This window comes from Flavobacterium frigoris (assembly GCF_900111075.1).
GTDB lineage: Bacteria > Bacteroidota > Bacteroidia > Flavobacteriales > Flavobacteriaceae > Flavobacterium > Flavobacterium frigoris.
Window position 1 is genome coordinate 1 of sequence record NZ_FOFZ01000009.1, and the last position, 57,671, is coordinate 57,671.

Annotated in this window: 40 protein-coding genes and 3 pseudogenes; 20 read left to right on the forward strand and 23 right to left on the reverse strand. The window is 33.3% G+C overall.

The annotated features are described in order from the left end of the window. Positions 1-109: 109 nt before the first annotated feature. A complete protein-coding gene (locus tag BMW63_RS12150; RefSeq protein WP_139174236.1) occupies positions 110-847 on the reverse strand; it encodes a hypothetical protein in 738 nt (245 codons plus the stop codon). A gap of 77 nt (positions 848-924) precedes the next feature. On the opposite strand from BMW63_RS12150, the pseudogene BMW63_RS12155 reads away from it, so the two are divergent. Beyond that, positions 925-1,170, forward strand: a pseudogene (locus tag BMW63_RS12155) (GNAT family N-acetyltransferase); the annotation flags it as partial. Positions 1,171-1,253: 83 nt separating this feature from the next. Here the strand turns inward: BMW63_RS12155 and nadB are convergent. The 10 genes from nadB to ric all read right to left on the reverse strand — a co-directional run bounded on the left by nadB (position 1,254) and on the right by ric (position 11,317). Beyond that, positions 1,254-2,774 carry an L-aspartate oxidase gene (nadB, locus tag BMW63_RS12160; protein ID WP_074723749.1) on the reverse strand — a complete coding sequence of 507 codons (1,521 nt, stop codon included), beginning with the start codon at positions 2,772-2,774 and terminating at the stop codon, positions 1,254-1,256. Continuing rightward, positions 2,774-3,703 carry a quinolinate synthase NadA gene (gene nadA / locus BMW63_RS12165; RefSeq protein ID WP_074723750.1) on the reverse strand — a complete coding sequence of 310 codons (930 nt, stop codon included), beginning with the start codon at positions 3,701-3,703 and terminating at the stop codon, positions 2,774-2,776. The genes nadB and nadA overlap by 1 nt, the downstream gene beginning before the upstream one ends. 98 nt (positions 3,704-3,801) lie before the next feature. Beyond that, positions 3,802-5,061: a pyridoxal phosphate-dependent decarboxylase family protein gene (locus BMW63_RS12170; RefSeq protein WP_074723751.1), complete on the reverse strand. Its 1,260-nt coding sequence runs from the start codon at positions 5,059-5,061 to the stop codon at positions 3,802-3,804. A gap of 127 nt (positions 5,062-5,188) precedes the next feature. Then, positions 5,189-5,623 (reverse strand): RrF2 family transcriptional regulator, encoded by a 435-nt coding sequence (locus BMW63_RS12175; protein WP_074723752.1) that lies wholly within the window; start codon positions 5,621-5,623, stop codon positions 5,189-5,191. Positions 5,624-5,667: 44 nt separating this feature from the next. After that, entirely contained in the window at positions 5,668-6,903 is a 1,236-nt protein-coding gene (locus BMW63_RS12180) for a hypothetical protein (protein WP_074723753.1), read from the reverse strand. Between the two features lie 118 nt (positions 6,904-7,021). Continuing rightward, positions 7,022-7,486: a cation-binding protein gene (locus BMW63_RS12185; protein WP_074723754.1), complete on the reverse strand. Its 465-nt coding sequence runs from the start codon at positions 7,484-7,486 to the stop codon at positions 7,022-7,024. Positions 7,487-7,528: 42 nt separating this feature from the next. Beyond that, positions 7,529-8,245: an anaerobic ribonucleoside-triphosphate reductase activating protein gene (locus BMW63_RS12190; RefSeq protein ID WP_074723755.1), complete on the reverse strand. Its 717-nt coding sequence runs from the start codon at positions 8,243-8,245 to the stop codon at positions 7,529-7,531. Continuing rightward, a complete protein-coding gene (gene nrdD / locus BMW63_RS12195; RefSeq protein WP_175460283.1) occupies positions 8,199-8,366 on the reverse strand; it encodes an anaerobic ribonucleoside-triphosphate reductase in 168 nt (55 codons plus the stop codon). Before nrdD ends, BMW63_RS12190 begins: the two co-directional genes overlap by 47 nt. 88 nt (positions 8,367-8,454) lie before the next feature. After that, on the reverse strand, positions 8,455-10,563 hold the full coding sequence (locus BMW63_RS12200) for a ribonucleoside triphosphate reductase (protein ID WP_074723757.1): 2,109 nt from the start codon (positions 10,561-10,563) through the stop codon (positions 8,455-8,457). A gap of 22 nt (positions 10,564-10,585) precedes the next feature. Beyond that, complete coding sequence (gene ric, locus BMW63_RS12205; RefSeq protein ID WP_074723758.1) at positions 10,586-11,317, reverse strand: iron-sulfur cluster repair di-iron protein; 732 nt, start codon at positions 11,315-11,317, stop codon at positions 10,586-10,588. Between the two features lie 326 nt (positions 11,318-11,643). Between ric and BMW63_RS12210 the strand changes: the two genes are divergently transcribed. From BMW63_RS12210 to BMW63_RS12265, 12 genes and pseudogenes are all read left to right on the forward strand, one after another. After that, positions 11,644-12,075: a c-type cytochrome gene (locus tag BMW63_RS12210; protein WP_074723759.1), complete on the forward strand. Its 432-nt coding sequence runs from the start codon at positions 11,644-11,646 to the stop codon at positions 12,073-12,075. 111 nt (positions 12,076-12,186) lie between these two features. Then, positions 12,187-13,614, forward strand: coding sequence for a cbb3-type cytochrome c oxidase subunit I (locus BMW63_RS12215; protein WP_083380474.1), 1,428 nt, complete (start codon positions 12,187-12,189; stop codon positions 13,612-13,614). Between the two features lie 137 nt (positions 13,615-13,751). Continuing rightward, on the forward strand, positions 13,752-14,531 hold the full coding sequence (locus tag BMW63_RS12220) for a CbbQ/NirQ/NorQ/GpvN family protein (RefSeq protein ID WP_074723760.1): 780 nt from the start codon (positions 13,752-13,754) through the stop codon (positions 14,529-14,531). Positions 14,532-14,643: 112 nt separating this feature from the next. Next, positions 14,644-16,422 (forward strand): nitric oxide reductase activation protein NorD, encoded by a 1,779-nt coding sequence (locus tag BMW63_RS12225; protein WP_074723761.1) that lies wholly within the window; start codon positions 14,644-14,646, stop codon positions 16,420-16,422. An 8-nt stretch (positions 16,423-16,430) separates the two neighbouring features. Beyond that, entirely contained in the window at positions 16,431-17,396 is a 966-nt protein-coding gene (locus BMW63_RS12230; RefSeq protein WP_074723762.1) for a DUF438 domain-containing protein, read from the forward strand. Positions 17,397-17,706: 310 nt separating this feature from the next. Further along, on the forward strand, positions 17,707-18,288 hold the full coding sequence (locus tag BMW63_RS12235; protein WP_074723763.1) for a cytochrome c oxidase subunit 3: 582 nt from the start codon (positions 17,707-17,709) through the stop codon (positions 18,286-18,288). A 3-nt stretch (positions 18,289-18,291) separates the two neighbouring features. Continuing rightward, positions 18,292-18,534 (forward strand): cytochrome C oxidase subunit IV family protein, encoded by a 243-nt coding sequence (locus BMW63_RS12240; protein ID WP_074723764.1) that lies wholly within the window; start codon positions 18,292-18,294, stop codon positions 18,532-18,534. A 110-nt stretch (positions 18,535-18,644) separates the two neighbouring features. Further along, entirely contained in the window at positions 18,645-20,123 is a 1,479-nt protein-coding gene (gene nirK / locus BMW63_RS12245; protein WP_083380476.1) for a copper-containing nitrite reductase, read from the forward strand. Between the two features lie 93 nt (positions 20,124-20,216). Next, positions 20,217-20,540: pseudogene (locus BMW63_RS12250) on the forward strand (c-type cytochrome); the annotation flags it as partial. A gap of 29 nt (positions 20,541-20,569) precedes the next feature. After that, the gene (locus BMW63_RS12255; protein WP_074723766.1) at positions 20,570-21,340 is read left to right on the forward strand and encodes a formylglycine-generating enzyme family protein; all 771 of its coding nucleotides are present in this window, start codon (positions 20,570-20,572) and stop codon (positions 21,338-21,340) included. A 31-nt stretch (positions 21,341-21,371) separates the two neighbouring features. Then, positions 21,372-22,019, forward strand: coding sequence for an SCO family protein (locus BMW63_RS12260; RefSeq protein WP_074723767.1), 648 nt, complete (start codon positions 21,372-21,374; stop codon positions 22,017-22,019). 7 nt (positions 22,020-22,026) lie between these two features. Then, positions 22,027-23,286: an alginate export family protein gene (locus tag BMW63_RS12265; protein ID WP_074723768.1), complete on the forward strand. Its 1,260-nt coding sequence runs from the start codon at positions 22,027-22,029 to the stop codon at positions 23,284-23,286. Positions 23,287-24,168: 882 nt separating this feature from the next. Here the strand turns inward: BMW63_RS12265 and BMW63_RS12275 are convergent. The 3 genes and pseudogenes from BMW63_RS12275 to BMW63_RS12285 all read right to left on the reverse strand — a co-directional run bounded on the left by BMW63_RS12275 (position 24,169) and on the right by BMW63_RS12285 (position 27,925). Continuing rightward, positions 24,169-24,420: a response regulator gene (locus tag BMW63_RS12275; protein ID WP_074723769.1), complete on the reverse strand. Its 252-nt coding sequence runs from the start codon at positions 24,418-24,420 to the stop codon at positions 24,169-24,171. Positions 24,421-25,036: 616 nt separating this feature from the next. Next, positions 25,037-25,150, reverse strand: a pseudogene (locus tag BMW63_RS18560) (low affinity iron permease family protein); the annotation flags it as partial. Positions 25,151-25,594: 444 nt separating this feature from the next. Then, positions 25,595-27,925 carry a glycosyltransferase gene (locus BMW63_RS12285; protein WP_074723770.1) on the reverse strand — a complete coding sequence of 777 codons (2,331 nt, stop codon included), beginning with the start codon at positions 27,923-27,925 and terminating at the stop codon, positions 25,595-25,597. A gap of 1,523 nt (positions 27,926-29,448) precedes the next feature. Here BMW63_RS12285 and BMW63_RS12290 point away from each other — a divergent pair. Beyond that, the gene (locus tag BMW63_RS12290) at positions 29,449-30,969 is read left to right on the forward strand and encodes a MauE/DoxX family redox-associated membrane protein (RefSeq protein ID WP_074723771.1); all 1,521 of its coding nucleotides are present in this window, start codon (positions 29,449-29,451) and stop codon (positions 30,967-30,969) included. A gap of 97 nt (positions 30,970-31,066) precedes the next feature. Next, positions 31,067-31,348, forward strand: coding sequence for a DUF6520 family protein (locus BMW63_RS12295; RefSeq protein ID WP_074723772.1), 282 nt, complete (start codon positions 31,067-31,069; stop codon positions 31,346-31,348). A gap of 57 nt (positions 31,349-31,405) precedes the next feature. On the opposite strand, the gene BMW63_RS12300 is transcribed toward BMW63_RS12295, so the two are convergent. From BMW63_RS12300 to BMW63_RS12310, 3 genes are read right to left on the reverse strand one after another with little or no spacing between them, the layout of a single operon-like run. After that, complete coding sequence (locus tag BMW63_RS12300) at positions 31,406-34,045, reverse strand: S9 family peptidase (RefSeq protein WP_083380479.1); 2,640 nt, start codon at positions 34,043-34,045, stop codon at positions 31,406-31,408. 24 nt (positions 34,046-34,069) lie between these two features. Continuing rightward, positions 34,070-35,497, reverse strand: a complete 1,428-nt coding sequence (locus tag BMW63_RS12305; RefSeq protein ID WP_074723774.1) for a RagB/SusD family nutrient uptake outer membrane protein — start codon at positions 35,495-35,497, stop codon at positions 34,070-34,072. 19 nt (positions 35,498-35,516) lie between these two features. After that, positions 35,517-38,546: a SusC/RagA family TonB-linked outer membrane protein gene (locus tag BMW63_RS12310; protein WP_074723775.1), complete on the reverse strand. Its 3,030-nt coding sequence runs from the start codon at positions 38,544-38,546 to the stop codon at positions 35,517-35,519. A 1,427-nt stretch (positions 38,547-39,973) separates the two neighbouring features. Between BMW63_RS12310 and BMW63_RS12315 the strand changes: the two genes are divergently transcribed. The 5 genes from BMW63_RS12315 (at position 39,974) to BMW63_RS12340 (ending at position 48,484) form a co-directional block, all read left to right on the forward strand. Next, positions 39,974-40,237: a helix-turn-helix transcriptional regulator gene (locus BMW63_RS12315; RefSeq protein WP_245744955.1), complete on the forward strand. Its 264-nt coding sequence runs from the start codon at positions 39,974-39,976 to the stop codon at positions 40,235-40,237. A gap of 238 nt (positions 40,238-40,475) precedes the next feature. Next, positions 40,476-41,582 (forward strand): hypothetical protein, encoded by a 1,107-nt coding sequence (locus BMW63_RS12325; RefSeq protein WP_074723778.1) that lies wholly within the window; start codon positions 40,476-40,478, stop codon positions 41,580-41,582. 427 nt (positions 41,583-42,009) lie between these two features. After that, positions 42,010-43,161 carry a cysteine desulfurase family protein gene (locus BMW63_RS12330; RefSeq protein WP_074723779.1) on the forward strand — a complete coding sequence of 384 codons (1,152 nt, stop codon included), beginning with the start codon at positions 42,010-42,012 and terminating at the stop codon, positions 43,159-43,161. Continuing rightward, the gene (locus BMW63_RS12335) at positions 43,154-45,553 is read left to right on the forward strand and encodes an ATP-binding protein (protein WP_074723780.1); all 2,400 of its coding nucleotides are present in this window, start codon (positions 43,154-43,156) and stop codon (positions 45,551-45,553) included. Before BMW63_RS12330 ends, BMW63_RS12335 begins: the two co-directional genes overlap by 8 nt. Before the next feature lie 18 nt (positions 45,554-45,571). Then, positions 45,572-48,484, forward strand: a complete 2,913-nt coding sequence (locus BMW63_RS12340; protein ID WP_175460285.1) for a tetratricopeptide repeat protein — start codon at positions 45,572-45,574, stop codon at positions 48,482-48,484. Between the two features lie 2 nt (positions 48,485-48,486). On the opposite strand, the gene BMW63_RS12345 is transcribed toward BMW63_RS12340, so the two are convergent. The 6 genes from BMW63_RS12345 to BMW63_RS12370 are packed head-to-tail and all read right to left on the reverse strand — an operon-like array spanning position 48,487 to position 57,214. After that, positions 48,487-49,326: a hypothetical protein gene (locus BMW63_RS12345; RefSeq protein WP_074723782.1), complete on the reverse strand. Its 840-nt coding sequence runs from the start codon at positions 49,324-49,326 to the stop codon at positions 48,487-48,489. Then, complete coding sequence (locus BMW63_RS12350) at positions 49,323-50,453, reverse strand: hypothetical protein (protein ID WP_074723783.1); 1,131 nt, start codon at positions 50,451-50,453, stop codon at positions 49,323-49,325. The genes BMW63_RS12345 and BMW63_RS12350 overlap by 4 nt, the downstream gene beginning before the upstream one ends. 1 nt (position 50,454) lies before the next feature. Continuing rightward, complete coding sequence (locus tag BMW63_RS12355; RefSeq protein WP_139174237.1) at positions 50,455-51,978, reverse strand: hypothetical protein; 1,524 nt, start codon at positions 51,976-51,978, stop codon at positions 50,455-50,457. Positions 51,979-51,985: 7 nt separating this feature from the next. Further along, positions 51,986-53,092, reverse strand: coding sequence for an adenine nucleotide alpha hydrolase family protein (locus BMW63_RS12360; RefSeq protein ID WP_074723785.1), 1,107 nt, complete (start codon positions 53,090-53,092; stop codon positions 51,986-51,988). Further along, on the reverse strand, positions 53,089-56,325 hold the full coding sequence (locus BMW63_RS12365) for a hypothetical protein (RefSeq protein ID WP_074723786.1): 3,237 nt from the start codon (positions 56,323-56,325) through the stop codon (positions 53,089-53,091). Before BMW63_RS12365 ends, BMW63_RS12360 begins: the two co-directional genes overlap by 4 nt. Continuing rightward, positions 56,309-57,214: a DUF4007 family protein gene (locus BMW63_RS12370; RefSeq protein WP_074723787.1), complete on the reverse strand. Its 906-nt coding sequence runs from the start codon at positions 57,212-57,214 to the stop codon at positions 56,309-56,311. Before BMW63_RS12370 ends, BMW63_RS12365 begins: the two co-directional genes overlap by 17 nt. Between the last annotated feature and the right edge of the window lie 457 nt (positions 57,215-57,671).

The window sequence follows — 57,671 nt, forward strand, 5'->3', positions numbered from 1 at the left end:
TGGTCAATTTGAACTGGAAAGTGGTGGTCAGTTTGCCCCGGAACTGGTGGTCAATTTACACTGGAAAGTGGTGGTCAATTTGACTGGTTTTTCCAATTTTACCTCATAATCATAATTGTCTAATGCGCCACTCCAAGTGATTTTGGCTCACTTGAGCTGCCGCAATCCCCAGTGGTGCTTGGCATTGTATCAGATAGTCAAAAGAGAAAATGGCGCTATAACCGTTATTCTTAAACACGCCTATTTCTTCGGCATTGGCCATCGCTTTCACACGCCAAGCATAGCGTTTGCCAGGTATCAGTTGGGGTTCATTGATACTGTATTGTAAAATAGTGTTCCGTACCTTAGTGGTATATAATGGTGGCGAGTATAAAAAGGCGTTTTCTACTGGGGTATTGTTGTCCCAAATTTCTACCAAAGAAAACTCATAGACTACATTGCTCACATTTATATTTCGGGGAGTCCAGCTAAAAACAATATTTTGTATGTTTTGCTGCATGATTTCCTGCTTGTTAGTAGGCAGGTTTAAAAACGGTGGGTCATTCTGGAAAATAACGGTGGTCACGCAGGATTTGCGAGATAATTTTTTATTAGTCAGTACATCATATACTTCAAGGCAAAACTCATAAATACCTTCGGGTAATGCGTTTGCATAGACGTTGGGGTTCAAGCCCTGTAGGTTTTGGAACTTAAAATAAGGGGCTAACTCTATATTTGTCAATTGTAATGGAACTCCTCCCTCCAGATACAAAGCTTTTTCTCCCACCACATAATCATTGGTGTTAAACTGGATGCCGTTGCCTTTAAAATAGGTTTTCAGTCGCACTTGACGATTTAAGATGCTCAAATCATTCAGTACGAGCTATACTTTTATAGGACTGTTTAGCGTCGTAGCATCCGCATAATTATCAAAATAAAAATAAAACCCACATTCATAAAATTTATATTCTACCAGAAACCCAAGGAAAAGGTATTGGTAAAACGTTACTCGATGCTGTGGAGCAATCTGCTTTAAAAGAAGAATCTGAAATAATTTCTTTGAATGTAGACAGATACAATACGGCGCTTAACTTCTACAAAAAAATTAGTTTTGAAATAACCGAAGAGGTCGACATCACTTTTGGCGAGGGTTACCTTATGGAAGATTATATTATGGAAAAGAAATTGTGATTGATTAGTATATATTGAGGATAAACCCTTCCTGTTTTTAAATAGTTAAAATGGAGTTTTTTTTGAATTTCACACAAAATTCGTTACACTTTCATAAAACCACCTCGATTATCATTTCTCCTAATAGAATCTTGTGCGATTAAATAACCTACGATAATCATATTTTGTAGCTCCCATAAAGCAATATTGATTTGATGGGTTTTAGACAAATGGTCTAGTTCGTTTTGCCACTGTAGCAATTGTTCTTTTGCATTAAGTAAATCGATGTTATTGCGAACGATTCCTGCGTTTTGTCGCATTAAAAGCTGTAATGCTGCTTTCTTAGTATTAATAAAATTTAAATTTACTTCAGGTTTGTCTAATACAATCCAATTCGAAATTAAATTGATTGCATCTTGGTTTTTTAAGGAGGCTTTCGACAAATAATTATAGATTTTATCTGAATATACTAAGGCTTCCAGTAGGGAGTTGGAGGCCAGTCGGTTGGCGCCGTGCAATCCCGTTTGGGAACATTCGCCGCAGGCGAATAAATTTTCGATAGATGTTTTTCCGTGTTTATCCACCACAATACCGCCACAAAGATAATGCTGGGCAGGAACTACTGGAATCCAATCTTTGGCAATGTCTATGCCGATGCTTTTACAACGTTCATAAATCATAGGGAAATGTTTTGTAAAAGCTTCTATGTCTAAATGGGTGCAATCTAAATAAACACATTTGTCACCTGATTTTTTTAGTTCCATATCAATACTTTGCGAAACGACATCTCGGGAAGCCAATTCTTCTCTTTGGTCGTAATCAAGCATGAATCGGTATCCGTTTTTAGTTCGTAAATAAGCACCAAATCCGCGAACTGCTTCCGAAATCAAAAATGCAGAACCAGCAGTATCCTCATATAATGCAGTGGGGTGAAATTGTATAAATTCCATATCCTTGATGACTGCATTGATACGACTAGCCATAGCAATACCATCTCCTGTTGCAATCACTGGATTCGTGGTATGTCCATAAAGATGTCCAATACCACCAGTGGCTAGTAAAGTATATTCAGATTGAAATGTAACGATTTTGTTTATTTTTTGATTTAAAGCATAGGCACCCAGGCAACGATTGTTTTCAGTAATTAAATCAAGGGTAAAATGATGATCTAGAACTGTAATATTTTCTTTTTGATATACTTGTTCAAGTATAGCGCGTTCAATTTCGAAACCAGTTTGATCTTTATGATGTACGACTCTGTTTTGAGAATGGCCTCCTTCTTTACCTAGGTCAAAAGTTCCTTTGGAATTGGTATCAAATTTAGCTCCCCAAGCTATCAGTTCTTTCAAACGTTCAGGGCCTTCGGTAACTACCATTTTTACTGCATCTATATTACAGAGTCCATCACCACAAATCAAGGTATCTTCGATGTGTTTTTGATAGGAATCTTCAGTTTCATTGGTCACAATGGCAATTCCTCCTTGTGCATATTTTGTATTCGATTCGTCTGCCGATGCTTTTGTAATTATCGTAACTTTTTTATCAGGGAATAGATCTGCAATTTTTATAGCAAAGGTCAATCCCGCTATTCCAGAACCAATGATTAAGTAATTTGTATGTATCATTATTTGGATAATTCTAGCATACGCTCAATAGGAAGTAATGCTTTTTTACGAATATTTTCGGGAACATTAATCTCTGGAGTTTCATTTAGCAAACAATTGTATACTTTTTTTAAAGTATTCATTTTCATATAGGCGCATTCACTACAAGCGCAAGTGTTATCGTCTTTAGCTGGCGCCGGTATCAATATTTTTTCCGGTACTTCTTGTTGCATTTTATGAAGAATTCCTGCTTCGGTAGCGACAATGAATTTGTTGTTAGAACTTGTTTTTACATATTCAATCATTCCTGCTGTTGAACCTATATAACTCGCGGTTTTTAAAATATGTGTTTCTGACTCAGGATGGGCAATGATTGTAGCATCTGGATGTAACTTGTAGACTTCGATTAATTTGTCTAGTGAAAAGGCTTCGTGTACAACACAAGAGCCACGCCATACCAGCATGTTACGCCCTGTTTTTTCAATAATATATTTCCCTAAGTTCTTGTCTGGCGCAAAAATAATCGGTCTATCTTTTGGTATTGATTCTACTATTTTTACCGCATTTGATGAGGTACAAACAATGTCGCTTAATGCTTTAATTTCGGCAGAGCAGTTCACATAGCTGATGACAATATGGTCTGGATGCTGGTCTATGAATTGTTGGAACAAATCTGGTGGACAGGATTCTGCTAACGAACAACCTGCTTTTATATCTGGTAAAATTACTTTCTTAGTCGGGTTTAATATTTTGGCGGTTTCAGCCATAAAATGAACTCCTGCAAAAAGTATAATGTCAGCATCCACTTTCATTGCTTCCTGCGATAATCCTAAACTATCGCCCACATAATCCGCTACATCCTGAATAGCAGCTTCTTGATAATAATGGGCTAGAATTACTGCGTTTTTTTCTTTTTTTAATGCTAATATTTTTTCTTTTAAACTGTTCATTTTTAGTAGTTTTACATATTTTAAATTCGTCAAAATTGGCAAAAAATCTTTGTTATTGTAATAGCTGTTGTGATTTTTTTTGGCGATCTTGATTAGTTTTACAAAAGAGCTATTTCGATGTTTTTATGAATTGTTATTTTTAAATCGCTTATAAAAGCGAATAAATGATCGATTTCGACATGGTCCATTATTACAATTTTATACCATTGATTATTTTTATCATGTTTTTGGGGAACTAAATCATATTTTTCAACTAGTTCGGGACTAATAGAGCTAGCGTCAATAGTGACAATATTCATATAGCTTTCTCTAAAATAATTTACATTTAAAATTTGTAATTGTTCGCATAGCCATTCTGTTCTCATTTGTAAAATACGAATTTTTTCACACCAACCATAAGTGCCGTAAGTAAATAATATCATCCAAACAGCTACTGCATTAGCACCAGAACGACTCCCGCACAAGGTTAAGTCCATGCCTTTAACATATTCAGCTTCCTTAGTAAGGACATTTTCTATTAATCCTTTTCTACAAATAAAAACTCCAGTTCCATAAGGAGCTTGAAGCATTTTATGAGCGTCGATAGTTATGGAGCTAATTTTTGGATTTTCGAAGTTAATGCTACTTGCTTTATTACTAAATGGATAAACAAAACCACCATAAGCAGCGTCTATATGGATTTTATAATTTAAATGATGTTTATCAAGAATTTGAATATAATCATTGGGATCATCAACTGCGCCAAACATGGTGGTGCCCAGATTTGAGACCACAATAAAATATTTTTTCCCTTCAATTTTAGCTTTAATTATCTTGTTTTCTAAAATATTGGAGTCAATAAGACGAGTCTTAAAATCAACAGGGATTTTTAACCAATCTAACATCAATAAATTAGCTGCTTTAGGAATCGAATAATGAGTATCTTCTGATGCAATAATGATTATTTCAGTTGAATTTGCAGCGAGCTTATTTATAAAATAATTACGGTACATCCAGATTGCCTGAATATTTGCTTCGGTACCACCTGTAGCAATATATCCGTCAAAAGAGTTAAGTTCAACTTTAAAAACATCAACAGCAAGTACGTTTAATACTTCTCGCTCAATTTCCTGTGTTCCTTTAAATGCTTTTTCTGAATGACCAAAAGTGTGACAGCCAATATGGTTGGGATTTGCAACATATGTTTGTAAAATAGGAGCATTTTTTAAAAAAGAAGCATCTTCATTAAACACTTTTCCATCTAATTTAGATGCGGGGTAACCTAAAGAAGTGTCATGTGAAAAATTAACATTTTCACTTAATGCTTGTTGAATTCTTAACTGTCTTTCAATTTGTGTCCTTTTTTTCCAGAAATGCATGATGATAATTTTAATCAAAAATACTTCTTAAAAAAAACAGAAAACATGATAAATATTAGGTTTTAACTATAAACAAAACAAATAAAATTTTATGAAAGTAGCAATGGATTGAGTCTTACAAGAAAGATTAATACCTCAAGAAGGTATCACCCGATTTAATTCCCAGTGCAAGTTCCTCTAGATTGGTATTTTCAAGCATGAAAGTCAATTCATTTCTAATGGTTTTAAATTTTTCATGAACCGGGCAAGGATGTTCCTCAGAACAGTGAATTAGGCCTAATCCACAACCTGTAAAAACACGATCACCATCAATTGCTGATACGATTTGTATTAGCTTTATTCGGCTCATACTTTTTTTAGGAATTTCAAAACCGCCACCAACTCCTTTTATAGAATGGATAATATTATTTTTGGAAAGTATCTGTAAAATTTTGGCTGTAAAAGCCTCAGGAGAATCTATTTTTCGCGCAATATCTTTCAGTCCCACTCGGTTGTCTTGATAAGATTCAGAAGCAATAAAAATAGTAGCACGAATGCCGTATTCACAGGTTTTTGAAAACATAATTTGTTTTTTTCAAAATTACGAAATAAGTTTTGTTCTAGGTATTAAATAGGATAGTTTTGGGTAACAACTTGCTTTCTTTTTAATTGAATTAGTAAATTCACAGTTATGATTAATAGTCCAACGGTCAATGGTACACTACCAATGAATAAACTAAGATAATAGTAAGGAAGCGCTCCTGTATCAAAATATAAATACAATCCTTGCAGAAACAACAAGATCTCGGTAGTTACGAAACCTATCAAAAAAACTTGGATACCCCCTTTATGAAATGCGTTTTTAGTATTTAAAAATTGATGTTGCAATGCAAAACCGAACAGAAATCCAGTGATAATGCCAAGCATGGTCAGATGAATATATCCAATAACAAAATTCCGAATTTGGTGTGACATCTGAGCCAGTTCAGGCAATAAAACAACCAATTGAATTCCGATTTTTAATACCAACGAAAATAGAGCAAAACCATAAACTGTTTTTTCTAAAGAAGATAAAGTACCAAAAAACACTCGTAATTGTGATCCAGTGTTTTGAATAAAAAGTACAGCTGCAACTAATTGTAGCAACACGCCAACAACATTTATCCAATAAAAAACAGGATTGGTAAGAAACCAACTTACCGGCAAAGCCAAAGTCATGATCGTTGCAATAACGAATAAGGTGTAGAACAAACGGAATTTTTTCTCGTCAATTTTTAATTTTATTTGTTGAAAAAACAACGCTAAAACAGCGAATAAAAACCAACCATTAAATTGAAAATGAAGAAAATACTGAATGCATATTTGGTAAAAAGCACTTGATTTTCCCAGTAATCCAACCGCTGGTCCCAGACACCAAACTCCGAAAGTAGAGAAAACCATAAAAAGTAAAGCGGTACGCAACATTCTTTTTTCGGGGAAAGTAGGGGGTTTTGCCTCTTTCCAAATGAGTCGAGCGAAATAATAACTGCAAAAAATATGAAGAGTAGAAAAAAGGATAGAGACAAAAGCATAACCTTGAGCAGGGAAATCCAGCATCATGCCAATGACGGCGACTTCAGTAATCCAAAATAAGCGATTGTAAATTCGTTTTTGTTGTGCTTCTTTTGGAACAAAATTATAAATGATTAAACAATACAGCATCATATAAACCCAGCCCAACATGGCTACGTGAGAATGACCATGCATTAAAAACTGAAAATTCACGCCTTCGATAGGCGCAACATACATCCAACGAAGTAGCAGTCCCATTAACGAGGCAATAAAAAAATTTGCAAAACAAATTACTATCCAATGTTTTTTCATAATCAGTCTCTAATACGAAACGTAACTTTCTGCTGAATTTTAGAAATATAACCATTAAGAAATTAAGGATATAAAGCCTTAACTTTTCTTAATTTATTGATGGTTCAAAATATAATTTTTAAAGCCAAAATGCATTATCATCTTTTTCAACAAAAGCTTCTTCGGTATGAATTTCTTTAATTTTTGCTAATTGATCCGCGGTGGCTACTTTTTGAATTTCAGCAAACAATACGCGCTCTTCATAACGAATGTGTGCTTCCAATTCTATGTCTATTAGACTAAGATTTTCTTTTAAATCTGTAGTAGCGTTGAATAAATCTTTGAGACGACTATGTTCTGACAACGCTTGTTCAATCAATGGATTATCATCACCTAAAATCGTAAAAATATATTTTTCTTCTAATTCAAAATGGGGTTTTAAATGCTTTTCAAAAAACCAATCGGTGTATTCTTTAATGCGTTCTAGTGACACTTCCTTTTTTATTCCAGTGCGTATTTTCCAGCATAGCAATAATCCGTGATGATGATTGTGGCTTAAAGGTTGTAATTCAGGGGCTCTTTTTAATGGTTTAGTATCGCTCATGAGCTATTTTTAAATTAATGGTTTTTAAAGACAATGGAATAATCACCCTCTAAAATGTACTTTTATTTTTTCTGTCGAAAGTTTTTCTTTTTCTAATTCCTTGAACGAATAACCTAATTTTTCAATAGTAGTCGTTCCGTTTACAAAATGCTGAATGTAATAATTTCCATTATATCCTGCTTTTTCCAAATAAAGAATCATTTGATGAATATCTTCTTTCTTTAATAAATCGGAATGCACCGTAGTACGAACTTCAAACGGCAATCGACTTTCAAGCAATAAATGTAGTGACTTTTCGAAAGGGACAAAAAGATTTGATTGTGTTATTTTTTCAAAATTATCGGGCATCGCCTTAAAATCAAGAGCAACATAGTCAATCAGCTCTTTTTCGATTAATTCCTCAAGTACTTGGGGTTGCGAACCATTGGTGTCTATTTTGACCAGAAAGCCCATTTTTTTGACTTTTTCAATAAACACAATACTCTTTTTGTGAAGTAAACATTCGCCTCCGCTAAAGACTACAGCATCTAGTAATTGTTTCCTGCTGTTTAAGAATGCTAATGTTTTTTCAAAAGAAATACTGCCTTTACCAAAAACAATTTCGGGATTGTAACAATACAAACACCGCATATTACAGCCTGCAAACCAAAGTATGCAAGCTGATTTATGTGGGTAATCTAATAAGGTAAATGGAGTGATGCTATAAATTGGTTTAGCAACATTTTCCTTCTGTAAAATGAGTTCGTTGTTTGTGTTCACCTTTTTTTCCTATGTTAAAACTTTCTACTGGTCTGTGATACCCCATTACGCGAGTATATACCAGGCATTTTGTTCTCAATTTTTGATTCTCTTCTAAAATCTGATCTGCTGTTGTTTTCATGTTTTTTGTTTTTTTTACCATTAAGAAATGAAGAAAAGCTAAGTCTTAATGAACCATTAATTTCTTAATGGTTTAACTTTTAAATTAGTTAGTTAACCTTATGACCTTGCTTCTTTTCTTCAATCAATATTTCATCACATTTTGGGCAATATTCATGTTCGCCATTCAAATATCCATGTACAGGACACACGCTAAATACAGGAGTTACCGTGATATAAGGCAATTTGAAATTAGAGATTACTTTTTTGACAAACTGCTTACACGCTTCAGGAGAACTGATTTTCTCACTCATATAAAGATGAAGCACGGTTCCACCAGTGTATTTGCATTGCAGTTGATCTTGCAACAGCAAAGCTTCAAAAGGATCTTGTGTGAAATCTACTGGAATTTGAGAGCTGTTGGTGTAATAAATATTCTCCTCCTGACCCGCCTGAATAATGTCGGCATAGCGCTTTTTGTCTTCCTTGGCAAAACGGTAGGTTGTCCCTTCGGCAGGAGTTGCTTCTAGATTATACAGATTTCCTGTTTCTTCTTGGAACTCTTTCATTCGGTTGCGAATGTGGTCCAAAATTCCAGCAGCAAATTCTATCCCAGTGTTAGAAGCAATAGTATCCTCATTGTTAGTAAAGTTCTGAATCATTTCGTTCATTCCGTTTACACCAATCGTAGAAAAGTGATTTCTGAAATGTTGCAAATACCGCTTGGTGTACGGATACAATCCACGGTCATACATTTCTTGAACGAACACTCTTTTTTTTTCCAAAGTCGCTTTAGCAATATATAAAAGGCGATCTAGTTGTTGGTATAATGCTGCTTTGTCACCTTTGTATAAATAACCCAAACGCGCCATGTTTACAGTCACAACACCAATACTTCCGGTCATTTCGGCACTACCAAACAATCCGTTTCCACGTTTCAATAGTTCCCGTAAATCCAATTGCAAACGGCAACACATACTACGAACCGCATTGGGTTTATAGGCGTTTTCGTTTTCAATTTGGTTCCCATTTTCATCCAAAACATATTGACTTCCGATAAAATTTTGAAAATAAGACGAACCAATTTTGGCAGTATTTTCAAAAAGCAATTCGGTGTTTTCACCTTCCCAATCAAATTCTTCGGTAATATTCACTGTCGGAATAGGGAAGGTAAAGGGTTGTCCGTTGGCATCACCTTCGGTCATTACGATATAGTAGGCTTTATTGATAAGATTCATTTCTTTTTGGAAATGTTCGTATCGCAAGTCTGTTAGTTTGTTAACTCCTCTTTTTTTGGCTCTAGCCAAAACAGTTTCGTGATTATTATTTTCGAAAAAATGCAAATCATTTTTGGTCGGAATCTGGGTTTTCAAATCTTCGGGAACGACCCAGTCCAGAGTAATATTCGTAAAAGGTGATTGTCCCCAACGAGCAGGAACATTCAAATTATACACAAAACTACGAACCGCTTTCAGTACATCACCAAAGGACAAATCATCTGCAAAAACGTAAGGAGCTAAATAGGTATCAAACGAACTAAAGGCTTGCGCTCCTGCCCATTCGCTTTGCAAAATCCCCAGAAAATTAGCCATCTGTCCCAAAGCTTCTCTAAAATGAGAAGGAGCTTTGCTCTCCACACGTCCCCGAACTCCGTTGAAACCGTCGTTCAGCAAAACACGCAAACTCCACCCAGCGCAATAACCCGTTAGGCAATCCAAATCGTGAATATGAATGTCTCCATTTCGGTGTGCGTACCCTTCTTCTTTGGTATATACCTTGTCTAACCAATAATTAGCTATCACTTTCCCAGCAACATTATTGACCAACCCTGCGTTGGAATAGGAGGTGTTAGCATTGGCATTGATGCGCCAATCGGTTTGTTCGATATATTCTTCAATGGTTTGTGTACTATCTACATAAGTAGTGTCGTCGTTCAAACCATTTACATGTTCTCTTTGTAGTTTTCGAGTATGGCGAAACAACATAAATGAACGCATAACTTCAAAATAATTATTCTCAAAGAAAGCTTTTTCGATTAAATCCTGGATTTCCTCAACAGCCCAAACTTCTTTGGTTTCAAGTATTTCACTTAGACTCTCAAAAACACTTTCGTCAACAACTACAGAGACACTTTTGAAACTCTTTTCAATAGCATCTTTGATTTTAAAAGATTCAAAGGGTTTGTATTTTCCATTTCTTTTGATAACGTAATTCTCCATAGTTGTTTCGTTTAGTGTTTTTTTAAGATTGTGCAGCAAATTCTTTTTCTAAAGCCACTGCTTTTGGAAACAAAATGTTGTTTTCTAAATGGATGTGTTTGTGTAAATCTTGTTCAAATTCATTAAGCATTGCAAAAGTTACTTTATACGTATTACAAGCATCTGCTGGTGGCGTGTAATTGTTGGTTAGTTCCACAATTTTAGCAAATCGATCTCCTTCTGCTTCGTGCTCTGCCATCATCATCGCAATCGGATTTTTAACGGTTCCAAAATGTGGTTGTGCAATTATTTCATCAGAAATTGATGCGGTAACCATTTTTTTGATAAAAGGGAATAACATCAATTCTTCTTTTTTCATGTGTTGTGCTAGTTCTCCTGCGCAACCTTTAAAGAGTTCGTTGATTTCAAACAATTCAGGATGACTCGCGCCGTGAACTTTACATAATTTATCCAAAAATTGAAGTAGGGTAGGTGTTTTTTCTTCAACATAACGATGGTGTGTTTTTTCGATATAATCAGCTAAAAGATCTAATGGCCACGCATTAAAATCGATTCTAGAATCATTTTTAGTATTCAAAATAGCAGCAATTTCGATTTGTAAATCTTCTGGTTTTACTGCTTTTTTTTCACAAACTTCATCTACTGTTCTATTTCCTTTGCAGCAAAAATCAATGCCATATTTTGAGAATAAAGCGGCTGTTCTAAAATCTTTTGCTACATATTCTCCAATTGTTATTTTTTCTAAAGTTTCCATATTGTTGTTTTTTATATTTATTTGATAAAGCAAATTTAGTAATTATTTTAATAAAAGACAATTTTATCCGTAATTATAGTAATTTTTATAATTATCTATTTAGTAAGTATATGTGTTTTTGTAATTGTTTTTAATTGAAGTAGCAATAGTAGTAGTCTCATAACGATTATATCGTTCGAATAAAATTCTATTTATAAAAGAATGCTAAAAAAAATCAAAAAAATAATAAAAAGATATATTTATCTTTTATATCTTTGCAATATAATAAAAGACAAAATTATCCTTTATTTAAAATTACTTTATTTAATAACTAAAAACAGATTATTATGCTTTCAAAATCACAAGCACGAGCATTTTTTCTGGGAGGAACATTAGTCACCTTTTTAATCTTTATAGGATTGACTATTTATTCGTTTATGCCCAGAAATGATCAAACGCATTACAGCGAGATTACCAAAGAGGTAGTGAGGGGAAAAGAAATTTGGGAAGCCAATAATTGTATGGGATGCCATAGTATTATGGGAGAAGGTGGCTATTACGCCCCTGAATTGACAAAAGTCCTAGAGCGCCGCGGCGAAGGCTACATTAAGGCCGTGTTAATGTCTCCAGTTCCATGGGCACCAAGAGGACGAAAAATGGTGGCATATAAAATGAGTGAAGCCGATGCAAATGCAATGGTAGCTTATTTTAAATGGATTGGAAAACTTGATTTGAATGGGTTTGAGCATGTAATTTCACCTTTAGCGAAGCAAGAATAATTAAATAATAAAGGGTATGAACTCGCCATTAACAAGATGTTTGTTTTAAACAAACGCCATTAAATAGAAGACGATACCATTGTTGACCGATAACAAATAAAATATACAAATATGAAATATAAATCACAAAAAGTAGCCTATTGGTTTTTTGCCCTGTGCATGCTACTCTTTTCCCTGCAAATCGTCTACGGTTTTATCATGGGATTTGACCGAATAGGAATACAAGGATTACACGAAATAATTCCTTTTAACGTAGCTCGCGCCGTACATACTAATTTACTGGTAGTCTGGTTGTTAACAGGTTTTATGGGGGCGGCCTATTACATTATTCCTGAAGAAGCACAGCATGAATTAATAAGCGTCAAATGGGCTTATGTCCAGCTGATATCCTTAGCCATTGTTGGTGTTGTCGCTATTGTTGGTTTTCACTTTAATCACTGGGAAGGACGAAAATTTTTAGAAATCCCTAGAGAATTAGACTATTTAGTAGTTGTAAATGTGTTGCTTTTCTTGTTCTTAATTATAGGAACTTTATACAAAGGAAAACAGAAAACAACAACAGCTATTGTACTTGTAATGGGTTTGCTATTCGCAGCCTTACTTTATATCCCTGGGATGATTTGGTTTGATAGCCAAGTAATGGATTCATTTTTCCGTTGGTGGGTAGTTCACCTATGGGTTGAGGGTGTTTGGGAATTAATCATGGGAGGTATTTTATCTTTCTTATTAATCAAATTAACGGGAGTTGACAGAGAAGTAATCGAAAAATGGTTATACGTAATCGTAGGTCTTACTTTCCTTTCAGGAGTTTTAGGAACAGGTCACCATTATTACTACATCGGAGTAAATAAAATTTGGTTAGTAGTAGGTGGAATTTTCTCAGCCTTAGAGCCTTTAGCTTTCTTAGCCATGGCGTTATTCGCTGTGAATATGTATAGAAAAGGAGAAAAAAGCCATCCTAATAAAATTGCTTTATTTTGGACAATTGGAGCCTCAATCGTTTCCTTCGTTGGTGCTGGATTACTTGGTTTTGCACATACATTGCCGCAAACCAATCTTTACACTCACGGTACATTAGTTACAGCAATGCATGCGCATTATGCGTTCTGGGGTGCTTATGCGATGATTGTTTTGGCAATTATTAGTTATGCACTTCCTAATTTAACAGGTCGTAAACGATATCAAAGCACACATGGAATGATGGCATTCTGGTTATCAAATATTGGAATTTTAGGAATGACCGTCGCTTTTGGTGTAGCAGGTGTTGCACAAGTGTATATGGAACGTAAAATGAAAATGGATTTCATGGTCGTACAAGACGAAATTGCAATTCACTTTGTTGTTTTACTGATCTGTGCTACGATGTTTACTACTGGAATTGCACTATTTATTTATGATTTCATAAAATATGGTACACCTACAGATGAAGCTTTAATAGCTGAGCACGATAGTCCGCGAGTAGATGGTTACAAAATCGATGGTCATACAATTGAAAATCTAGCAACCGTTACTCAGAAAAAAGGAAAAAAAGTAATTTAAAACTACAAACCTATTTCGAATAACTCAATATTGTAATTGAAATATCCAGAATACTTTAACTGTCTATCTCTAGAATTGAGATGTCCCACAAGCAATTGTTATGGTATTCTGGTTTTTTATATAAAAATTAAAACAAGATGTTAGAAAACGCACCCTATTATCATGCCGTTGGAAAAGAAATTGACGTCTTTAACCACGCTTATAAAAACAAAATTCCCTTTTTATTAAAAGGGCCTACAGGAACAGGAAAATCTCGTTTTGTAGAATTCATGGCACATCAGTTAGACAAAAAACTAATCACCATAAGTTGCCACGAAGAAACCTCTTCGACCGATTTGATTGGTCGATTTATCATAAAAGGAGCTGAAACAGTTTGGCTTGATGGTCCGTTAACTACTGCTGTAAGGGACGGAGCTATCATTTATCTTGATGAGGTTGCCGAAGCAAGACCAGACGTCATCGTAGCAATTCACTCACTCACAGACCATAGACGGGAACTATTCATAGACAAATTAGGTGAAACTGTAAAAGCGCATGACGATTTCATGTTAGTAGCTTCTTTTAATCCAGGTTATCAACGCGGATTTAAAGAACTAAAACCTTCTACGCGCCAGCGATTTATAGCCGTATCGTTCGAATATCCAGAGTCACAAATTGAAATTGAAATTTTGGTCAAGGAAACAAAAATAGATCACGATACAGCTAAAAAGCTAGTAGCCATTGGAAACAAAATCAGAAACCTAACCGAACTAGGTTTAACTGAAACCGTTTCCACTCGTTTACTAGTGAATGCCGCCAAGATTATTCATAGCGGGCACCCAAAAAGAGCGTCGGTACATGTCGCAGTTGTGGAACCGTTAACAGACGATTTACAAACATTAGTTGCATTAAAAGATTTGTGTGATTTGATGATATAAAAAAAGTGTTCAGTAGTCAGTTTTTAGTATCCAGTTGAATACTGTTTAACTCTTTATTGAATTCATAGAGACGAACTGATCACTAAAAAAATGAACACTGAATACTAAAACTATGGGTTTCGAATTAGACGAATATTTAGTAGGGAAATTTTTCAAGCAATTGAAAAAAAGCAGAAAAATTGATCCCGAAATTGTAGCTAGAACAGTACTGTTGAATGATGTCAAACCACGTTTAACGATTTTGGCGCGCGCATTGACGGGTGATCCTATCGATATTTATCCTGCGGAAAGAGAAGGCGGTTATAAAAATAATAATTTTTTCCTTCCAATATCTTTTTCGGACTTAGAGAATACGAATGAGAATCTTACTTTCTATCTCTTTCGGGTGGTATATCTTAGTATTCAAAAACGTTTGGAATTCAACTGGAAACCACCTACTGAAAGAAAGCAATCATTAGAACTCTCACAGCAAAAAGCATTGGAGACATCCGAAGAAATTCTATCAATTTTATTTGCCGAATTTTCTATCGATGCCGATTTCCATTCGAAAATAAAAAATCATTTTACTCAAAAAGCAACCGATAAGATCACCGCCGATTATTCTTGGTTGTATGGAAAATGGATGCAAAATGAAATCGAGTTAAACAGCAATAAAAAACTGGATAATTTTTCAGATAAAATAAAAAAAGCCAAGGAGCAGCAACCTACAACTACTTTGAAAGCAACGGCTGTAGAAGAAGTAATTACGGTTGAATTAGATAAAAAACAACAAGAAGATTATGTGATGCTCCATAATTTTGAAAAAGTCGAAACGGCCGAAGAATTCAACGGTGTTTGGCGTGATTTTGATGGTTCAGATGAATTAGATGAACATCAAGACGCATTAGAAGAGTTGAGCATGAAATATACCGTACGAGTAGATGATACTGCACATTCGGTTTATCAGGCAGACTTTGTAGAAAATGCTACGATCTCCGAAAGTGCCGAAGTGGATGCCAAAGGTTTTCATATTAAGTATGACGAATGGGATTTTGACAAACGCAATTACAAAGACAATTTCTGTAAAGTCTATCCCAAATCACAGCTTAAAACAGATGCCAATTATTATAAAAATACAATTACAAAGAACGCGGCAACCTTAATGGGTTTACGCAAAATGTTGACGAGCGTTAACAATAAAATGCAACAACAAAAACGTCAAAATCAAGGCGAAGAGTTTGACCTCGATGCCTTAACAGATTTATATGTAGATGTTCATTCAAAACGCACGCCGTCTGAGAATGTTTATATTTCGAATAGAAAAAAAGACAAAGATTTATCGATTCTTCTGCTTTTGGATATAAGTCTTTCCAGCGACAGCTATGCGGCAGGAAACCGGGTGATTGATGTCGAAAAAGAAGTTTCTATTCTCTTTGGAGAAATGTTGAATGAATTCAATATTGATTTTTCGATTGATAGTTTTTATTCTAAAACGCGCAACTATTCGACCTACTTAACGGTTAAGGATTTTGACGAAAAATGGGACGTAGCCAAGCATAAAATTGGAGCGATAGAACCTAACGGTTATACTCGAATTGGTGCTGCTTTGCGACATGCAGGCGCACGATTAGACAGCAGAAGCACCAAAAACAAATGGGTTATTCTAATTTCTGACGGAAAACCCAATGATTACGATAAATACGAAGGTAAATACGGTATTAATGATGTTAAGCAAGCACTTCGAGAGCTCAACCGTAGGAATATTAATTCCTATGCGTTAGCCATTGAAGCTCAGGCCAAATATTATCTACCACAAATGTTCGGACAAAATCACTACCAGATTTTGACGACTCCCGTTGAGCTGTTGCAATCCTTAGTGAAATTGTACGAGAAAATTAAACATCAAAAATAAGTAATGATATGAATGAAGTATCAAATACCACAGCACTTCCAGAAGGACACCCAGTTTCGGTTTACTTTCAGGAAAAGGAAATTATAAATACATTGTTAACAGAATTAGCTGCAGTAAATCCAGAGGACGAATTACAGAAATACACTAATATTTTCAATCAATTACACACAATTGAGAAACGATTTGCACGCAAAGAAAATCAACTTTTTCCGTTTTTGGAGCTAAAAGGTTGGGTAGGGCCGTCTCAAGGAATGTGGTCGTTTCATGATAATTTGAGAGAACAATTTAAAATTTTGCGTAAGCATATCGACGCAAGGGATTTCGAAAAAATAAAGGAGAATGCACCGTATTTAATTAATGGAGTTTACCGATTATTGGATGTCGAAGAAACTGTTTTGTTTCCAAATGCCTTAGACATATTGACCGAAAAAGATTGGATTACCATGCGTGAAGGCGAAGAAGAAATTGGATGGATGCTTTCACAACCACCTTCTCCATATCCAGCGGTTGCTTATGTTCACCCAAGTGAAGATTTTACGGTAAGGGAAATGCCATTCTCTTTAGAAAATACTTCTCATTATGACGAAGGACACATGACGGTAGAACAGGTGAACTTGCTTTTTAGAACCCTGCCTCTAGATCTTACTTATGTAGATGAAAATGATAAAGTTATTTTCTATAATAGAGGTGAAGAACGTGTTTTTCCTCGAAGTGCTGGAATTATCGGTCGAGAAGTAAAATTTTGTCATCCGCTCAAAAGCGTAGGAACCGTTCTCAAAATTTTGGAAGAATTTAGAAAAGGCACCAAAAGCGAATCCTCGTTTTGGATTAACTTCAAAGATCGCTTAATCTACATACGTTATTTTGCAGTTAGGGACGCCGATAAAAATTACAAAGGAGTCATAGAAATGTCGCAGGATATCACCGATATCAAGAAAATTGAGGGTGAAAAACGACTACTAGACTGGGAATAATATTGATTTAAGAATAAGGATTTAAGATTTTGTAGCGATTTAGTTCAAAAGTAGTTTCAATTGGCAGCAGCTTTAGCTGGGGTATTTGAAATTATTTAGATAGGGCTTTAGCCAAAATTATACGCTTTTAGACTAAAGCCATATGAGATAATCCTGATTTTAAACCTCAAGCTAAAGTTGGAGGCAATTTAACTTTTGAAAAATCAACACACTGAATTGTTGCAATATTTTTTCAAGCCTTATCAAATTAGTATCCTTTCCTGTTAAGTTTTTTAACTTATATAATCAAAAATCTATACTATTGAAAATTATGAACACATTAAAAATCGATTACAAAAACATCTTTTATCCTCCGGGAGGGATTTTGATGTGGATCATCATTTATCTGGAATTAATAACTTTCGGAATGGCATTGATTGCCTTTGTTTATTATGGTCACCAAGAACCAGAAGTATTTCATCAATCCCGTTTGCAACTCAACACTACTTTTGGTGCTATTAATACTATTTTCTTATTGACTAGTGGTTTTTTTATGGCTACCGCCGTACACCAATTCAAGGGAAAAAATATAGCAAAATCATCTTTTTATTTCAAGCTAACTATGCTTGGTGGTTTGTTATTTTTGATCTTAAAAAGTGCAGAATATTATCATAAAATTGAGTCTGAAATTACATTAGAAACAAATGTTTTCTTTAGTTTTTATTGGTTACTTACCGCTTTTCACTTGATTCATGTTATTATGGGATTGGTAATTTTGATTTGGACAAACTACGGAATGACCAGGAAAAATTCGGATACAGCTGTTGAGGACGTTGAAGCCTGTGCCGCTTTCTGGCATATGTGCGACTTGATTTGGCTGCTACTTTTTCCAACTCTTTATTTAATCTTTTAAGAAATGAAAAAATCACTATTAGTTACTTATGGATTGTTGATTGTATTGACGATAACTACTGCTTTAATTTCAAATTCAACTTCATTTTCGAATGTAGCAGTCGCTTTGATAATGGGACTTTCAGGTATTAAATTCTTGTTGGTTGCTTTTCAATTTATGGAATTAAGAAAGGCAAATTCGGCTTGGAAATACACTTTAATTATAGTTTTAACACTGCTAATTTCGTTGGTATTATTAGTTTTTTAAAATCCTTAAAATAAAGTTAAAAACATGACTTTTATCATAATAAAAGACCTTTTTATCTTTTAATTTTGAATAATAATACAAAGCGAAAATAAACGAAAAAAATTCATGTTATGAGTAACATTAAACAACAAACAAAGAATGCTATTGTAGTAGTAGCTCTTGCTTTAGGTCTTTTTTCTTGTGGTAAAACAGAAGAGAAAGATGCTAAATATTATGAAAGTATAAAAGTAGAAGGGCAGGAAGTTGCTGAGCTTACTGCGCCACCATTTGTTCCAAAACCAGTAGGAGATCGAGCGGCAAAAAAGCTGATCGTGAACATGGAAATTAAGGAACAAGAAGGAGAAATGGTTGATGGGGTGAAATATACGTATTGGACATTTGGAGGATCAGTTCCGGGTAGTTTTATTAGAACTAGAGTAGGAGATGAGGTAGAATTTCATTTGAAAAATCATCCAGACAACAAAATGCCGCACAATATCGATTTACATGCGGTAACAGGTCCAGGTGGAGGAGCAACTTCGTCACTTGTAGCACCAGGACACGAAAAAGTATTTAATTTCAAAACATTACTTCCTGGTTTGTATGTGTATCATTGTGCAACAGCGCCTGTAGGAATGCACATCGCAAACGGAATGTATGGTTTGATTTTGGTGGAACCAGAAGGTGGTTTACCTCCGGTAGACAAAGAGTACTACATCATGCAAGGGGATTTTTATACTAAAGGAGCTTACGGAGAACAAGGGCATCAAGCTTTTGATATGGATAAAGCGATTAAAGAAACTCCAGATTATGTAGTGTTTAATGGTAAAGTAGGAGCCTTGACTGGCGAAAAAGCATTAACAGCCAAAAAAGGAGAAACAGTACGTATTTTTATGGGTAATGGTGGGCCTAACTTAGTGTCTTCTTTTCACGCCATTGGTGAAATCTTTGACAAAGTTCATATTGAAGGGGGTGAACTAATTAATAAAAACGTACAAACCACTTTAATTCCTGCCGGTGGTGCCGTTATAGTTGAACTTAAAGTAGAGGTTCCTGGAACATTCATTTTAGTAGACCACTCTATTTTTAGAGCCTTTAATAAAGGAGCTTTAGGTATGTTGAAAGTAGAAGGCGAAGACAATAAAAAAGTATATTCTGGAACAATACAAGAAGGAATTTATTTACCTGAAGGTGGAACGGTACAAAATATGCCAAAAGTAGCTGGTAAAGAAAAACCTACGGTTGCTAAAACGGTTGCGCAACAAGTTAGCTCTGGTAGAGAATTGTATGGAAGAACTTGTTTTGCTTGTCACCAACAAGAAGGACAAGGAGTTCCAAATGCTTTCCCACCGTTAGCTAAATCAGATTTCTTGAATGCCAATCCGGATAGAGCAATTGGTGCTGTATTACGCGGCTTGAGTGGAGAAGTTACGGTAAACGGAAAAAAATTCAATAATGTAATGACGAGTCAAAACTTGACTGATGAAGAAGTTGCCGATGTTTTAACCTATGTGTACAGCAGTTGGGGAAATAATAAAACGGTGATAACTCCAGGAAGAGTAAAAGCAATTAGAGCAACACCAGCTCCAAAAGCGAAAGAAAGCCATTAAGAATAAACAAAATAGTTACAACAATAAATTAATAACAAGATGAAAAAGTATGTTTTTACAATCGCAATGTTGACATTGGCTTTACAAGGATTCAGCCAAAATTCAGCTAAAGGAAAAGTAGTTTATGATAAGGTTTGCGTGGCTTGCCATCAAGTGACCGCGTTAGGAATCCCTGGTGCATTCCCTCCATTGGCTAAATCAGATTACTTGAATAAAGATACAAATCGAGCGATAAAAGGTGTAGTAAAAGGACTTACGGGTGCAATTACTGTAAATGGTAAAAAGTTTAACAGTGCCATGCCTGCTCAAGCATTAAGCGACCAACAAATAGCAGATGTATTTACTTATGTTTATGCAAACTGGGGTAATAATAAAACAGTGGTTACAACAGCAATGGTAAAAGCCCAAAGAAAATAATAGTTATAAAAGCATAAAAAACAATAGCCATGTTAAAACGAAAAATAGTTTTGTCATTATTTCTATTACTGATAGCAACATCGCTATGGGCTCAACAAACTAAAATGGTTGCTATAGAAAGGGGAACATTTGTTCCCCTTTATGGTGCCGCAAATAAAAAACCGTTAGAAGTAAAAGCGTTTTATCTTGATGTTCATCCTGTTACAAATGCGCAATACTTAGCATTTTTAAAAAAACATCCAGAAAATACACGTTCTAAAATAAAAGGACTATTTGCTGATAAAAGCTATCTATCGCATTGGGCAAGTGATTATAATTACGGAAAAGCAAATTTAAGCAACGCACCAGTAACAAATATTTCTTGGTTTACTGCAAAGAAATATTGCGAATGTCAAGGAGAAAGATTGCCTACTATGGACGAGTGGGAATATGTGGCTATGGCCGATGAAAAAAGAATCGATGCGCGTACTAAAGAAAGCTTCAATAAATACATTATGTCTTGGTATGAAAAGCCAAATACTTATGCTAATCCTGTAGGGGAAACATTCAAAAATTATTGGGGTGTTTATGATATGCATGGATTAGTTTGGGAATGGACTGGCGACTTCAATAGTATTTTTCTTTCTGGTGAATCTAGAAAAGATAAGGATACAGACAAGAATCTATTTTGCGGAAGCGCCTCTATCAATGCCACTGATTTAATGAATTATGCTGCTTTTATGCGGTATGCTTTTCGAGGAAGTTTAAAAGCAAGTTACACCACTAAAAATCTAGGTTTCCGTTGCGCTAAGGATAAATAGCCGTTCCGAGAACAATTCAAAATTTAAAGAAATGAAATCAAATAATACATTAACTAGTAGTTTAAAGCTCGTTTTAGGATTAGCTATAATGCTGTTGTCACTTCAATCGTGCAACAAGAGAAAGGAAGAAAATAAATCGGGAGAGCATGCAACTGAAAAACCAGCTGCTAAACCTATGTCGGATTTATCAATCTATAATTTACCGTCAAAATGGACTACTCAAGATAACAAGAATATCGAGATGGTAGATTTAAAAGGAAAAGTTCTTGTAATGGTAATGATTTACACTTCTTGTAAGTCGGCTTGCCCAAGATTAGTGGCTGATATGCGAAATATAGAAGCTCATTTACCAGGTAATATTAAGAAAAATGTCAAGCTTGTCTTAGTAAGTATCGACCCAGAGGTTGACACTCCTAAAAAACTGAAAGCGTTCTCTATTGAAAATAAAATGGAAGGAGATCAATGGTTATTCTTGCGCTCAACGGAAGAAAACACTCGTGAATTTGCAGCAGTATTAGCGGTTAATTACAAAAAAATATCACCGATGGATTTTTCACATTCAAACATTATTAGTGTTTTTAATGCCGAAGGAGAACTAGCCTTTCAGCAAGAAGGAATTGGTGTAAACTCGGATGAAACTATTAAAAAAATTACTGAAGAAGCGAATAAGCTAAATTAAACAACTCATGAAATCATTAAAAATAATTGGTTTATCATTCTTTGGATTGATAAGCATAGGTTCTTACGCTCAGGAATTTGACGCAAGTCTACAACTTAGACCTCGTTTTGAGTACCGAAACGGATTTAAGAGCTTAATTAAAGATTCAGAAGACGCGACCTCATTTGTGTCTCAACGTTCTCGTTTAATTTTGAATTTCAAACAAGACAAATTAAAAACTAAATTAAGCCTGCAAAACATACGTACTTGGGGTGATGTTGCTACGACTACCACCGCTGATAAAAATGCAATTGCGGTTTTCGAAGCTTGGGCACAATACGATTTTGACACCAACTGGAGCGCACGTTTAGGGCGTCAGGTAATTTCGTACGACAACCAGCGTATTTTAGGAGAAATTGATTGGGCGCAACAAGGACAAAGTCATGATGCCGCAGTAATCTCTTTCCATCCAAAAAATAATCAGTTAGACTTAGGGTTTGCATTAAATGCCGATAAAGAAAATCTAGTAGCGCCAACCACGCCGTACACAACCAATTACAAATCCATGCAATACGCTTGGTATCATACTGCGTTTAGCAAATTAAACATGAGTTTGTTGTTGTTGAATACCGGTTACGAATATGCAAAAACGCTAACAGATTTAAAAGTAGATTACAAACAAACCTTTGGGACTTATCTTTCTTACAAAGAAAATAAATGGGACACAAACTTAGGTTTATATGCGCAAACAGGGAAAAGCAGTGGTCAAGAGGTAACCGCTTTTAATGCGGGTGCTTATTTAGGATATGCTGTTACAGCTAAGTTTAAAGCCGGATTGGGGTATGAGTTTCTTTCTGGAAAGGACCAAAATGACAGCAGCACTGATTTTAAATCATTCACACCTCTTTTTGGAACTAATCACGGTTTCAATGGTTTGATGGATTATTTCTACGTAGGTAACCACATAAATAGTGTCGGATTACAAGATGCTTATTTAAAACTAAATTACACCCAAAACAAATGGCAGTTTAATTTAATTCCTCATGTATTCTCGGCTCCAAATACGGTTTTGGATGCTTCTAATGCAAAAATGGACAGCTATTTAGGCACAGAAGTTGACTTTACAACAAGTTACGCATTACAAAAAGACATTACAGCTTCGGCAGGATATTCTCAAATGTTTGGTTCAACAATATTAGAGCGACTAAAAGGCGGAAATGCAAGCAATACAAACAATTGGGTTTGGGTTATGGTTTCATTTAGTCCAAGAATATTCGCGACAAAATAGTTAGGTTTAGGTTTTTTAATTCGAAAAAGACTGTGCGTTGGTTTCACAGTCTTTTTCATTTTTAATAGGGACTGAAATACCATCACCTGAAGCGAAGACGAAGGGTTCATTAAGATAAATCGAAGATTCAGCGAATACCGCTAAAAATAAAAGATTAATTAGCTAAAAAGTAAAAAAGTAATTCAAAATAAAATTTGTAATCGGACTTGAAGCACGCCGCTACCGCACGAATCCTTTCGTGTGGTTCGTTATCACTACATAGCAAACATTCTAAAAACTACTATATCATCAATTAATCCTTTTTGCCCTGCATAATCAATAGCACTACTATATACTTAATCTTCGGATTAAAAATTAAACTTTCTTCTACAGGATTATTATGGACATAATCAATCTTTTGTTGAATAACTTCGTTGCTCCATAGTTCAATTGGTTTGTTGTCATGTCGCCAAAACTGATAATGCTTTACATTTGAACTCTTTTCTGCTTCTTTTTAAAAAAAATCTAACAAAAATTCCTTTCTGCTCTCTCTAGGATTTTCTTGTATACTTTTTACTATAGATTGACTGGTAAATCTTTTTTAATCTGCAATCAATAACTCTGGTTTTTGACCATTGACACTCCTAAAAACCAAATGAACATGATTACTCATTATGCATCAAGCATGAACTTCTAAACCTTTATTTTTTTTGACAAAATTCAATATTTTCAATAAGTAAATCTTTGTACTCATTTCGCGTAAAAACATCTAACCAGCCTACTACAGCAAAACTGATAAAATACACCCCCTTTGGATTATGACCCGAGACGATAGTCGAATAGACGAAGTAAACTTATAATTTCTATTCATAATTATATTTTTTTACACTCAAATTTTGTTCTTTAATCACGAACTACACGAAAGGATTCGTGCGGGAGCGGGGGGACTTTCTTTAAGGTATTGAAATCACTTGGCTTACGTATGTAATAATGGGCTCCATTCTGATAAAGTTGATTTATTACCTGCGGATCTAACGATGTTGAAAATAGAATAACTGGAATTCCTTTTAAGCAATCGTTTAGCTTCATCTCTAATAAGCACTGATAACCAGATGTTCGAGGCATATTTAAATCTATGAAAAGTACATCCGGCATTAGTGATGATCCGCAAGTCAAAAAATCATTAAATTAACTCCGTCATTTACGACATCAAATTAGTCGAAAGACACAATTCTTCTAATGCTTCTTGAAAAAAAACACAGTCATCCACATCATCATCTGCAAGCAAAAGTTTTTTAATCATTTGATTTTTTTTGGCGATGTAGTACAAAAAAAAAGGAGCAACGCAAAATGTCTTTATCAATGTTAAAGCTCAAACTCTTTTCAAAAATAGATAAAAATATCATCGAAAATAGACCAAAGAGTTTTTTTGCTTGTTTTTATTTAACAACTGTTTATTGTAGCATGCTCTTTTGAATATTTATATCGTTTTATTAGTTATCCTTTTCGACAATTAATAAGATACCTATATGTTTTTTTACTATCATTAAAAATTAACAATAACATTCCCCGAAAATATTTCACAAGTCCCTAATTAGCGTCTATCCAAAGCTCGCATCGTAAATCTTAAATTCTCACTACCCCGCATTATATATTAAAAAGTAAACATTCTTAACGGTATCCAGAAAATTAATTCTAATTAATTTTAAAGAAAGACATTTAAAGACGAATTTGGGGATTATTGACTGGCAGTACCAGTATAAATATCCAATTACCATACCACTGAAAATTGGAAAATAGGTTGAGAGATTGCCCAGACAATAACGATAAGCAATGCTATAGTGAATGTACTTGTACTACCTATCACCTTTGATACTTTAGTCGCTAATTTGTAAAAATAGAGCTTTTTAAGACTTGATTTTCTACCTCACGCCTTTCTTTAACCTTCTTTTCCATCATTCTAAATTTTAAATTGATTTTTAGTATAATAGTTTTTTTGACTTCTGCTTGGTTGAACCTCCTTTAAATTTTGAATTACAATCGAAAATAATTGTAAATCTTAGCTTCTTGGTTAAATAGAGAATGGAGCTAGCAAGTGCTGCCGAGAGTCTAAAGTTTCCTTAAAACTAAGTTCAAACTATATAAAATAGATCATGACATAGTATATACACGCCTATCGCAATATATTTTAAATCAAATACTTTTATTAAAATCGGCGTTTAAAAATTTGAAAATATACGATAGGCATTAGCTATAAAATTGTACTTAAATTCACATCACGATCTTTGATCTAAACAAGTCGAATTTCATGCCCTTCTAATGTAAACCTCTAGTTTTTTTGAGGGAAGTCTCCCTCTCGTATTTGTACATTATTCCCATTTAAAAACACAAATTTTTTCTTTAAGCTGGTTTTCTTTATGTTTCTCGATACGTTAATTAATTTTTCGCTGGAAATGTAAGACTGTATCAATAGCTGAGCAGATAAAAAACAAACAGTTGATTCTGCGCCCTGATTTAAGTTAACATTTGCTTTTTCTAAGCCGTCATAACAACCTCCTGTGATAGGGTTATACATAATGTGACCTAAATGATTATTTCCTAAAAACCAGTCAAAGGCCTGTTTCATTTGCGTTTTATAGATAGGATCTTCAAATGCTCTGTAAAATAAATCTAAAGTATGCATCATATAACAGGCTTCAATCGGTTGTTCTCCATATTGATAAGGAATCGTTCCCTTTTCATGCCAGCCTTTATTACTAATAATTTTGAATTGATCCTCAACAAACATTTTTGAAATTAAAAAATCCATAGATTCTATCGCAATTTTTTTTGTGCTTTCATTAGCTGTCACTAAAAATGATAATAATAACGCTTCTGGAAGTACACTATTTGCATAGGTTAGTTTATTTTCAAACCAATTCCACTTTGAGGAATAAGAGGTGCTATAAACTACTTTCAATTTATGCGACAAATTATCAATCATCCGCGCAACTTGTGATGAAGGTATGACGATATGCAGATAATATAATCCTTTAATTGTAAAACCAACCGCTCTAGGCGAGTTTAAATTTTCGGCACAAAATAAAGCATTATTTATACATAAATTTGCTTTATAAATGAGTGATGCAGGCAGTGCTGTATGACTCAAAGTTAATAAGTAACCTAAAGCCCAAATAGCACGACCGTTAGAATCCTCTAGATTTTCATTACCATTTCTGGGCTCAATTTGGTTGTATTGATTCACATAATTGATAAAACTTCCATTTGGCATTTGGCATCTTTCTATAAAGTTCGTATAGGTTTTTATATAAGAAACATCAGATTGATCTCCAGTTAATTGATAGTGTTTACACATCGATATTAAAGCGCGAGCATTGTCGTCTAAAGTATAACCTGAATCTAAGTCTGGCTCAGAAACTTTGCAAAATTGAATCATCCCAATAGAAGTAGTCATGGCTTTTTGATGGTCCATCTTTATTTCTGGATAAGTAATCTTAATTTGATGTAACCCTTTTGTAATCCTTTGATACGCTTTTAAGTGCTTAATTGCAGTATTCTCCCAAGATGTCTGAGTCGTTTTTGCATAGGCATTCAAAGCCATATAAGCTCTTAAATTAGAATCTCCTAATAATTTTAAAGTAGCACTTTCAAATTCTTGTACATTTTGAATATCCGCTAGGATACCAATATCAGATGTTAAACTTTCTAGTGTATGCGGAATCTTGCTTGCCACAATAGGGCAAGAACAACTCATTGCATATGAAAACGTACCACTTACCGCTTGATTTGGGTCTTTGGATGTGAACAAATATACATCGGTTGCCTTCAGGTAATCTAAAAGTTGATTTACCTCTAAATATTCATTAACAAAACGTACATTATTTTCTAAATTTAAGTCTCTTACAAGAGCTTCTAATGAATTCCTATATAAATCTACATCGTTCACAATTGTATTCGGATGCGTTTTCCCGAGAATTAAGTACAAAACATTGGGAAATTTTTCTATTATCTTTGGAAGTGCCATAATTCCAGTCTCAATACTTTTCCCTTCTCCTAACAACCCAAATGTTGAAAGTATTAATCTATTTTCTAAATGAAGTTTTTTCTTTACTCTATCTGTATTCTCATAATTCACTAAATGCGTTCCATGAGGAACTAAAGCGAGATGCTTCTCATCTATACCATATTCTTTCATAAGTATTTCTTTTGACTTTTTAGTCATTACAAAAATAACTCGAGAATAGCTACATAGTAGTCGTACTATTGCTCTTAATTCTTCATCTGGATTAGGAATTACGCTATGAAAAGTATAAGCAATTGGTTTTATAATTTCATCTAAAAAACTTACTAGATAGCTACCATATTGACCCCCAAACAATCCAAATTCGTGCTGGATATGTACTAGTTCTACAGCAGAATCTTTATTAATTTGTCTTGCTACTCTACTATAAGCTTCCTTTTCATTTGATGGCAGATGATATGAAGAATTCGAGCTAACTCGCTCTTTAAATGTTACTTCACAAATTTCACAGCTAATGCTTTTACCATACGTCTTATTAATTGCATTAATAGTATCTTCAGTAAAAGTAGCAATGCCGCACTGTGTAGGTGGAAAAGTAGAAACAAACACTATTTTTGATTTAATCGGTAACGTTTTCATCTTTATTACTTTTTTTTTAAATTAAGTACAGCAAAACAAACTAAAATCTAATAAGTCGCAATAAAGTAAAAAACCCTTAATTAGGAATAATCGTAAGCACTCTTAATAAGGGTTTGCGCCAGCTAGCCGAATTGCAAAATAATTTGATCTAATTGAAACTTCAAATAAGCTACGATTCTTTATTGATCATCCGCTTCTCCGACAGCATCGAAATTGATCGAATTATAAGTAGGATCACTTAAATTCTCAACTACTCTCAATTTTTACCTTGTAGTTTTTTTACTATCTTTTTTTGCGTTTGCATCCTTCAAGACGCATGATTTAAAATGTTGATATCAAAGTTAAAGATAAATTAGAATTATTATTTATACAATTTTTAGTAAATTTTGTAAAATTCACACATCTAATAATCAAACACTTATAAAAATGATGATAGAAGCAATTACTATAATAGTTAAAAGGAAAACTTTATTCGTTTTTAGAAAAGATGTATTTTCAATTGCGTTTGTGGTGTCATATTTTAACACATTGTTTAAAATCGGAAGTATTTAGGAATTGTCACTATATCAAAATTTGCAGCAACAATTATTCTTAAGAATGAAATACTAAACTGTTGAAAAAAGAGGTCTGTCTACTGAAAAAGAACGAATTCACAAATGCAGCTTACGTGGCTAAAAATAAATAGATTTGCCTAAAAGTAGTCTAGTTTTAAATCCTGTTATTTAAAAAAAAATTGAATGATGCTTGCTTTATTGTTGTGTGACTGATCTCCCTTCAAAGAATGGAAACGTAAGCTTACTGTACATGCCCGAACGGGTGGAAAGGACATGTGCCATTACAGCTACTTCAACAACCTGACTACCCGTGACCTTCGTTGCAGCAAGTATCAGTTCAATTTTACTCGAATATGACCTAAGAATCAAAAAAATCCTATTTTTCTTTCGTTATACTGAAATAACAAATGATTACTAAAGATTTGACCGTATTTAATTTAGTACAAATATAAATTCATAGTGTAAAGATAGTTATATAGTTCATCTTTATTGGTGTTTATTGCTAGTTGAGATCGATGCAAAATAAATATTTTGTTTCCCTAATTACTTGGAAAACTTGTGTTGAGTAATTCGTGGATCCTCAATGTAAATCAAGAAATTTACTTTGCGTCTCATTACCATTATATATTCATTTAAAATGTTTGGCTTTCTTATGAAAAGTAGAAATTAAGATAAGGATAAGTAATTTTTAGTAGTACATGTCTTGAAAAGTTTTTAATTGGCTTAATGCCTAAAGTACAAGAAGAAGAAATAAAACGGTAAATTGTGACTTTTTTAATTGACTAATTTCTGATTATTACCAACATTTTAAAAATTTAACTAAAAAAAGCCTGTTTTTGAAAAATGTTGGCACGTTTTCGATAACAGCCTATTAAATAGCGTGTTGTAATTTTGTTTTCGTTCTAATTGCAAAGGATTGAATTATACTATTTCATAAATGCAATGGTTTAAACTAAAACTACAGAAAACATGAAATTTAATGAACCAATTAAGAGTATAGTTCTAGAGACAATTTGCCTGCTATTTGTTCTTCTATTTGTCTATGCAGCAGTTAGCAAATTGCTGGATTTCGAGAACTTCGAAGTGCAACTGGGACAGTCTCCCTTAATAAGTAGTTTTGCAGGTTGGGTGGCATGGACTGTTCCTGTTTTGGAATTACTTATTTCTCTACTGATTATTTTTAATAGATGGAGAATCATAGGTCTTTTTGCTGCCTTTAGTCTTATGATTATGTTTACCACTTATATAGTAGTTATTTTAAATTTTAGTTCTTTTGTACCTTGTTCATGCGGAGGAATTCTTGAAAAAATGGGTTGGTCAACTCACTTAATATTTAATGTTTTCTTTGTCGCTTTATCCGTTGTAGGAATCTGTATTCTTTCCAAAGAAAAAATATCCCAAATTAGTGCAAAGCCATATGCGATTTATCTCTCACTGATTAGCACGGCAGTTTTAAGTACCGGTATCGTGGTCTTATTTTTTATTGTATCAGAAGATATTATGCATCATCGAAATAATTTTGTTCGTCGTTTCCCAGCTGATGCTACAAAAGTTGGAGAAATTGATCTCGATTTTAATTCTTATTATTTTGCAGGGGCTGGTGAGGGCAAAATATATTTGGGAAATTATACAGCTCCTCTTCTAGTGACCACGATGGATAGGTCTTTACTTAAAAGGAATGAATTTAAGATTCATCCTAATCGAACTGATTTTAAATTTCAATCTGTTCAAGTTCGCATTCTACCTCCAAATTTTTATCTTATTGATGGAACTGTACCAGTAATCTTTAAAGGGAAAATAGCCGATTGGAATGCTAATTTATTATGGAACGGAGCAACTACTTTTTCTCATTACCAGCTTATTGATTCCCTTAATTTAGTATTTCGATCCAATTACAATATAAAAGGCGAAAGTATTCTTGGAACCTTATATTTTGGAAGTGCTCCTAAAACACATTTTAATGCAAATCTTTTACAGAAACAGATTGATGGTATTTTTGATGTAGACGGCTATCTTCATTTTGACAAAGCCCTTAATCGGTTAGTTTATATCTATTTGTATCGCAACCAATTCATTGTTGCAGATCAGAAACTGAGTCTTAACTATCGAGGTAAGACAATAGACACTATTAGTAAGGCTCAGATTAAAGTTGTTGATGTGACAAGTAGAAAAGAGCGCAAACTTGCAGCGCCCCCTTTATTGGTTAATAAGTCTAGTGCGGTTTCTAACAATTTACTGTTTGTCAATTCAGCATTAATTGGACAATATGAACCTCTAGAAATGTGGGAGGAAGCAACTATCATTGATGTGTACAATCTAAACACGAATACCTATGTAGGGAGCTTTTACATCTATGATAGTAAAAATGAAAAGTTGAAGAACTTTTTTGTGCTGGATGACAATTTTTATGGATTTATAGGAAGTCATTTAGTTCAATATAAGTTAAACAAAGGATTACTATCAACTAATGTAAATGACGATCACAAGTAGAAAAGAATAATGTCTTTAAAATATACTGGCCAGTGTCGGGGGAACGATCGAAAACCTGTCAAAGAGTAGATCAAAAATAATTTTAATTTTATTAATTATGAAAGCAAATTTTATCAAACAGGTTATTCCTGTTGCCGTATTTGCTCTTGCGGTAGCAGGGGCATTTACAACCAATGCCATGAATGTGCGTTCTAAAACAGTAGCAACAGTTCAAGGTTATGTTAAACTTAATCCACAAGGAACGTCATGTGAACAACGTGATATGTGTTCAACTATTAACAATGGAAACATTTGTACCGTAGGATTAGTACCAGGGGCTACGCCATTGTTTGCTAAAAATTCGGCAAATCAATGTACAGTAACGGTTTATAGACCCTAGTGTTTATTGTTAGTAGAAAAGGGCAATGCAGTTCCAGCAAAGGAACTGCATTGTTTTTTATAACCATTCAGGTTTTTTATTTCCTTTTAAATAATAATCGAACCACTGTTCAATTCGTTGGGTTAAGTCTTCTTGATGTTTTTTTTCCATTAAAACATGATTTGCTCTGGGATAGAGTAACATGGTATTTATTTTACCAAGGCGTCTCAGTGCCAGATAAAATTCTATAGTTTGATTATGATCTACCTGGCCGTCTTGATCACCTGCCCAAGACAATAGTGGTGTATTTACTTTATCTGCATGATAAAGTGGGGAGTTTCTTAAATATGCGGGGTAATCCTCATATAAAGATTTACCTATTCTTAGTTGTCCAAACTCATAATGGTAGAAATTAGGTATTCCATATCCTGGGACAACCCAAAGATAACCATTAACAAAATCAGTAATAGCGGCCCCAGCCACCGCTGCTGCAAACATATCAGTTTGGGTAATTATATAATCCGTTTCATATCCTCCATAGGAATGACCAGTGAGACCTATTCGGGATCTGTCAATAGATTCACTATCAATGACTTTTTTAGTAGCTGATACGACACAATCTACTGCTGAAGGTCCTGGATTTTCAATTTCATAAACAATATCAGGTAAAAAAACAAAATATCCATTTGATGTAAAATTGCTAATATTAAATCCTGTCGGGTTGTTCTGGGATGGGTTTACATATTTATACAATTCTTTCGATTGCTTTTCGTATAGATGTACAATCATGGGATATTTGATTTGGGAATTATAATTGGCAGGATAAAATAATACACCATTCAGAATAGTACCTTTAGAATTGGTATAGCTAATGAGCTTAGACCGTCCCCAATTATATTTAAAATGCTGTGGATTGCTTTGAAAGAGTACTTTCTCTTTTGAATTTGAGTTCTGTTTAAAAAGTAATCTCGGAGGGAAATTATAGTTTTCTTCTTGATACACATAACAGTCATTATTTTGACCAGCTAGGAGTCGGCTGGTATGCATTTTTTTATCCAATAAAGGTTGTACTCCATTTTTTTTATCCCAAAAACAATAGCCCTTATGTTCCAATGCTTCGGTTTTTAGCACTAATCTTTCAGAGGGTTGGTACATAATTTTATACCCACCATCGTAATTCATTTTGTCATAAAGCTGTGGTGATTGAGGTGCGATTCTATAAGTAGTTTTGTTTTCTCGACCTTTGGTCAGTCTACGGGCACTTGATCCATCGAGTGCAATACTCCAAATGTCATACTTATCATATACAAGAAGTGTATTATCTGCTTGTATCCATGCTGGGTTACCAAAAGGAGATGCCTCTTCGGGCCAGTCTGATTCGTTATCTGAGAAAAACACACCAAGTTCCTTGGTAAGATTTCTATGTAATCCACGAGTTATATCATAAATCCACCAATCCTTATTTTTAAAATAGGCAATATGTTTTTCGAAAATAGAAATCGAAGTCCCTCCACCTGTTGATTGGTTTTGCAATACTAATTTTCGCTCTCCTGTTTCCAGATTCAAAATATAAATATCCAAGGGAGCATCACGGTTTTCTTGTGGTTCATACGTAGCTGGGTTGTAGATAAAAGCATATTTCTGGTCTCCACTTAACATCATTTTAGGAAATTCATTATCAGTAATGGGGCTAAAGCGGTTCTGCTGAGGCCACCATACAGCCACTTTGGCTATTTTATTCCAATTATCATTGTTTACTTTGACAGGATAAAGAAATTTGTCATCTGCATTCCAAATTTGCGTTTGCAAAGGGTCAATAGGAGCTGTCGTTTTTTCCATTCCAAAGAATATACGGCTGCCATCATCAGAAATGCTAAGTTTTTCAAAAGAGGACGAGATAACTTCCATATCAGTCGGAAAATCATCGTGCTGTGCTGGATTAAAAGTATACAATTTATGTCCGTCTATACTATAGTATCCTACTGAAGTACGGGCTGTCTTTTTCTCATCATCCAGAGGCTGCTGTAAAAAAGCTATGGAATTTCCGCTATGTTGCCATACCGTATCCGAATAGTCAAATCCTTCCGTCGTACTAGCTATTAAAGTGGTCGTTTTATCGCTTAAATTCAGCAGAGAGAGGGTAGTACTTTTTTCAGATTTTGTGGTATAGGCTACCGCATCTGCTTTTGAGTTGTACCAATAATTTTCAACATTATTTAAAACAAGAGAATTGCCGCTTTCTACGTTTTTTATCTCGAGCTGTTTTTTTTCATCAGACTTCTTTTTCATAAAGATGATATCTGTGGTACCCACTCTCAAATCGTAGCTGACTACCTGCTCAACAGTCTGTTGTTTTGTAGTTGATAAATCGGTAATTAGAAGCTCCCCCTTGCGGGACATTGCAGAAAACCATTTGTCACCAATAAATGCCCCTTTACTTGCCCCAGGAAAATTATAAAGGGTAGTGGCAATAGTGCTTTTGACAAACAAGGTATCATTTCCACTATCGTAGTAGAGAGCAAAGCTCATCCATTTTCCACTTTCAGACAGTTGCCCAGCTCTAAGGGAACTCCACAAATGGTAATCATTAGCTGTCAGCTCTTTTTTATCCTTATTTTGGCTAAAACCGTTCAACGAGATTAGTAGAGAAGCCATTATACTTAGGTATACCAATATCCTTTTGCTTACCAAAGAGGTTCTGTTTTTTTTATTTTTCATGTCTTTACTGCTAAGGCACTATTTTTAGTACCCATTATTTTGTGGATTCAGATTGGGATTTAATGAAATCTCTGATTCAGGTAAGGGGAACAACCTATCCGTAGTATTCCAACCAGGTTTTACGACTGTTAATGCTGCATCGAGTTGGTTTGTTCTTTTAAGGTCAAAAAAGCGATGCCCCATTTCAGTAAAAAGTTCCACCTTTCTCTCCTGCAATAAAGCAGTAAGAATATCTGATTTACTCAAAGCTGTAGTGTTCGCTAGGCCTGCAGTATTTCTAATTTTGTTCAAATCTTCTTTCGCTCCAATAAGATCCCCTTGCTGCGCTCGTGCTTCACCACGAATCAAGTATTGCTCTGCTAAACGAAATACGACAGAGTATTCCATTGCTCCCAAAGTATTTGATTTTTGACGATACTTATTGACATGAGACCAGCTATCACTTCCGTCTGTTATTGTTTTTACCCAATGAATCTTCCGTTGATCCCCAATTTCAAAATCATTTAGGAGTTGATCACTCAAAGCAACAGTGGGTGGTGGTCCTGAGGTAAAGATGAAAGTTTCTCCTTCCTGCGTATTTTGCCCATCGGTACGAGGCATAAATTGCCAAATAGTGGTACTACTTTCTTTTAAGAAGATGGCCTCCAGATTATTTTCCCAAGGATATACTCCGGTATTATTGATGAGGTACGAAGCGGTATCGGCTGCTTCTGCCCATGAACTATTATAAAGATAGACCCTTGCTAATAGTGCCATGGCCACAGACTTATTAGGACGTACCCGATCGCTAGAAATATAGTTGTCCGATAGCAATGAAGCAGAAAGTTGTAAATCACTGATAATATGGGAATACAGCTCCGAAGAGGGCATTCTGTGTGCCACTTTATTTAACTGATAATTGGTTGTCGTAATGTAGGGCACGTCACCGTATAGATTTAGAAGATAAAAAGTAAGTAAGGATCTTACAAATAATGCTTCGCCAGTAAGTTGGTCTTTGTCCACTTTAGCCAATATAGAAGAGGCGCTAACCCCTTCGATAATTGCATTCGCAGCATAAATTTGGCTGTAGCTGCTGCTCCACCAACTAAAAATTTCGGTATTAGAAGCAAGGATGCTGTTGTTGTAAAAATTTCGGGTCGTTCCAGAAATACCGCCGTAATAATCAAGTTCATCTGCATAGTTCCCAAGTTCATTGGATAGTCCTGAAACATTCCCGCTTAAAATGCCCGTGTCTCTCATTTTGGCATAAATACTCACCATAGCCGCATTGGCTGTAGCCTTGTCCTGAAAAACGGCGCTTGCCGTAAGTTGCGATGTTGGGAGATCCACATCGACAAAATTATCACAGCTATTCAGAAGCAGACTAAATGCAAGGAATGGGATAAGCAATCTATTGGTTACTATTCCAGATTTACCTTGCTGGATAAATCGGAAAAATGATATTTGTTTCATAATGTTTGAAATTAAAGGGTTAAAAAGTAAGCTGGATTCCCGTCGTAAATACTTTTAAAGGCGGGAGACTTGAACTAAATCTGGACTCGGGATCTGCTCCGCGATACGAGGTAATGGTAAGCAAGTTTTGACCTTGAAATACGAATCGGCAATTGATACCTTTGAGCCATTGTTGCGGAACAGTATAGGATAAGGACAAATTTTTGAGACGAATATAGGATGCGTCCACAATCATGGCGTCACTGGAGTAAAAATTGTAAAATGCGGAAACTGCTTCACCATTTACTCCTGTAGTATATTGTTGATAAAGCGCACTGTCTCCTGAATTTTGCCAACGATCAACAACTGTTGCTGGCTGATTTGTCATTGTTCCTGGAATTCCCGTAGTATAAGATCCACTATAATTTAGTTGCTTTACCCCCTGAAACAAAAAATCCAATTGCCAGTTTTTATAGGTAATTGTATTTTGAAATCCTCCAAAATATTTTGGATTCAAATCACGGATGGACCGTTTGTCCTCTGCCGCCGTAAGTACCCCATCGTTATTGAAATCCTCAAATTGATAGATACCCGTTGCCGGATCAATACCCGTATAATGGTACACTTTCTTAATATTTAAAGGTTGACCAATTACGAACTGATTCTCATATGTTGACCCTTTAAGATTGGGAAAAGACAACAGTTTATTACGCGAGATTGTCAAATTAAAACTGCTGATCCAGTTAAAGGACTGTTTTTGAAAATTAATGGTACGTAATGTTAACTCGATTCCTCTGTTTTGTACTGTTGCGTCTAAGTTTGCTTGTAAGGAATTAAACCCAGTTGTGGCAGGGAGTGGAATTCCCACTAATTGATTTGAAGATTGATTGTTATACCAGCCTGCTGTTAAAAAAATTCGGTCTTGTATAAAACCGGTTTCTAATGCGAATTCCAATTTTTTATTGGTCTCCCATCCAAAATTGGGATTAAACAAGCGTGTTGGTTCCAGTCCCACAACTCCCCCATAATTGTTTCCAGAAGAGCCGTAAGTATCTAAAAATTGATAATCCCCAATTTGGTCATTTCCTGTAGTACCATAACTAGCCCTAAGTTTTCCAAAACTTAAAAAAGGAAGATTATATTTTATAAAATTGGCATTGGAAAACAACCAGGCACTTCCAATCGCTCCAAAGGTGGAAAACTGTTTCTGTGCACCAAATCTACTTGAACCGTCCCTTCTAGCAGTAAAATTGAGGATATATTGGTTCGCCCAAGAGAAGTTAACCCGCCCAAAGAACGCTTGGTATTTGTAAACGGATTCCTCATGCAAAAGATCATATACATTAAAGGCGGAGGAAAGATTATAAAGCAGACTATTACTACTAAATCCGTTTGCCTCTTGCACTAGTTGAAGGGTTTTCTGCTGTTGGAAAGTACTTCCCAATAGCACTTCTGTTTTTCCTTTGCCAAATTCTTTTGTCCATGATATTTGGGGCTCGATGATCCATGATTTTCTGTTCGTGGTATTGACATAAATAGATGAATATTCACTTCCTACTTCATAGGCAGGATCATACAAAGTAGAAGGTTGTGTACGGCTATCATCAAAACGAGTATCTGTAAAACCAATACTTGTTTCAGCAATTAAGTGGGGGAGGATGTTGTAAGACAACAAGCTATTGACAAGTAAGTCATTGGTGCGGGATATATATTTTCCATTTAGGTTAGCAAGAGGATTATTCCAGGTACTGTTTTCCCAGTTTAAATTTCCCTGCGCATCATACAAAGCTGGTGCATTAGGTGGAAGAAGAATGGCTTGTTGCGTGATATCAATCCCTGGTTGGTTGTTTTCCTGTGCGGTATAACCCATCGAAAAAGTGAGTCTAAATTTTTTATTTTCTGATTCGTGACTCAGTTGAGAGTGTATATTTCCTTTTTTATAATTAGAATCACCAGGAAAAACGGTTGTTTCTTTGTGAAAGTTTCCATTGATGATGAATTGCGTTTGTGACGATCCGCCTGAGACGGATGATTGCAAATCAGTAAACTCAGCAGTTCCTCCGATAAATGTCTTTTGCCAGTCTGTATATCGTTTTTGATCCCAAGTACCGTTAACATCATAATCAGAATAACCATAGGGTATACCATCATTAACAAATGCTTCTTTTCGCATTTGCAAGTATTGTGGGGTATTCATCAAATCCATCAGTCGGGTGACTTTCCCAAAACCAGTAGAAACATTCGTAGTGAATTTTGTTTTGCCTTCTTTGCCTTTTTTAGTAGTTACGAGTACCACACCATTAGCGCCACGGGATCCATAAATGGCTGTTGCATCAGCATCTTTAAGGACTTCAATACTTTCGATATCTCCGGGATTGATGCTGTTTAGTGGACTGATTCCGCCAGGCAGGACGGTACCAGTTAAATCAGAACCTAGCGCTTCTGAAGCATAAGGAACACCGTCAATGATGTAAAGAGGCTTGTTTCCATCAGCGCGCAAACTGTTTTGTCCTCTTATCTGGATGTCAAAACTACCGCCAGATACTCCAGTATTTTGCGTGATACTAACTCCAGCCATTCTACCTTGCATAGCTGCCAGAACATTAGTTACAGGCTGTTTTTCTATGTCTTTTGCTGTAATTCTAGCAATACTACTGGTACGTTCGCTTTCCTTGACGGAATAGTATCCCGCATTAATACGTACTTCTTGAAGCGTTGTGGCATCTTCTTGCAAAACGATATCAATCGTTTTAAGCGCATTGATTGGCATAGAGACCGTCTTATACCCCATAAAGGAATAGACTAGCGTAGCGCTAGGGGAAGCCGCTATTTGATATTTCCCATCAAAGTCTGTAATGACAGCCGTATTTGTTCCTTTGATAGTAACCGTTACGCCTGGTAATGGGCCATTAGAATCTGTGACGGTGCCGCTTACTTGATGGGTTTGAAGGTTGAGTTTTAGAAAATTGCTGCCGTTGTAAGCTAGGACAGGGGTAAGGAACAGGTACAACCCTAAAATAAGGGAATACACTATTGTCCTACTCCCGTTGATTAATGAACTATTTTTCATAATTTTGGTTATTGGTTAGATGAAACATGCGTTTTGTTTTACTGTGACTCTCTATTTTGTTTGACGACAGGGGTAGAGGGTCTTTTTTTATGTGATGAGCCACAAAGGCGCTAAGGCATTAAGGTTAATTTTATTTAGTCATAGGCTTTAAAAGTTTGATGGTTGTGCGTTAAAGGTTATTAGTTACTGTAGCTTCTCAATAAGTTGCACCGTTTATTAATTGAACCCAATATCTTTAAAAATAGCCTTTTAGATCCGTATTAGGTCTGGACGACTCGTTTAGGAAATTCTGCTGCAACCATAAAGCCAAAAGCATATAAGTGCTATTAATGCCACTATTAAAGCGGCTTGTATTTGTTTGTAGTATTTCATAATATTGGTTGTTGGTTAGATTAAACATATGTTTTGTTATGACTCTCTAATCTGTACGAGGACAGGGGATAGGTTCTCTTTGATCTCTTTGATTCATTATTACCATTCTATCATTAGCAAGCTGTTTTTTTTGGTTTTATAGGATTACTAAATAACCTGCACCTTGTGATAACTAACTCAAATTAAATTATGTCCATTTTATTCAAAAGGTTTTTGGTGCAGGTGTTTAGGTTTAATAGATTATAAAGTCATAAATGGTTTTGTTAATTTTATAGTTGATTTTAAGTATAATAGCATGAATTCCACCAATATTTTTTAGATGAATATCTATTTTTTATTTTGGTTCAAAAACTCCTTTTGCTCCCCCTCGCAAAACATATTCTAAAAACTTAAGCATACCATTTGGAAAATAGAAATAAAGACAATACTTTTAAAGTGCGAGTTTAAAATAGAAAGGCTGAAATCTAAGTGCCAAAAGCAGCTTAGGTTTGCGGTGAGATATAACGATAGAAATGTTGTTTGTAATAAATCTCATTTTATATATTAGGATAGGGTTTCACACATCAGTATATAAATTATACTGATGGAAGAAGTTGCTCTTGTATGAGTGCTTCTCTGCGTTTCCTAGCCTAACCCATTGATTGTTTCAGTTGAGGGCGACAAAAGGAACCTTTAATTAGTAGTTAATTAAGGTGGTTTGCTACGAGTAATACATAAAAAATTCGTTCTCATAATTTATAGGTTTATGGTTATGGAACGATGTATTTCGGGTATGAAGAGTGCTTGCAGAAAAAGCAAGGAGCGGCCTCACACTTTAGAACCGTGGGCGACCAAACCCATCTTTAAAATCTTTCAATTGAAAAGTTACTATCTAAAGCTTACGTGAGAACCGCTCGCATGCCGTTTGCAAAAGTAAGAAACTTTATGACATGGAGCGACTTCACGATACTCTCGATAGTAAAATTGGTCGTTTCGGTTCGAGAAAACATCGTTTTAATTATGCCAAAAGGGCTAATTGTCAATTCGCTAGAACAAATATAACATAATTATTTAATGTGGCAATAAAACCACAAAATATTTTAAAAAAAATGCAAAATAATTTCAAAGAGATATACATACAGATAGGAAATTCAATACGTGACAAACGTAAAGAAAGAGGTTTAACTCAACAACAATTGGCTGATAAAGATGTAAAACTTGACAGATCTAAGATTAGTGATATCGAAAATGGCAAAGAAGATTTTCACTTCTTTACTCTTTTGAAAATCTGTGAAGCACTTAATATGAATATTAAAGACGTTTTTACAGAGAAAAAATAAATATTAATATATTTGAGAATAGATAAAACGAAACAAACCTTAGCTGATTTACCAATATTAGGGGGTGTATACAAAGGTTTGTTTCGCCTATATACAAGTTACCAGCAATACAAAAGCAGAAGAAAGAATATAATATTAATAAACCCGAATACTAAAACTTTAAACATTTTAAAAAATGATATAATTTTTGCTAACTTATTGTAGTTATATCAATTGTCTAATTTCAAAATTCTTAATTATGAAAAAAATTATTTTAATTCTATTTCTTGTTTTTGCAGTTAAAACAAGCTCTCAAACAATTCCAAAATCAAATACTGAAAAAAATAATAATTTGTACTTTAAAGATTATCAAATCAAAGATTATCAAATTCTAAAAAGTACAATCTTAGATTATTCTTCGGAATTAGAAGTCCCATTTGGATATGACGAAGTGACTATAGAAGATGAAATGATAAAGTTGTTTGATCCCGAAAATTTTAAATGTGATTGTGATGAAAAAGTGATAAAAAACATTAAAAAAGTCGTTGCTTCAAAAAAAACAAACAATACTCCCGAAAAATTGGGATTTATTCCAGATATAGTTAAAAGCAGGATTGGGAATAATCCAGCGTTTAAACTTTCAGGGCTTGGAAGTAAAATACTTGCTAATAGCTTTACATATACATACATTCAAAATAGTAAAGCTATTACAAAATCAGGAACAGCTGTTGATTCTCCTACTTCTAAAAATTTTAATATTGAAACTTATTTTGAATATGATGCATCAAATTTTCTTTATAGTTTAGATTGTTCAGGATATTTATCTGCTGCTTTAAGCTCTGACATTGGTGTTTCCGGAAATGCAGTTGAAACCTCTGCAAAAGGTGCAGCAAAAAGTAAAAATTCTTTAATAATTATTTCTGGAATAATGTACTCACCACTTTATCAAGCATATAAAGGTTTCGGAAATTATAAAGATGAAACAAAAGAAATATTAGAATTGCGTAAACAAGTAATTAATCAAATAATAAAGTCAATACCAAATTATGCCAATGATGATAAAACAATGATAAGTCTTGATACGGATTATAAAGTAGTCATTACGTCTAATAAAGGTGATTCTAGTTTTAATGGAGAAGCTTCTTTGTCAGGTAAAGCTGGAATGGGTTTTGGTTTTGGAAGTTTTTCGATAAAAGGTGAATCGGGTGGAGAAATTGGGCGTAAAAGTAAATTTTCTGATTTTGATTGTTATGTCATCAAAAAAAATAATTTAAATGAACCTGACATATTAACGATAAAAGATTTGAATGTAAAAATTGTAGAAATTGATAATAAATTAAAAAGTATTCCAGCTAAAGTCGATTGAAAAATGGTGAGTTTGAATTTTAAATAATGTACTGCTTATAATCGAGTAGACGGCTCCGCCCCAAACGGAACGGACTGCGCCTCTCACACCACCGAACGTACGGGTCACGTATTCTACGGTTCGCAAAGAGATGGGTTAAGTTCGAGGTAAACATCTGTTAAGGATTGGTAGCCTCTTCGTTTTAAACGTTGCATAGTAATGGCGGTACACAAAATAGGACTCTTCGTAATAGCCCAACCACCTTTGTGAGTGCGACTGAAAGCATAAGTATGGTCTTTTTTTGTTAAAAATTCTTAAATTGTTAAAAAAGATTGTTTGTAATTATATGAATGAAAATAAATAGGTGATTTAATTCATTTAAATTTTCATTTAAATTTTTTTTGAGTGATAATTTAGTATATTGACACTTTAATTTTTGATTTAAAGAATGAATTCTAGTGATATAATGTATTTTGATAATGCTTCCACTACTAAAGTAGATGATGAGGTAATAGATTCTATGTTACCTTTTTTTAAAGATTATTATGGGAATGCTTCAAGTTCTCATAAATATGGTTCCAATATTAAAAAAGAAATAGAAATTTCTAAACAAAAAGTAGCCGATTTAATCAACTCTAAAACAAAGGAAATTATATTTACTTCCGGTGCTACGGAATCTATCAACATGGTTCTTAAAGGAATTACAAAAACAAATTCAAAAAGAAATCAAATAATAACGGTGTCAACGGAGCATTCTGCTGTTTTAGATACTTGTCTTTTTTTAGAGAATCAAGGAATTGATATTGTTTATTTACCTGTAAAATCAAGTGGTATAATTGACCTTGAAGAATTGAACAAAATTATTGGCCTACAAACATTAATGATTTGTATAATGCTAGTCAACAATGAAACTGGAGTTATACAACCAATAAAAGAAATAACTGATTTAGCTCATAAGCATGGAGCTTTAATGTTTACAGATGCTACACAAGCAATAGGTAAAATTAAAGTTGATGTATTAAGTCTAGATGTTGATTTTATGGCTTTTTCTGCTCATAAATTTCATGGTCCAAAAGGAATTGGCGCTTTGTTTTTAAAAGAACAATTAATTAAAAATTTTAATTCCTTGATTCATGGTGGCGGACATCAAGATGGTCTTCGGAGTGGGACTTTAAATGTTACTGGAATTATAGGACTTGCAAAAGCTTGTGAAATTGCAAAAGTTCAAGTAGAAACTTCTAAACAGATAGAAGAATTGAGGAATGAGTTGGAAAATGAATTGCTGAAAATTGATGGTACTTACATTAATGGGGATATAGAAAAGAGAATATGTAACATTTCAAATATTTGTTTTCCTTCCATCGATTCTGATGTGCTGATAAATAGGCTTGATACAATATGTGTCTCAAATGGCTCTGCATGTACTTCCGCATTGATTGAGCCCTCTTACGTTTTAAAAGCAATGGGCTTAAGTAATGAAGATGCATTTTCTTCGCTTCGATTTAGCTTAAGCAAATATACGACTAAGAAAGAAGTTACTTTTCTAATTGAAAAATTAAAACAAATTATAACGTACTTAACATCTTTGAAACATGTTTAAAATTACTAATGAAGAGCTTTTTAACGCGTTATATTTTTGTACTACCGAAGAGAAAGTAGATGAAATAATTCAAAAATATCCAGAAGCATTTATTGATGAGAACTGGGCACCTCTTGGCGGAAATGAAAATATGTTTGGTATTGTACGTAACCAACAATCTAGTCCAATCGCTGCCTTAGTAGAGAAAATAACAAACTCTATTGATGCTATTTTAACTAAAAAATGCTTGGAAAAAGGAATTTTGCCTACATCAAATGATGCACCTCAAACAATGGATGAAGCAATAAAGCTTTTCTTTCCAAATTATAAAAACTGGGATTTAAAACAAAATAGAAGAAAGCAGTCTGAGGATATTCAAATTTTAGCAGATGGTCCGCCCAAAAATACTTCTGTAATCATATATGATAACGGTGAAGGACAACACCCTAATGAGTTTGAAAACACATTCCTTTCACTAGTTAGAGGTAATAAAATTAACATTCAATTTGTTCAAGGAAAGTATAACATGGGAGGAAGCGGAGCTTTGGTCTTCTGCGGAAAAAAACGATTCCAACTTATAGCTTCTAAAAGATTTGATGGAACTGGTAATTTTGGTTTTACATTAATCCGACAAAGAAAAATAAGTGAATCTGGAGAAAATAGAAGATCGAGTCATTTTGAGTTTTTGAAAATAGATAACGAAATACCTAATTTTCCAATTACTGAGTTGAATTTAAAATTAAATGGACGGAATTTTACTACGGGTACAATCATTAAGATGTATTCATATCAATTTCCAACCGGATATTCTGGTTTTGCCCAAGATTTAAATCAGAGTTTGAATGAGTTCCTTTTTGAACCTGTATTACCTTTGTTAACGGTTGATAATAAAGAACGTTATCCAAACAATAAAGTTTTAGAACTGGACTTGTTTGGATTAAAAAGACGTTTGGAAGATTCCCAAAGCGAATATATTGATACTTATTTTTCTGAAGAATATGACGATGAGCTTTTTGGTAAAGCAAAAGTTACTTGTTATGTTTTTAAGCCTAAAACGGAGAAACATGATTTAAAGAAAAGTAAAGAAATTATCAGAAGTAGATTCTTTAGGAATAATATGTCTGTTATGTTTTCTATCAATGGACAAGTACATGGTAGTTATACTTCAGAATTTATTACACGGACGTTAAAATTTAATTTACTTAAAGATTATTTGTTAATACATGTTGATTGTACCAAAATAAATCCTGATTTTAGAGAAGAATTATTTATGGCTTCTCGTGATCGTTTAAAACATGGAGAAGAAGCAAATGCCTTACGTGATTATTTAGGTAAAAAATTGCGAAAAAGTCAGTTGGAGGAAATAAACAGAAGGAGAAAAGAAACTATTGGATTAGAAAGTGAAGACACGTCCGAATTGATTAAATCTTTTGCTAAGAATCTACCGAAAGATAGTGAGTTATTTAAATTACTACAGAACACTTTAAAGTTAGAAGAAAAAAAAGAAGAAAAGAAGAGCACACCAAATTCAATAAATCCAAAACAAGAGCAAAAGCCCTTTTTGCCCCAACGCTTTCCAACTAAATTTGATTTATTCAATAAAAAGGATGGTATTAATTTAATAAGTTTACCCAAGAATGGTGAACGAATTATAAAGTTTGATAGTGACGTAGATAATGATTATTTTGACAGAACTGACGAACCTGGAGAGCTCCAACTCTCTATTTTAAAAGTTAAGCATGATAGTAAGACTGGTGGTGATCAAGCAGGAGAACAGACAGAAGTATCTGCACTACTTAACATTGCAAAAAGTAGTCCAAATAAAGGGACAATTAAAATAACATTGGCTCCAACAGAAGAAATGAAGGTTGGAGACGAAATTGAAATAAAAGCTTCTTTAACCGCTCCGGGAAAAACCTTTGAAGAAATTATATTAATTAAAATTACTGATAAAGAAGCACCAAAAGAGGATGTCCCAAAAGAAGAGGAAGATTTAGATCAGATTGGGTTGCCAAAACTTCAAAAAATATATGAAAAAGACTGGGCTGCCCTAGAAGCAAGAGGAATACCAATGAATCGAAAAACGGTTATGTATCCTTCATCCGAAGGTGATAAATTGGAAGAAATTTTTATCAACTTAGATAGTCATGTTTTTTTAAGTCATCGCTCCAAATTAAAAAATGAAGATCAAATTGTAACTGCGCAACGAAAATATATTTCATCGGTATATTTTCACACGTTATTTCTTTATATGATAACTAAGAGAAGGAATTATACTATATCTAGAGATTCTAACGGAACTGAACAAGATATAACTATTGATGAGTACATCATGGATGTATTTGATAGTTATTATAGTGACTTTTTGTTAAATTTTGGAATGGAACAATTGATGGGGGCTTTGGAGGAGTAAATGAATAATCTAAAACATATGAGTATAGATAATTTACTAAACGAAACGGATGCTGCAGTATATCTAGGCATTACCAAGGAACTCTTATTTGCTTATGTTCGTAATGCTCCTAAAAAGAATAAAGGCGAGGATAGAAAGCTTACCTCAAAAGTTATTGATTGTCAAAATTATTTTGAAAAACAAGAACTTGATAGTTTTAATTTATACTTAAAAGAGCCATGGTCGAACTCATCTAACCAACGCCCTCCAATACCTACATATATCAAAGAGTATTTGAAGGTTGAAGTAAACGGAAGATGTCCAATCACGGGCGAAGGATATCCTTTAGAGGATGCTCATATTGTTCCATATAGTGACTCGTTAAATCATCACCATCATAATATTATTAGAATTTCTGGCAACATTCATTCTAAAGTTGATAATGGAATCATTTCCAGAGATATATTAAAAGAAATCAAGAATCAATTAATAAATGAATTAAATCGTAAAACTTCAGGTAAAGTCAATTTGTTTATAAATGTTCCTAATCCTCATCCGACTTATATTGGTAGGCTAGTACAATTATACGAATTAACTGTTTCTATGGAGTCAGAAAAACTGATTGTAATTGAAGGAATAGGAGGAATTGGTAAAACTCAATTACTAATACAAGCACTACATAATGTTAGCTATCATAATCCTGTTATTTGGATTGATATAGAATCAGTCAAGACTTTTTCTGATTTTCTGATTTTATTTAATAACATAGTTTCTAATAATTTGCATGTTTCTTTCTCGGGCAATGGAATAGACTCCTTGCGAGAAGTGCAGGTCACTTTTGTATTTGATAGTATAGAAAGTCTTTTGAAGGATGAAAGAGATAAAGTAGAGGATTTTCTGAACAACCTACTTATAAAAACGTTGAATGTTCAGTTACTAATAACTAGTCAGCAGAACTTGTCATTTTGGGATTATCCACAAAATAGCATTAAAATTCAAGGACTGGATTCTGAAGAAAGTATTGCTTTGATTAGAGAATTGTTAAATGATAAAGTAATTATTCTTCAAAATGAGATAGAATGGATTTTGGAGTTTTGTAACGGACATCCTTTATCAATAAAACTAATTACTAATCTTATAAAGTATTATGAATCTTCGAAACAAACAATAATCGAACTTAAGAAAAACCAAAGTGTAGAATTACCTAATAAGTATCAACATAATAAAAATACCTCACTATATACGTGTCTTGCTATGGCATATAATGTATTAACAGAGCAGCAAAAATATTTTTTGCATTATTTGAAATTCTATCCAGCTGGATTGAAGTTGGTCTGGGCGGAAAAGCAATTTGAAGAACTTTCATTCCATAAAATCATTGCTGATCTCAAACAATTATTTTTTGTTGAAATGCAAAGAGATACTTTAAATTTTCAACGGCTGATAATTCCTAACCCTATACGCCCTTTTTTAGAAGAAGTTGTTGCAAAAGATATGGAAGTAAGTAAAAAGAATGTAAATATTGAGAAAGACGCCATTACAAATATAATGATAGAAGCTGTGATAATTGATTTACATCATATAGAATCAAATACTCATAATGACTTATCCTATGGAATTATGCGTATGGAAGATGAAATTCCAAATTTATTATTAGCGCTAAACATTGCTCAAAAAAGAGCTGGTTCTTGTGAAAAACTACAACAAGTTATTGAGAGAGATAATTACCTTAGGATTGTTGGTGGAGTTGCTAGTGCTTTAGGGAAATTTTGTCATACTAGGAGTTATTACCAAGAAGGTGTATTATTTGCAACTTCAGGCATTGATGCATATATGAAACTTGAAGACTATACGTTAGCAGCTACTCAATATATGTATCTTGCTCAAATTCAATCTAGGTTAACTGATATTGTAGGTTTACAAAAAACTATAGAAAATTTAGAGAAACTTTATGAATTAGCTAATAATGAAGAGGCTATAATTAATGCCCTTTGGGCAAAAGGATTATTGAATTTTGACATAGAAAAATATAGTGAAGCCAAAGAAAATTTTGTTAATGCTGCCGATATTTTAGAAAAGTGTATTCGTGAATATGAAAATATCTACAAGAATAATAGTGATGACATTAGTAAAGCATCACAAAAATCTAATTATGGCAATTTATTTTTATTAAAATCTAATATTGCAAAAACATATGAATTTCAAGGAGAATATCTTACGGCAATTTCTATTTATAGAGAAATAATTGAAAGTTTTCTGAAAATCTGTACAGAAGACGATATTGCAAGCATATATCACCATTATGCACATTGTTTATGTAAAACGGGAGGTATAAAAGAAGGGGTGAGCTTTTATTACAAATCAATTGAAATATTTGCTAGAATTGGACACTATGAATATTTAGCAAATTCGATCTCTGATTTAGGTCAATTTGTTGAGGATTATCCTGAAATAGTTAACCATTCTCAATTAGATGAAGAAATATTTTCTTTAGCATTGAATAGTATCAATAATCAATTGTTTCAAATTCCAGAATTAATTGAGGAAATTAGTTCAAATTCCAACATAATTTCTCATAATTTAATAGGTAAAATATTCTGGATGTTAAAAGCCATTAGTTTTTCAGAATATGCTTATATTTTTAGTCACTGGGTGTTGGATTTAAAAGAAGATATTCAAATTAACTTTTCAGAACCTAATTATCTCGTAGCAATGCTAAATTTAGGGCATTGTGCAGGAACAGTAAAGAATTGGAAAGGAAATTCTGAATTAGAGCCTTTATTTATTAAATCAATGCTTCAAAGTTGTTTAATTGTAAATGGAGGTCCAGACTTAAAAAGTAAAACAAGAATTTTCTACTGGCTAGCCAAATGGATGCAATTTTCAGGAATTCAAAGTGATGCGACAGCTGAAAATTTATGGAATCAGGTTTGGGAATCTTTTGAAAAGTGAAACTATACTAATTCCCAAACCTTTTCTAAATCCTCCATTCTTTTATTAATATATGGAATTTTTTCTCTGAAATTACTTTTCTGGATATTAGTTAACAACTCCTTCCAATCTCTATTTTTCCTCAAAACATCTTTAAAGTCAGGATCACTAATTATTTCAGACAATTTATCATTTATATCTTCCTTTAAATCACTTAATATTTCAATTAATTGAGTTATAATAATTTTTTGTTTACTTTTTAGAGCGTCTACAAACTTATTGCTATAATCTCTAAGTTTTGCCAGTAATATACCTACATCTTTACTATAAAGCTGTTTTAGGGAATGACAATATTTTATTAATTGGTTTTTCGTAATATACTGTTTTAACCAAAATATGGTCATTAAATCAATACTATTCAATATTTGACCTATAACATTAATTTGGTAAAAATGATCAAAATCTTTTTTAGCTGGACTGTCATCTGAGATAAAATGAGTTTTTAAAAGATTTTCACCAAAATCATTTTTTCCATAACGACTAAGTTTTATAGAATAACTTACCGAATGGGACTCTCCATTTTCCTTAAAACAATTATTATTTCTTTTTTTTGTAAAATATAAGCTATCTGAATAATCTTCTCGATCTATGTAGCTTTGCAATTGTTGAAAGATAATATTATCCAGTATTTCTTTATGAGAGTCATCTAAAACATTTACAAATTTGTTAGTTACTAACTCTTCAAAAACTATTGGTGTTAGCTTAATTTCATCAAAAGATTTTATGAGATATTTAATATATTCATCATCGTAATTAATTTGAAGAAGATTCAGAATAGTACATGTATCTAAATATGCTATCATAATTTACTCTCAAATGATGGAATTTCATCTTTTACTGATTTAATAAAATCGATATCGATTTTATCTTTTCCTAATAAAATAGCTAATTCAATTATTAAAGAAAATACCTCATTGATTTTTCTAATTGATAGGTTACCAATGTTTTCTAGTACATATTTTATTGTTTCTTCATTTTCAAAAGGACCAAATTTATCTTGAATATTATTTAATTGTGGAGAGATTAATTCTTCTAAGTAATTTATTGCTTCATTAAGAGAAGGTGCTTCAAAATTGATTTGAATTTTTGCTCTAGTTGACAGTGCTTCTCCCAAAATAATTGACAAATCTTCAATATTAAAAAATGTCTTAGGAGTGAAATTCAGAAATAATAAAAAATGATTGGGTGTTTTATCAAATAGTTGTCTTAAAAAAGTGGTTACTCTATCTTGGCTTTGTTTATTTAAAGTGTCAATATCTTCAAACTCATCTAACCACAATATGAACGAAGAAAATACTCTTTTTTCAAAAGTAATACAGTTTATATAAGTACTTAAAAAATTCACTATCTGTTCATCATCTTTTAACCCAAATGGTAATCCTAATTTAACCAAAGTACTTTTAGTTGCATCTCCAAATAAGTATGCCTCAATTGCTTGAAATTTATCAGCATTATCATCAGATATTATTAGCTTGAAAAGATCAGAAATAATAATATCGTTAGAGTTTACATCAATAATTGTATCAATTGACTCGTGAGCCAGTAGTGATTCTTTTACTTTGTCAAAATCAGCCTTCATATCAGATAAACTAATTTGTCCCAAAAAACTTCTAAAGAAAGATTGTACAGGATCTTTAGACGTACGTGGTAAATTTATCTTTATACTCTTTGTTTGATTAGCCGATTTTTCCGCACTTAACTCATTTAATCTATTGGTTTTTGTATAAAAATTTGCGGCATGTGTTTTACCACTTCCATATCTTCCCCAATTTAAAACTATTCTTGAAGGAGAAGTCTTCATAGCAAATGACAACCTGTCTTCTATCTTTTTCTTCAATTCCAAAAAACCAGCCCAAATTAAGTCTTTTGGGTTAATAGATGGTCCTGTTCTAAATGGGTTTTCTTTTAGTTTTAAGTCTGATAATTCCATATTAATTTATTTTTTTTAAATATAAAGCACCGTCATTTTCTGTATTGAACCAATCAATTGAAAATTTATCATTTGGTTCTTGAAGATATTTTTTTAATTCTTCAAATTCTATGATCATATTGTCTTCTAAGAATGCTTTAAAACAAACGTAATCAATCCCTTGAGAAGCTGCAATTTTATTAGGTGCATTCGTTTTAAAAACTTTAAAAGCTTCTAGAATATATTGATCTATTTTTCTATAATTTAGAATAGTACTATTTTTATTCAAATCAAAGATATCATTAAATACATGAAAATAGTTTTTACTGATAAAAGAATTTAGTACCAATTGCTTATTTAAATTTTTCTCAAATAATTGAAATAATATTCGAACTAAATTTAGACCTTCTTTAGTGAAAAAATATTGTTTTTCTTTTGTTTCTGTTTTTAATTCTAAAAGGCCTAAATCCATAAGCCAATTTACTCGAGGTTCTATGATATGCTCCAAGTAAACTAAGGGCTTTGTCCAAGATGATATTCGAGTTTTCAATTCAATAATTTGTTTCTTTGTAATATTATTATTTGAATATTGTTGATTTAATTCTAATTCATTTTTTACATAGTCTACGAAAACCTTTTTTATAGAGATTGTACTAATTGGTTTTTGAGCGATATAAATAATATCAATAATCGTCCAAATGTATAAAGAGTCAGAAATTAAAATTTGTCTAAAAAAAAATAGTTTATCTAGTATATTAAGTCGAAATAGGTTTTTATTTTGAGTGAAAATTTTGTTTAGATGAAAATATATCTTGCTTTGTTTTGTTAAAATATAGGAATTATTAATTTGTGTGACAAGATTTAACTCTTCTAATAGATTAACATACGGTTGAGCCGAGGAACCAATTGGTGTTTTTTTGATTAATCCTTTATTATCACCAGTATTATGTTTACCATACTCTAATAAATCCTCATTATATAATGTGCTATCAGTTTCAATTCTTTTGCTTAGATAACTAATAGGAAAATAATTTGAATGTTCAAATAATTCAATTATCAACTTTAAATAACCTAATCTTCTAGTTTTAGTATTTGATTGTATTATAACTATTTTATTACTCTCAACTAAGTGATGCTCTAAATAAAATGGATTTGACTTTTGCTCAACTACCTCTTTAGTCTTTAATAAAATTGAAGTAACATTATGTTCGCTGAATGAGTCATCTATTTGAAGAAAGACTTCAAAAAATATTTTACTAGAATCATTTGCTTCCTGACCAAGATTATATTTCGGGATTTTGTTCGTTTGGAGATAACATACGTTTAAAAGAGAATATAAACTTTTAACGAATCCAGTATGCTCACTTTTATATTTCCTAATTACTGCCTTCTGTATTTTGTTTTTGAACTCTGATATAAAAAACGCATCCTCATCGATTTTCCTATCAAAAACAATATTTAAAATAAATTCATCTTCTACTAGTTCAATAGTATTGTCTTTAATTGTTTTTTTTTTAAATCGATTAATATAGTTGTATAGTTCCATCCATAATTTAAATAAAACAGCTTGCACAACCTTCTTCTTCAGCATCTTCTAATAAATCTATCAGATATGGTGATTTTTTGTTTTGTGCTACTCGTTGGGTTCTTTTTATATTGTCTTCCTTAATTTGTGTCATACGTGCTGGCTTTATGATGTCTTGTAAACTTTCATCTTGCATCCAAGTATAACCGTCTTTTTCATACTCAATTGCGAGAGCAAATTTTTCTGGATGTTGTTCATACAGCCAAATCCATTCTATTTTTTGTTGAAAGAAACAAAAAAAACATCCAGAACGACTTCGTGCATATTCACCTTTTTCACCATTTACTTCATACTCCACTTTTTCATAATAACCTGGAACTCCAACACCACTCTCTCTTAGAATTTTAAAAATATCGTCTCTTACTAAATTATCTTCATTATCTAACAACTCAAAATCTGTCGCATTGGATAGAGGATAATCCGTTGTTTTAAGAAAGTCAAAGACAACCTGATTAAAAGCCTCTGTATCAATATCCAATAGTGTATTAAGTTTTTCGGCTAAATTATGATTTTCTGAAATGTGTTCGTTTACAACGTCTTTAATTCGAGAGAGTTTATCTATTGAGGCAAATTTTACATAGGAATTTAATACATTCGGAATATTAGTGTTTTTTAAAAGTTTGCGTGTAACATCTTCGCTCCAAATGTTTTTTCGAAAAGGAAAAATCGATTGAATATTACTCTTCGTAGATATATAGCCTTCTCTATTTTCGTCACCCCGTATTCCTACATAAGAAATAACGGGATCTTCACCAACCCACTTTTCAAAAGGTTCCAATTTTAATTTTTTGGTACACCATCTCGCATTAGAACCAGGCAGAAAACCACCAAACAAATTAAGAAAGTGATCAAATGGATCTTCATGGCTATTGGGAGCTGCTTCAATTCTAGCTACAATTTTACCTGTGTAAACTTCAATCCCTCTAATTAAGTCATACGTCTCCTGTAATTCCTTACCTGTATCTGTAAAATAGTATTCAATATCTAAACGAGGGTACTTATCAAACAAATAAATAGCCAACGCACCGCTGTCCTTACCTCCTGAAATCCCCATTACATGCCTTACCTTTTTCATTTTTTTAATTCATTCTGTAGCAGATTCGTAAGTACTGCAATATTAATTCTTGAGTCCTTTCCTAGCAAATTTTTCAGCTCTGCTTCCTTGTTTTCAATTTCCTTCGTTTTGTTCTTTGGTAAACGTACTAAATTTTTCTTTAATCCATCAACAAAAGAGGTAATCTCTATCTGAAAAATATTTTCATGATCTTCATTATAATTATTTCTACCTAATTCACAAAGATTATCAAGTTCTTTAATCATTTCAGAAAACAAGGAATAAAGTTTTATTTCTTCATCATCAGTAATATTTTCCAAAGTTTTTCCCAAGCATACTTGTACCAATGAATTGAGCCAAGCTTCTTTGTCATCAAGAGGTGAATTAATTCTTTGAATAAATGCCTTCTGTTCTGTTTTAAGAAAATGTTTCTTAATATCCGCATATCTCTTTTTTAATTCTGTTTTATATCCTTCAAAATCAAGGGACTGTCCGACGATATCTTCGGAGACAAAATTTTCAAAGCGTTCAATTAAATGACCATAGCTGAACCTGATTTCTTTGATACTTACCTGTAGGTCGGTCATGTATTTCTCGAGCTGGCTATGGTTTTTTTGCAACTGTGTTACACTATAACCCATAGCGGAAGGAAAGTCTTCAAAAAACGCCTTCTCTGGATCTTTAGACAATGCAATGGCAGACCTTAATCTTATGGATTGAGCACTAATACGCTCCGTATTTTTAGAATAAAAATTAATATCTTTTGCATAGAACTTTAAAAAAGGCTTAATTGTTTCAATAAAACTTTGATTAGTAAGTGCTTGTTTTTCTGATTGTTCAAGAAGTTTTCTATATTGATTGAAAAGGGCTAATCGAATTCCCTGGACGTCGAAAGCTTTGATGTCAAATTTTCTTGGGTCTTTTGATACCAAATCCAATGTTTCAACTGTCAATTCCGGAATAAAAATATCATTGCTAAATAAAGCAAAATCATTCCGATTTGCGAAGAGAAATATTGGGAGCCAGAAATCTATGAACCCTTGCTTTAACTTAAAAGGTTTACCGAGCATCAAATTTGTAAAATCTTGGAGGTTACGTTTACTATGTTTGGCAGAGTTTAAAAATTCAAGACCTAAATCCCAAAGCAAATCATAACTTTCATTAGTTGGCCTCGTTAAATCAAAAGAACCATTTCCAGTATCTGCATGCATACCTGTCTCCACTAATAAACTTAAATAGATAGTTTTATCTGGCGGAAATGTACCTTCAACGTAACCTAAATTCGAAACATTCCAACTATGTATAAGATGACGCATCATCATTTTTCTAGATGTTGAAATTACAGTCGATAGTTTCGTCTTGTTTACTAACTCATTCTTATAAATAGGTGTACCATGGTAAATTTCACTAGAAATTCTGCTTAAGCATTTATTAAGGGTTTTCGCATTGTCAATCACTATTTGATTGCCATTTAAAAACCACTGCACAGTTCCATCATTTGAATACAAATCATCTAAAACTAATTTATTGAGGAGTTTTATTTGATTTTCTTCTATTTCATCAAGCTGATTAACCGCAACTTTATCCTCAATGTTATCTGCCTTTACCTTCTTTATTTTTAAAATTTCAAATAAAACGTTTCTTATAGTCTCAACATTTTTATACCAAACAAAAATAATCGCCTCGTTACAATTTCTGGAAACACTTATTAATTCTTCCTGAATCACGTCATTTCCTATAACCAATTGTATGTACCCATCCACTTCTGCTTCAGGTGCAGTGACAAAGGGTTTTTCAGACAGTTGAAATTCAAAAAGACGAGGTGTCCCAGTTTTGTAATAGGCAGATTTGGCCGACACATAATTAAATGTAAAATGTTCTCCCAAGTAATCAATAATAGAAGTAGGCATTTCAATTTGAAATGCCGCTTCTTGTAATGCCTTCTCAATATCTAGGTCTGTTCCTTGTGATATTTTAAACCTTTCAGCAAACTCAACAAAATGAATTATTTTAATTCTTTTAAGTTCATCAAGTATCAATTTTGTACTATCAATGCCTAAAGAATATTTTGCATAAAGGTCAATGAATTTTGGATTTATAACACCCGCTGCTGAAGAGAAAATATTTAAAAGACCTATCGTTTTAATAATTTTAGTAGCCGCATCTTTGTCTCCATTATAATATCCTTCAACTCTTTCAATAGCAACCTTAATAGTAGTCCAATTAGGAAAATGTGGATTAAATCGATTGCTTAAAAATGAATGATAATTATGAACTAAATAGTCATAAACATTTGAGAGGTTATAGTGAGGATTTTGAGTTGCGTTATAATTTGCTAAGCTGTAAGGATCATTTGCCTCAATAAAAGAGAACAATGAACGTTCATTCTGTCCATATTTCTGTAAAGCTAATGTTAGTACAGATGCAGCAAGTAAGTCAAATGGTAAAAGTTCTTGTGCAATTTCTTTATTTAAATAGTCTCTTAACGGAAAAAGTTTTGATTCTTGTATAACTTCAAAAAGTTCTTCGAAATGGTATGTCTCAGATTCAAAATTCAGCTGATCAATCCTTTTTGCTGCTAAAAACAGTAATTGCTCTACAGGTTCATTAAAAGTAATTTCTTTAAGCCTTCCTTTTACCTTATCCCACTCATTCTGCTGACTCTTGGTAAGACTATACGAATATTGATTAAAATCTTGGTGTAAGGTGGAAATTAAAAGAATATTTTTGGTAGAATCATTTACATATTCCGCTAACTGTTGTATAAAATAGAGTTCGTTTTCAGGATTATTCCTTGCTGCGAATTCAAGATATTTTCCAAATTCATCGATGAATATAATTAATCCTTTCCCATTTTTCCTAAGTCCGTTATAAAATTTGTCAAGATTTTCAATAACCAAATCTATAGTCGAATTTTTTAATTTAAAAAAATCCGAAAAAGATTCATGAAGAGAATTATAGGTACCAACAAACTGCATAACTTCAAAATCATTCACTTGTGAGGCGATTTGATGATTGAAATATTGGGAAGTTTTTCTAGCATCGCTCTGAAAAGCTTTAAGGAACGCTGATTTACCGATACCGTACGCTCCAACAAGATTAAATACTCGTGTACCAACATTAAAACCTTGTGCAATCTGAATAAATGCTTGGTGGGAGTTTGGTGTTACAATATAATTTAACTCAATTTCATTATCTCTAATGATATTGACCGAAGGCGAGAAATTTTTAGATGTTTTAGTTATAGTATTCATTTAGTATTTCCCATTTATTAAAATGATTTTTTAATTGTAAAATTTGATTTCCGGCAGTTTCATTGTATACAACACCATCAAAATTTTCAGTAATCTCTATAATTTTTTTATAAAGGCCCTCAGTATTTAAAGCAAAAATGCTTCCTGGAGAATTGAACCCTGTTAATAATTGCCTGAAACTGATAGATTGCAAATCTTCAAAACTATCGAGGATTACAAAAAAAACAATTTGAAAAGGTATCTCAGATCTAATCTCTCCGTCTATTCTATACCAATCAATCAATGACTCCTCAAAATTTCTCTTTTTATAATGATGGACTAATTCTAAATCAAGAAACATATTTGCAAAGGTATCTTCTATCTCAATTTTGCTTTTTCGTTCTGGTTTCGAGTAACTCCTCAATAGAACATTTATATCAGTAGCAACCGTCTTTTCATTGTAGCGACTTTGCAAACTTTCTTCGTTACATTTTCTTTTCAAAAATGAAGAAAATTGTTCTTTAGTAAAATCATTTCGTTCCTTTCTAAATTCGTTAAAAAGCAAGGAATAAATAGAGGCTTTATTTTTTTTAATTATCTGATAATGCAACATCCACAATGTTCCTAAATCCTCTATATAGGGATCAAAACCATTATCTCTAAAAAAATAATTTGCAAATTCTGTAGGGCTTTCATCATCTTCATCAATAATATTAAATGATTTAATCCAGTATCTAATTGCTGCAACCATATTTTTTCCAACGCCCAAATCAACGACAGCAGATGGTTTAGTAAAAGATTTGTTACTGACTACAAAATCGAATCCTTTTTTAATCCAAAACTGCTTGCAGGCAAAGGTTTCATGTCCAGAAAATTGCAGTTTTGTTTTTTCTATATCGGTAAAACTCATTGTCACTTCTATTTTGACTGTAAAATAACAAAAAATATATCAGGAATTCATTTTTTATCAGAGGTATAATTAAATAGTTTTATAAGTAAAATAATCATTGATTGGTTAGAAATGCTTTCCCTACCCACAAACAAAATCAAATATTTATTGAAATGAGTAAATGAATAATTAACATATAATAGTGCATATTACAAAGACGAATCACATCGCTACCAAAGGCATAGATAAATCATGGATAGTGTATTAGAATAGAAAAGAGCGGGCAAGCCCAAGCGGTTTTAAAAAATAAAATCCACCATTACCAACTTCTTTTAAAACTGGACAAGCGATCGTTTATCCTCGTCTCGAGTGCTCGCTTGTAGCGGGGGGCGATATAAATTAAAAGAGTAAACGTAGTGTTTACCAGCAGAGAGTTTTTGTTGAATATGAAAATATTTTAAAGTTGTTGTTTTGGAAA

Excerpts from the sequence above, each read along its gene's own strand:
- nadB (WP_074723749.1), bottom strand. The coding sequence starts at position 2,774 with ATGATACATACAAATTACTTAATCATTGGTTCTGGAATAGCGGGATTG.
- nadA (WP_074723750.1), bottom strand. The coding sequence starts at position 3,703 with ATGAACAGTTTAAAAGAAAAAATATTAGCATTAAAAAAAGAAAAAAAC.
- BMW63_RS12170 (WP_074723751.1), bottom strand. The coding sequence starts at position 5,061 with ATGCATTTCTGGAAAAAAAGGACACAAATTGAAAGACAGTTAAGAATT.
- BMW63_RS12175 (WP_074723752.1), bottom strand. The coding sequence starts at position 5,623 with ATGTTTTCAAAAACCTGTGAATACGGCATTCGTGCTACTATTTTTATT.
- BMW63_RS12180 (WP_074723753.1), bottom strand. The coding sequence starts at position 6,903 with ATGAAAAAACATTGGATAGTAATTTGTTTTGCAAATTTTTTTATTGCC.
- BMW63_RS12185 (WP_074723754.1), bottom strand. The coding sequence starts at position 7,486 with ATGAGCGATACTAAACCATTAAAAAGAGCCCCTGAATTACAACCTTTA.
- nrdD (WP_175460283.1), bottom strand. The coding sequence starts at position 8,366 with ATGAAAACAACAGCAGATCAGATTTTAGAAGAGAATCAAAAATTGAGA.
- BMW63_RS12200 (WP_074723757.1), bottom strand. The coding sequence starts at position 10,563 with ATGGAGAATTACGTTATCAAAAGAAATGGAAAATACAAACCCTTTGAA.
- ric (WP_074723758.1), bottom strand. The coding sequence starts at position 11,317 with ATGGAAACTTTAGAAAAAATAACAATTGGAGAATATGTAGCAAAAGAT.
- BMW63_RS12210 (WP_074723759.1), top strand. The coding sequence starts at position 11,644 with ATGCTTTCAAAATCACAAGCACGAGCATTTTTTCTGGGAGGAACATTA.
- BMW63_RS12215 (WP_083380474.1), top strand. The coding sequence starts at position 12,187 with ATGAAATATAAATCACAAAAAGTAGCCTATTGGTTTTTTGCCCTGTGC.
- BMW63_RS12220 (WP_074723760.1), top strand. The coding sequence starts at position 13,752 with ATGTTAGAAAACGCACCCTATTATCATGCCGTTGGAAAAGAAATTGAC.
- BMW63_RS12225 (WP_074723761.1), top strand. The coding sequence starts at position 14,644 with ATGGGTTTCGAATTAGACGAATATTTAGTAGGGAAATTTTTCAAGCAA.
- BMW63_RS12230 (WP_074723762.1), top strand. The coding sequence starts at position 16,431 with ATGAATGAAGTATCAAATACCACAGCACTTCCAGAAGGACACCCAGTT.
- BMW63_RS12235 (WP_074723763.1), top strand. The coding sequence starts at position 17,707 with ATGAACACATTAAAAATCGATTACAAAAACATCTTTTATCCTCCGGGA.
- BMW63_RS12240 (WP_074723764.1), top strand. The coding sequence starts at position 18,292 with ATGAAAAAATCACTATTAGTTACTTATGGATTGTTGATTGTATTGACG.
- nirK (WP_083380476.1), top strand. The coding sequence starts at position 18,645 with ATGAGTAACATTAAACAACAAACAAAGAATGCTATTGTAGTAGTAGCT.
- BMW63_RS12255 (WP_074723766.1), top strand. The coding sequence starts at position 20,570 with ATGTTAAAACGAAAAATAGTTTTGTCATTATTTCTATTACTGATAGCA.
- BMW63_RS12260 (WP_074723767.1), top strand. The coding sequence starts at position 21,372 with ATGAAATCAAATAATACATTAACTAGTAGTTTAAAGCTCGTTTTAGGA.
- BMW63_RS12265 (WP_074723768.1), top strand. The coding sequence starts at position 22,027 with ATGAAATCATTAAAAATAATTGGTTTATCATTCTTTGGATTGATAAGC.
- BMW63_RS12275 (WP_074723769.1), bottom strand. The coding sequence starts at position 24,420 with ATGCCGGATGTACTTTTCATAGATTTAAATATGCCTCGAACATCTGGT.
- BMW63_RS12285 (WP_074723770.1), bottom strand. The coding sequence starts at position 27,925 with ATGAAAACGTTACCGATTAAATCAAAAATAGTGTTTGTTTCTACTTTT.
- BMW63_RS12290 (WP_074723771.1), top strand. The coding sequence starts at position 29,449 with ATGAAATTTAATGAACCAATTAAGAGTATAGTTCTAGAGACAATTTGC.
- BMW63_RS12295 (WP_074723772.1), top strand. The coding sequence starts at position 31,067 with ATGAAAGCAAATTTTATCAAACAGGTTATTCCTGTTGCCGTATTTGCT.
- BMW63_RS12300 (WP_083380479.1), bottom strand. The coding sequence starts at position 34,045 with ATGAAAAATAAAAAAAACAGAACCTCTTTGGTAAGCAAAAGGATATTG.
- BMW63_RS12305 (WP_074723774.1), bottom strand. The coding sequence starts at position 35,497 with ATGAAACAAATATCATTTTTCCGATTTATCCAGCAAGGTAAATCTGGA.
- BMW63_RS12310 (WP_074723775.1), bottom strand. The coding sequence starts at position 38,546 with ATGAAAAATAGTTCATTAATCAACGGGAGTAGGACAATAGTGTATTCC.
- BMW63_RS12325 (WP_074723778.1), top strand. The coding sequence starts at position 40,476 with ATGAAAAAAATTATTTTAATTCTATTTCTTGTTTTTGCAGTTAAAACA.
- BMW63_RS12330 (WP_074723779.1), top strand. The coding sequence starts at position 42,010 with ATGAATTCTAGTGATATAATGTATTTTGATAATGCTTCCACTACTAAA.
- BMW63_RS12335 (WP_074723780.1), top strand. The coding sequence starts at position 43,154 with ATGTTTAAAATTACTAATGAAGAGCTTTTTAACGCGTTATATTTTTGT.
- BMW63_RS12340 (WP_175460285.1), top strand. The coding sequence starts at position 45,572 with ATGAGTATAGATAATTTACTAAACGAAACGGATGCTGCAGTATATCTA.
- BMW63_RS12345 (WP_074723782.1), bottom strand. The coding sequence starts at position 49,326 with ATGATAGCATATTTAGATACATGTACTATTCTGAATCTTCTTCAAATT.
- BMW63_RS12350 (WP_074723783.1), bottom strand. The coding sequence starts at position 50,453 with ATGGAATTATCAGACTTAAAACTAAAAGAAAACCCATTTAGAACAGGA.
- BMW63_RS12355 (WP_139174237.1), bottom strand. The coding sequence starts at position 51,978 with ATGGAACTATACAACTATATTAATCGATTTAAAAAAAAAACAATTAAA.
- BMW63_RS12360 (WP_074723785.1), bottom strand. The coding sequence starts at position 53,092 with ATGAAAAAGGTAAGGCATGTAATGGGGATTTCAGGAGGTAAGGACAGC.
- BMW63_RS12365 (WP_074723786.1), bottom strand. The coding sequence starts at position 56,325 with ATGAATACTATAACTAAAACATCTAAAAATTTCTCGCCTTCGGTCAAT.
- BMW63_RS12370 (WP_074723787.1), bottom strand. The coding sequence starts at position 57,214 with ATGAGTTTTACCGATATAGAAAAAACAAAACTGCAATTTTCTGGACAT.